Annotated in this window: 34 protein-coding genes, 1 tRNA gene, 3 pseudogenes and 1 CRISPR repeat array (1 of these 39 cut by a window edge); of the genes and pseudogenes, 28 read left to right on the top strand and 10 right to left on the bottom strand. The window is 68.5% G+C overall.

Features of this window, described 5'->3' with window-relative positions:
• From QSJ97_RS04145 to QSJ97_RS04135, 3 genes and pseudogenes are all read left to right on the top strand, one after another.
• Positions 1-1405, top strand: a pseudogene (locus QSJ97_RS04145) (hypothetical protein); the annotation flags it as partial.
• Positions 1402-1629 (top strand): DUF5681 domain-containing protein, encoded by a 228-nt coding sequence (locus QSJ97_RS04140; protein WP_285670315.1) that lies wholly within the window; start codon positions 1402-1404, stop codon positions 1627-1629. The pseudogene QSJ97_RS04145 and the gene QSJ97_RS04140, both read left to right, overlap by 4 nt.
• 35 nt (positions 1630-1664) lie before the next feature.
• Complete coding sequence (locus QSJ97_RS04135) at positions 1665-2360, top strand: RNA polymerase sigma factor (protein WP_285670313.1); 696 nt, start codon at positions 1665-1667, stop codon at positions 2358-2360.
• Between the two features lie 595 nt (positions 2361-2955).
• Here QSJ97_RS04135 and QSJ97_RS04130 read toward each other — a convergent pair.
• Positions 2956-4029, bottom strand: a pseudogene (locus QSJ97_RS04130) (IS5 family transposase); the annotation flags it as partial.
• A 72-nt stretch (positions 4030-4101) separates the two neighbouring features.
• Here QSJ97_RS04130 and QSJ97_RS25165 point away from each other — a divergent pair.
• Positions 4102-4236 carry a hypothetical protein gene (locus tag QSJ97_RS25165; RefSeq protein WP_434220882.1) on the top strand — a complete coding sequence of 45 codons (135 nt, stop codon included), beginning with the start codon at positions 4102-4104 and terminating at the stop codon, positions 4234-4236.
• 72 nt (positions 4237-4308) lie between these two features.
• A CRISPR array of direct repeats spans positions 4309-6442; the repeat unit is 37 nt; unit sequence GCTTCAATGAGGCCCGGGCACTGGGGCCCGGGGAGAC.
• Positions 6443-6642: 200 nt separating this feature from the next.
• On the opposite strand, the gene cas2 is transcribed toward QSJ97_RS25165, so the two are convergent.
• The 8 genes from cas2 to QSJ97_RS04090 all read right to left on the bottom strand — a co-directional run bounded on the left by cas2 (position 6643) and on the right by QSJ97_RS04090 (position 16464).
• Entirely contained in the window at positions 6643-6951 is a 309-nt protein-coding gene (gene cas2 / locus QSJ97_RS04125) for a CRISPR-associated endonuclease Cas2 (protein WP_285670311.1), read from the bottom strand.
• Between the two features lie 3 nt (positions 6952-6954).
• Positions 6955-8661, bottom strand: coding sequence for a CRISPR-associated endonuclease Cas4g/Cas1g (gene cas4g/cas1g, locus QSJ97_RS04120; RefSeq protein WP_285670309.1), 1707 nt, complete (start codon positions 8659-8661; stop codon positions 6955-6957).
• Positions 8658-9839, bottom strand: coding sequence for a type I-G CRISPR-associated protein, Cas3-extension family (locus QSJ97_RS04115; protein ID WP_285670308.1), 1182 nt, complete (start codon positions 9837-9839; stop codon positions 8658-8660). Before QSJ97_RS04115 ends, cas4g/cas1g begins: the two co-directional genes overlap by 4 nt.
• Positions 9836-12691, bottom strand: coding sequence for a type I-G CRISPR-associated helicase/endonuclease Cas3g (cas3g, locus tag QSJ97_RS04110; RefSeq protein ID WP_285670307.1), 2856 nt, complete (start codon positions 12689-12691; stop codon positions 9836-9838). The genes QSJ97_RS04115 and cas3g overlap by 4 nt, the downstream gene beginning before the upstream one ends.
• Complete coding sequence (csb2, locus tag QSJ97_RS04105) at positions 12688-14172, bottom strand: type I-G CRISPR-associated protein Csb2 (RefSeq protein WP_285670305.1); 1485 nt, start codon at positions 14170-14172, stop codon at positions 12688-12690. The genes cas3g and csb2 overlap by 4 nt, the downstream gene beginning before the upstream one ends.
• A 3-nt stretch (positions 14173-14175) precedes the next feature.
• On the bottom strand, positions 14176-15393 hold the full coding sequence (cas7g, locus tag QSJ97_RS04100; protein WP_285670303.1) for a type I-G CRISPR-associated RAMP protein Csb1/Cas7g: 1218 nt from the start codon (positions 15391-15393) through the stop codon (positions 14176-14178).
• 16 nt (positions 15394-15409) lie between these two features.
• A complete protein-coding gene (locus QSJ97_RS25160) occupies positions 15410-15961 on the bottom strand; it encodes a hypothetical protein (RefSeq protein WP_434220881.1) in 552 nt (183 codons plus the stop codon).
• A gap of 413 nt (positions 15962-16374) precedes the next feature.
• Positions 16375-16464, bottom strand: a tRNA-Ser gene (locus QSJ97_RS04090).
• 352 nt (positions 16465-16816) lie between these two features.
• Here QSJ97_RS04090 and rplU point away from each other — a divergent pair.
• The 6 genes and pseudogenes from rplU to QSJ97_RS04060 form a co-directional block, all read left to right on the top strand.
• Positions 16817-17224: pseudogene (gene rplU / locus QSJ97_RS04085) on the top strand (50S ribosomal protein L21); the annotation flags it as partial.
• 18 nt (positions 17225-17242) lie between these two features.
• Positions 17243-17512 carry a 50S ribosomal protein L27 gene (gene rpmA / locus QSJ97_RS04080; protein WP_285670300.1) on the top strand — a complete coding sequence of 90 codons (270 nt, stop codon included), beginning with the start codon at positions 17243-17245 and terminating at the stop codon, positions 17510-17512.
• Between the two features lie 153 nt (positions 17513-17665).
• Positions 17666-18193, top strand: coding sequence for a GNAT family N-acetyltransferase (locus tag QSJ97_RS04075; protein WP_285670298.1), 528 nt, complete (start codon positions 17666-17668; stop codon positions 18191-18193).
• A complete protein-coding gene (gene obgE / locus QSJ97_RS04070; RefSeq protein ID WP_285670296.1) occupies positions 18190-19263 on the top strand; it encodes a GTPase ObgE in 1074 nt (357 codons plus the stop codon). The genes QSJ97_RS04075 and obgE overlap by 4 nt, the downstream gene beginning before the upstream one ends.
• On the top strand, positions 19260-20411 hold the full coding sequence (gene proB / locus QSJ97_RS04065) for a glutamate 5-kinase (protein WP_434220880.1): 1152 nt from the start codon (positions 19260-19262) through the stop codon (positions 20409-20411). Before obgE ends, proB begins: the two co-directional genes overlap by 4 nt.
• Positions 20412-20510: 99 nt before the next feature.
• On the top strand, positions 20511-21779 hold the full coding sequence (locus QSJ97_RS04060; protein WP_285670293.1) for a glutamate-5-semialdehyde dehydrogenase: 1269 nt from the start codon (positions 20511-20513) through the stop codon (positions 21777-21779).
• A 12-nt stretch (positions 21780-21791) separates the two neighbouring features.
• Here QSJ97_RS04060 and QSJ97_RS04055 read toward each other — a convergent pair whose 3' ends face one another.
• Positions 21792-23078 carry a hypothetical protein gene (locus QSJ97_RS04055; protein ID WP_285670291.1) on the bottom strand — a complete coding sequence of 429 codons (1287 nt, stop codon included), beginning with the start codon at positions 23076-23078 and terminating at the stop codon, positions 21792-21794.
• Between the two features lie 228 nt (positions 23079-23306).
• Here QSJ97_RS04055 and tssA point away from each other — a divergent pair, with 228 nt between their 5' ends.
• The 18 genes from tssA to tssJ form a co-directional block, all read left to right on the top strand.
• Positions 23307-24410 carry a type VI secretion system protein TssA gene (gene tssA / locus QSJ97_RS04050; RefSeq protein WP_285670289.1) on the top strand — a complete coding sequence of 368 codons (1104 nt, stop codon included), beginning with the start codon at positions 23307-23309 and terminating at the stop codon, positions 24408-24410.
• 96 nt (positions 24411-24506) lie between these two features.
• Entirely contained in the window at positions 24507-25037 is a 531-nt protein-coding gene (tssB, locus tag QSJ97_RS04045) for a type VI secretion system contractile sheath small subunit (protein ID WP_285670287.1), read from the top strand.
• A gap of 3 nt (positions 25038-25040) precedes the next feature.
• Positions 25041-26534, top strand: a complete 1494-nt coding sequence (tssC, locus tag QSJ97_RS04040; RefSeq protein ID WP_285670286.1) for a type VI secretion system contractile sheath large subunit — start codon at positions 25041-25043, stop codon at positions 26532-26534.
• A 103-nt stretch (positions 26535-26637) separates the two neighbouring features.
• A complete protein-coding gene (locus QSJ97_RS04035; protein ID WP_285670285.1) occupies positions 26638-27120 on the top strand; it encodes a type VI secretion system tube protein Hcp in 483 nt (160 codons plus the stop codon).
• A gap of 92 nt (positions 27121-27212) precedes the next feature.
• On the top strand, positions 27213-27728 hold the full coding sequence (locus QSJ97_RS04030) for a type VI secretion system tube protein Hcp (RefSeq protein WP_285670282.1): 516 nt from the start codon (positions 27213-27215) through the stop codon (positions 27726-27728).
• Positions 27729-27847: 119 nt separating this feature from the next.
• The gene (locus QSJ97_RS04025) at positions 27848-28714 is read left to right on the top strand and encodes a type VI secretion system accessory protein TagJ (RefSeq protein ID WP_285670280.1); all 867 of its coding nucleotides are present in this window, start codon (positions 27848-27850) and stop codon (positions 28712-28714) included.
• The gene (gene tssE / locus QSJ97_RS04020; protein WP_285670278.1) at positions 28707-29204 is read left to right on the top strand and encodes a type VI secretion system baseplate subunit TssE; all 498 of its coding nucleotides are present in this window, start codon (positions 28707-28709) and stop codon (positions 29202-29204) included. Before QSJ97_RS04025 ends, tssE begins: the two co-directional genes overlap by 8 nt.
• 10 nt (positions 29205-29214) lie before the next feature.
• Positions 29215-31098, top strand: coding sequence for a type VI secretion system baseplate subunit TssF (tssF, locus tag QSJ97_RS04015; protein WP_285670276.1), 1884 nt, complete (start codon positions 29215-29217; stop codon positions 31096-31098).
• The gene (gene tssG, locus QSJ97_RS04010; protein WP_285670274.1) at positions 31062-32129 is read left to right on the top strand and encodes a type VI secretion system baseplate subunit TssG; all 1068 of its coding nucleotides are present in this window, start codon (positions 31062-31064) and stop codon (positions 32127-32129) included. Before tssF ends, tssG begins: the two co-directional genes overlap by 37 nt.
• Before the next feature lie 4 nt (positions 32130-32133).
• Complete coding sequence (tssH, locus tag QSJ97_RS04005; RefSeq protein WP_285670272.1) at positions 32134-34839, top strand: type VI secretion system ATPase TssH; 2706 nt, start codon at positions 32134-32136, stop codon at positions 34837-34839.
• Between the two features lie 181 nt (positions 34840-35020).
• Positions 35021-36286 (top strand): ion transporter, encoded by a 1266-nt coding sequence (locus QSJ97_RS24950; RefSeq protein WP_352231050.1) that lies wholly within the window; start codon positions 35021-35023, stop codon positions 36284-36286.
• Between the two features lie 159 nt (positions 36287-36445).
• Positions 36446-38509 carry a type VI secretion system contractile sheath domain-containing protein gene (locus tag QSJ97_RS03990; protein WP_285670271.1) on the top strand — a complete coding sequence of 688 codons (2064 nt, stop codon included), beginning with the start codon at positions 36446-36448 and terminating at the stop codon, positions 38507-38509.
• Positions 38509-38814 (top strand): hypothetical protein, encoded by a 306-nt coding sequence (locus QSJ97_RS03985; RefSeq protein ID WP_285670270.1) that lies wholly within the window; start codon positions 38509-38511, stop codon positions 38812-38814. Before QSJ97_RS03990 ends, QSJ97_RS03985 begins: the two co-directional genes overlap by 1 nt.
• A gap of 40 nt (positions 38815-38854) precedes the next feature.
• The gene (locus tag QSJ97_RS03980; protein ID WP_285670269.1) at positions 38855-41080 is read left to right on the top strand and encodes a type VI secretion system Vgr family protein; all 2226 of its coding nucleotides are present in this window, start codon (positions 38855-38857) and stop codon (positions 41078-41080) included.
• Positions 41081-41096: 16 nt separating this feature from the next.
• Complete coding sequence (locus tag QSJ97_RS03975; protein WP_285670268.1) at positions 41097-41735, top strand: DUF6931 family protein; 639 nt, start codon at positions 41097-41099, stop codon at positions 41733-41735.
• A gap of 106 nt (positions 41736-41841) precedes the next feature.
• Entirely contained in the window at positions 41842-42138 is a 297-nt protein-coding gene (locus QSJ97_RS03970; RefSeq protein WP_285670267.1) for a PAAR domain-containing protein, read from the top strand.
• A gap of 22 nt (positions 42139-42160) precedes the next feature.
• Positions 42161-43960, top strand: a complete 1800-nt coding sequence (tagH, locus tag QSJ97_RS03965) for a type VI secretion system-associated FHA domain protein TagH (protein ID WP_285670266.1) — start codon at positions 42161-42163, stop codon at positions 43958-43960.
• Positions 43961-44014: 54 nt separating this feature from the next.
• Positions 44015-44662: the 5' portion of a type VI secretion system lipoprotein TssJ gene (tssJ, locus tag QSJ97_RS03960; RefSeq protein WP_285670265.1), read on the top strand. 21 nt of this gene lie beyond the right edge of the window; only the first 648 of its 669 coding nucleotides appear in the window; its start codon is at positions 44015-44017; its stop codon lies beyond the right edge, outside the window.

Below are 44662 nucleotides of genomic sequence, written 5' to 3'. Positions count from 1 at the left end.
ATGGCGGCGCAAGGTGCCGGTCCGCTCGGCAACACCCCACCCGGGGCATGATCCCAACCGCACGATTCGCCGCATGGTCCGCATCTGGACGGAGCTCGCGGAGATGCTCGAGGAAGGGAAGGGCAGGACCGACCGCCTCGTCGTCGGCCATGGTCCGGACGGCGATCCGCATCTGCACATCACCGGTATTGTGCCGATCCACGCGCTCTGGTCGGCCGCGCCGATCCTCCTGCTCGATGCGACGCCGCAGCCGGAGATCCTGGCGCACTGGTTCGGGCAGATGAAGCATGTGGCGGTATATGCCGCAGAGCCGCATCTCGTGCTCCGGCAGTGCAATGACAGGAGCTGGTCGAAGCGCATGATGCTCGGCGGCGGCTCGGTCTCGGCCAACGGGGCCGCCCGGAACAATCGCGCCCGGCTCGCCCGGCTGATCCGTGAGACGCCAGGCGGGGCGCCGGGTGGCCTCCTGCTGATCACCTACAAGGCACTCATCGGCACGCTCCAGGATGAGGGCGCACTGCCGGAAGGCGTCTCCACGGCGCATTTCGGCGCGCTGCGGGGGCTCGACGCCTTCGGCGGGATCTCCCGGGTGATCGTGGTCGGACGACCCTTGCCCGCATCCTCGGATCTCGCGGCAATGACCGGCGCGCTGACACGGAACCGAGATGACGCGGCCGTCGCCGCGCAGTTCCGGCGCATGATCACCGATGCCGAGGTCGAGCAGGCCATCGGCCGGGCCCGCGCCGTGAACCGGGATGCCGGGTCCCCCGTCGAGGTACTGGTGCTCTCCGATGCGTGTCTGTTCCGGCCCGCCGAGCGCCTGCCCGTCAGCGCGGTCTGGCGGGACGAGACCCCCTTCGAGCGGATGATCGCGCGGGGCGGGGTCGCTTTCGGGAGCGGGACGCTCGCTGCCCGCGCCTATCCCGCGCTCTGGAAGAGCGAGCAGGCGGCGGCCCATGCCCTCCGGGCGACTACCCAAAAATCCTCCATAGAGATCTGTAAGGAGGGTTTTTGGGTAGTCAGCATCCGCCGCAAGCGTTCGCGCCACAGCAACATCGCGGTGGTTTCCCCCGAGCATGCCGAGCCGAGGGCGGCCGTCGAGGCGCTGATCGGCCCCGTCGAGGCGTTCGATATCCTCTCCGCCCCGAGCAGCGATCGCGCCGATGCTGCATCGCGGGAGGCGATCTCCGGAACGGCCCGGAAGGCCTGCCGGAGCGAACTGAAACCCGTGCCGCTGCGTGGTGCACAACGCAGCACGGCATGGTGCAACGCTGCCATTGCGGGGCGGAAAGGCCCGTCCCTCCGCCTGCATGGCTGGGCACGGACACGGGCGCCACCAGGAAACCGTGGCCCGCCAGGCCGAAAGAAGCAGTGCTCCCGAAGAACCGAGGATCAGATCGAATGAGCGATGGACCTGAAACTGCAGGCGCCAGGCAGGTGCGCGATGGTGCCGGGCGCTGGAAGAAGGGCATCAGCGGAAATCCCTCCGGGCGTCCGCGCGGCGCCCGCAATCACGCCACAACGGCTGCTGCAGCCCTGCTCGACGGCGAGGCCGAGGCGCTGGCGGCGTTTCCGCCGGTCGGTGCGATCCTGCGTGCCGGCCGGCTGTATCGGGAGGACATGGCGTGAGCAGCCCGGCGCTTCACCGAGACCCGGCCGTTTCCGTGGCGGAGGCCACGGAGGCGGCGCTGGTGGCCGCCGCCCGCAAGCGGGACGAGGCGGCGATCCGCGAGCTGATCCGGCGGCTCAACCCGCGGCTCTTCCGGGTGGCGCGCGGCATCGCCCGGAGCGATGCCGAGGCCGAGGAGATCGTGCAGGAGAGTTATCTCGCGGCCTTCGGCGGCCTCGCGGCGTTCCGCGGCGAGGCACGGTTCTCGACCTGGATCACCCGGATCGCCGTGAACGCGGCGTTGCAGCGCCGCCGCCGCGCGCAGGCGGATCCGGCGCATGAGGGGTATGACACGGTGACCGAGAGCGACGTGACGCGGGACACCGTGCTGCCGTTTCCGGGCGGCGGCGCGGCGCAGCCGGAGGCGGAGGCCGGCCGGCGCCAGGTGCGGGAGATGCTCGAGCAGGCGGTCGCCGAGCTGCCGCCGGAGCTGCGCATCGTGTTCCTGCTCCGCGAGGCCGAGGGCATGAGCACGCTCGCCGTCGCCCGCGACCTCGCGCTCAACCCGGTGACGGTGAAGACGCGGCTGTTCCGCGCCCGCCAGCGCCTGCGCCGCGCGATCGAACGGCGCCTGCAGGGCGGCTTCGACGCGATCTTCCCCTTCGCCGGCCGCCGCTGCGCCGCCCTCGCCGACCGCGTCATCGCCGCGCTGCAGCCACCGCAGCCGGGCACCGATGAGCGCTCGCTCTGACAAAGCCGCCATGAGCCAGGACGGGTGCATGGTCGCACTCGATGGGCCTGTCTCCGCGAGTGCGGGGTAGCACCGGGCACGCTGGACGCGATGTCGACCTGGGACCACCTATCTCCAAGCTCCTGCTCGACGGCTACGAGGGGCTATCCCCGCGGAGCGGGAAACACAGGAGATCGACGAGGCCCGGCGCGAGCTGGGCCGGTTCACCCCCGCGGTGTGAGGAACAGGAATGTTGAAGAATGCTGAAATCTCTGCCGCGCGGTTTATCCCACAGGTGCGGGGAACACTCGCGGACCTGCCGCTCGAGATCGGCGAGACGGGGTTCAACCCCGCGGGTGCGGGGAACACTCATCGGCGGTCTCCTGCGCCTTCTGCGCCAGCGGTTCATCCCCGCGGGTGCGGCGAACACCGCCTTGCCGTGAGTGGTACCGGCCGGTACCACAGTTCATCCCCACGGGTGCGGGGAACACCTGAAGCAATCGGAGACTTCCATTTATTGGCCGCACAAGGCCACTGATGGTCTGGTTCCGTGTTTGGCGGTTGAGGTTCCTCGACCCTGGCAGTTCGTCCGGCTTCTGGGCACTCCGAGTTGCGCTGCCGCTGCGGCCGCAGTTTCGAGATGGAGATGTCGGCGGAGGTTGTAGACGAGGTTGGCGAGGCCGATCCTGGTGCGCGCCCTTGCGATGCCGATTGTCCTGACGAACCCTCCCATGCGGTGCTTCTGGTCGGCGAAGGCGTGCCCGATTGCCGATCCCGCTCCTGATCGGGCGGCGTTCGCCCTCTGACGGTTCGCCGGCAGCGGTGTGCCCGGTGCGCGCCGGAAGTGGATCTTCGAGATCAGCCCGGCGGCGGTAATCCGTTTCTCGTTCTTCTGTGACCCGTAGGCGGTATCCGCCCGGACGCCCGAGCCGGTGTTCGACGTGTCCAGCAGCCCTGGCAGCGCGCGCCCGTCGTGCCGGGCCTCATCGCTCACCCGATCAGGTACGGATCAGCCGGTGGCGCCGGTCGGCGCCGATATGGCTCTCGTAGCTGTGGACCGGCACCGCGACCTGCATGGCCTGAGAGCCGTCGGGGCGCGTCTTCTTCCCGCCCCGCTTCAGCGTCCAGCGCCTGTCCCGGTCCTTCTGGCGCAGCTTCGCGGGCTTGCCCTTCCACTCCTCGGGGATGCCGCCGCCCTTGACGGTCTCGCGCTCGGCATCGGTCATGCGCTGGCGGGGCGCGGCCATGATGGACCCCTCGATCGTCTCCCGCCCATGGCGCGGCAGCCAGCCCCCTTCAGATGCGCATCGAAGCGGGCGAAGAGGCGGTCCACGGCGCCGGCCCCGGTCAGCCGCTCGCAGAACAGCCAGATCGTATGCGCATCCGGCACCCGGCCGTGCAGGTCGAGCCCAGGGAAGCGCATGAACGACAGCCGGTCGCGGATCTGCAACCCGGTGCGCATGTCGGCGAGCCCGTAGAGCGCCTGGATCGCCAGAACCTTGAACATCATGACGACATCCATCAGGGGGCGACCGCCCTGTGCGCGGTCAGCACGCGAGAGCGCCGCGTCGGGCTCGGGACGGAACATCTCGAAATCCACCACCGCCGAGAGCCGCTCGAGCGGATCGCCGCTCTTCGACAGCGCTCGATACCGCTCATACAGATCGAAGAACCCTGGCTGACCTGACACCCGCGCCTCCCTTGCAGACCGACGCCAGCGAATCAGCCAACCACGGGAAACGCGAGGTTTCTAGAAGCCTCCATGCGTCAGCTCCCCGAGGAGGACCGCGCGATTTACGCGGCCTTCGACGCGAAGGGCAATATCGAGGGCGAGATCCGCTACCTGGAGGAGAAGATCAGGAGGCTCAAGGCGGAGGGGCTCAGAAAAGGGAGATGATCAACATTTCGAATCCCGGACACCCCGGGGAGACGCGGTCTGGCGGATCTGCGGCGACACCGCGGTCTGGGTGCTTCAATGAGGCTCGGGCACTGGGGCCCGGGGAGACCGTGGGCGCAGGCTCAGCTTGAAGACACGATCTACTCGCTTCAATGAGGCCCGGGCACTGGGGCCCGGGGAGACCCGCGCTCCGCGGCCCGTTGATTGGCATTTGCGCTGCGCCGCTTCAATGAGGCCCGGGCACTGGGGCCCGGGGAGACAACGCGGCCGGCATCTACAAGAACGGCGTCGAGATGCTTCAATGAGGCCCGGGCACTGGGGCCCGGGGAGACGTCGCTCAGCCCGGCCCGCACGTTGCAGAGGATGTCGGCGCTTCAATGAGGCCCGGGCACTGGGGCCCGGGGAGACCGTGATTTCGGTCAGCCAGGTAAACCGCAATGTCGAGCGGCTTCAATGAGGCCCGGGCACTGGGGCCCGGGGAGACTTAGGTGGATCGGCGGAACATGCCCGCCAGCTTGTCGCTTCAATGAGGCCCGGGCACTGGGGCCCGGGGAGACGAATGCGCGCCTCGGCTTGGGACTGCTCCCCGCCTTTGCTTCAATGAGGCCCGGGCACTGGGGCCCGGGGAGACGAGAACGGCGACCTCATAGGTCCCGTTGTCAGTGAAGTAGCTTCAATGAGGCCCGGGCACTGGGGCCCGGGGAGACCTGGAGTGCCGCCGCACCGCCGCCAAGAGCAGCACCGCGCTTCAATGAGGCCCGGGCACTGGGGCCCGGGGAGACGGCGGCAAGCAGGCTGTCCAGGCACTGCTGGATGAGTGGGCTTCAATGAGGCCCGGGCACTGGGGCCCGGGGAGACCACGAGGATAGCGGAAACGTCGTCGCCCTGGGGAAGCGAGCGCTTCAATGAGGCCCGGGCACTGGGGCCCGGGGAGACGGCGGTCACGGCGCCGGGGTTGCCCGGCAGATCGGGGTTGCTTCAATGAGGCCCGGGCACTGGGGCCCGGGGAGACGTGGTGTAAACGACGTCCGATGTGGAGGGGGCCTCCATGCTTCAATGAGGCCCGGGCACTGGGGCCCGGGGAGACCTGGAGTGCCGCCGCACCGCCGCCAAGAGCAGCACCGCGCTTCAATGAGGCCCGGGCACTGGGGCCCGGGGAGACGGTTCGGCCGGAAAAAGCCCGAAGAGAACATTCTGCGCTTCAATGAGGCCCGGGCACTGGGGCCCGGGGAGACAGGTGCGGGGCGAAGGAGGTAGTCCGGGAGAGGCCGGCGCTTCAATGAGGCCCGGGCACTGGGGCCCGGGGAGACGACCGCGCGTTCCAGCGCTCCGGCGCCCCCTGCCGGGGCTTCAATGAGGCCCGGGCACTGGGGCCCGGGGAGACCGGCGCCTGGCCGACTGGGAAGGGCTGATTTCCGAGATGCTTCAATGAGGCCCGGGCACTGGGGCCCGGGGAGACCGCCCGCCTTGCTCGATCTCATGCGGGAATACGAAGGGCTTCAATGAGGCCCGGGCACTGGGGCCCGGGGAGACCCGGAGAGACATCAGCATGATGTTCGTGTCCCCGCCGACGCTTCAATGAGGCCCGGGCACTGGGGCCCGGGGAGACATCGGTATGCGGGGACATTTACGCCCGGAACGCCGGAGCTTCAATGAGGCCCGGGCACTGGGGCCCGGGGAGACGCGGTGGATCGGGAGATTGACGCCATCGAGGCCGAGGCGCTTCAATGAGGCCCGGGCACTGGGGCCCGGGGAGACCTCGTAATAGGCCCTCAGCATGGCTTTCAGGGGCTCTGCGCTTCAATGAGGCCCGGGCACTGGGGCCCGGGGAGACAAGGGCTTCCGCGAGAACGGCCTCACCATCGTGAACAAGCTTCAATGAGGCCCGGGCACTGGGGCCCGGGGAGACACGCGGCGCTCTACATCGACCGGGCAACCGGGCTCTGGGCTTCAATGAGGCCCGGGCACTGGGGCCCGGGGAGACTTGCGTGTGAACCTGCGGCGACCAGTCCAGTTCTGCGCTTCAATGAGGCCCGGGCACTGGGGCCCGGGGAGACGCGGCCCGCGGCAGGACGAGAACACCACGCAGATCATCGCTTCAATGAGGCCCGGGCACTGGGGCCCGGGGAGACGCGCCCGGATGAACTCACTCGACGGGCTCACGTTGTAGCTTCAATGAGGCCCGGGCACTGGGGCCCGGGGAGACTCCCCCTGCAATCCATTCCTTGTTTTCAAAGAACTGGCCGAGGCCATGCGAGGGGTCGGGCTTGGTGGCGTGATCTTGTCCCGAAACCCCGTCTCATCCACTAGATCCTAAAAAGGAGAGCACTGAATTTCAACGGGTTTCCCGCGTGCGAGCGGTGCCGGGCCAAGCGATCGCAGCAGAGCGCTCGCGGTCGCCCGGCGTCAGATGACAATTGCCCGCCGCTCGATCGGTGCAAAGGGCTTGCCGAGACTCTCGACCGCGAGTTCCACCTCCTCGGCCGGGCCCAGATCAAGGATCAGCACATGGTCGGCTGTCGTGTCGATGATGTCTTCGAGCTGCGATGCCATCTCGACCCGGCGTCCGCCATCAAGCCGGCAGTGGAAGATGGAGAGCTGCAGCCAGCGCCCATAGCCCTGCATCAGCCGGAACACGCGGCGCCAGCGCCGGGCGTCCGAGATGTCATAGGTGACGACATAGGCATGTTCTGCATTCGATCGGCGCGGCGGCATTGTTCACCTTGGGGTGTAGTGCGGATAGGCGGGAATTTCGCCGAGTAGAAAGCGCGCGAGAAGCCGCGCCTGAACATGGATCAGCCGGCGCATCGAAATCTGGTAGCCAAAGACCGGGTGGGTCGTCTGCTGGTCGAGGCGACGCTCAAAGGCAGAGATGAGGGCGCGGCGGGCGCCCGGCTTCAGGTTGCAGCCGCCGGCCGCGAACACAAAGTCGGCCGGGCCGAGCTCTCCGTTGTTGAGGGCCATCAACACGGCGCTGTCAGCCAGCAGCGGTCGGAAGGGCTCCATCAGGTCGAGGGCCAGCGCCGGCCGGCCGGGACGCTCCACGTGGTAGAGACCTTTCCATGGATCCAATCCGACGATTGCGAGCGCCGCGGAGAAGGTGCGGGTCAGCACGGCGTAGGCGAGCGACAGGCAGGCGTTGACCGGATCGGTCGGCGGCCGGCGGTTGCGATTGGCGAACTGGAACTCAGGCAGAGCGGCGATCTTCTCGGTGAAGAGTTGCGGTAGCGCGCGGAAATAGAGGGCCGCCACCTCGCCCTCGCATCCAAGCAGGGCCGGCAGGTTGTCTGCTCGCGCGGCGCGATCGGCAACGCGGGCGAAGCGGTCGAGCAGCGGCGCGCGCTCGTCTTCCGGCCCGCGCCAGTTCCGCCGCAGCATGGTGCGCTGGTTGCGGATCTTGGCGGTGACGAGGTCGCGCGCGAAGGCGAGGCGACGCCTGTCCTCGCCCGCGGCTTCGTATTGGGCGGTGCGGATCGCGGCGCTCTTGGGGCCTTGTCCGCCCGTCGATCCAAGGAACCAGAAGCCCGACGACATCCAGGCGATCGGCGTATTCCGACGCAGAAGCTCGTGGACGGCCGGCGTCGTCAGTGCCACGGGGCCGGCAAGCACCAGCTCCGCGATTTCGTCCAGCGCAACCGCGCGGTCCTCCTCGTCCTCGACCTTGACGACCAGGGCCAAGCCCCTTTTCGAGATGCGCGCGCCGGGCGTCTGGACATAGAGCGGCAAGGCCGGGGAAGCCGGGGGCGGCGGCGTGCGCGGCAGGGTGCCATGGCGGAACCAGTTCACCTCGTCCGGCAGGCAGATCGGCAGGAGCGAGCAGCGCGGGCATTTCGGCGAGTTCTCGAGCGGCGGCGGCAGCCGGCGGGCGGCCACGGTCAGGCGCAAGTCCGAGGTGGCACGCAGAGTGGCGGTGATCAGATCCTCGGTCAGGGGAACCCGGACACGCTCGCGGCTTTCGGCAAACCAGAGCGCAGCTTCGTCGCAGCGATAGCCGACCTCGCGCAGCAAGAGCCCCTGGGCGCAGACCTGAACCCGCTCGGGCAGATAGGCCCCCTCGGCGACATGGGAGCGCTTGCCGGCCTTCACGTCGACCGGGACGACGGCACCGTTTGCAGCCTCGATGATGTCGATCTCGGCGGTCAACCCCAATCGCTCGGAAGAAAGCAGCAGCCGGCGGGTCTTCAGGCTCTGGTCCTCGTCGAGGGCGTCCGGCGCAGGCAGCGCGGGCGCCCGGCCCGTGTCAGTGGCCCGGTGAACCCGGCGTCCCGTAGCGGTGTCAGCGTTGCCGGCCCATTCGCCATGGCTCCATTCGAGCACGGCAAGGCGTGGGCAATAGACCCACTCGTTCACCATCCGCGCCGGCACCAGCGCCTCATCTGATGCCGCGGGCGGAGCTGGCAGGGGCAGTTCCGGCTGGTTGGTCATGGCGGCGGCGCGGCGGCCATATCGTTGCTGTCGATGAGCCCGTCGTACGCGACGGACTTGTACTTGCTCGTCGGGCTGTCACTGATCTCGAAGATGCGGAACCTCTGCCAGCCCAACACGTCGGGACGCGGGGGCAAGTTATCGTTGCCGCCTTGCCAAAGCAGGCGCTCGATGCCTGCGCGTGTCGCCCCCCGGCCGCCCTTTGCGGTCCAAATCGGGACGCTGAGCCATTCATGGTTCTTCCGACCCATTCCCGGAATCACAACGCCGTGCCGCAGGGTGATGACCGGGAAAGCGCGAAATCCCACGGCCGCCAGAATGTTGGCACCTCTTTCGCTTGGCGCGACGCCCTTTCCTGTCTGGCCGGGAACGGTCCACAGCTTCTTGTCCGTCGGATCGCCTGCCAAATAGGCGTAGCGGCGTGCCTCGGCGCCATCGAACCGAAAGCTGTCGCCGCGATGCATGTAGCGCCAGGGCTGGAAAAGCGAGCGGGCGATTTCCATGGGATCGCAGTCCCTTGCCAGCGTGACGAAGACGCCGGCGAAGGCCTGCTGACCGCTTGTCAGCTTGAGAGGTGAACTTCGAACCTCCCTGCGGCCGTCCTTGCCCGGCACCCAGGCGGCAAGACAGGCGACCCATGACTCACGCTCGGCATCCTGTGACCCGACGAGGTACTCAAGGTCGTCGTACGACGCGGCAATCGTGGTGGTCTTGTGCTCATCCCGCAGCTGGTTGGCCCGCTTGCCTTGCTTGTTCAGCTCGCCTTGAAGCTTCTTCGTCGGCTTACCCTGTTTCTTGGCTTCCTCGATTTCCGCTTCGGGCTCTTTGACCCGGCCTTGGGCTTTCTGCTTTTCTCGAATAGCAGCAGTGCTGCAGATCCCCTCCACCGGCGAAAGCAGGGCATGCGCCCCCTCGGCCGCCGCGCGGGCAACGTCTGCCTGGGTCTGCGGCCCGGCCAGCGTCAGGACGGGGCGCCAGGGGTGGGTCTCGACATCCCAGTATGAACGGGAGCGCCAGTGAGGCCGTGCCATCTCGAGCGCGCGCAGCAAGCCCAGGAGCGCCATGAAGGCGAGCAGGTTGCCAGGCTCGAGCCCTTCTAGCGGGTGCCGTACGCCCGGCACCGTTTCGTCAGGCTGCCAGGCCGGGGGCGCGGGCTGTTTCGACTTGCAGGCCATCATTCCACCTCCCCGGCCGAGGCGCGGTGGTCGGCCAGCCTCAGGCAGGCCTCGAGAAAGGCGAGGCCCCAGAGTCCGTAGCGCGCGCGGAGCCTCTCCATGAGACCGGCCCAGTCGGCGCCGTTCCAGTCGAAGTCAAGCTTGTCGGGGCCCGGTGCCGGAGGAAGGGGCGTGTCGAGCAGGCTCATCTCATGCGCGTCCCAGTCGTCGTCATGGGGGAAGAACGGGCGCCCGTGGCCGTGATGGGTGCCGATCAGCCAGAGCAGAAGATCCGGGTCGGCGACCGCTTGGCCCTGCGTCAGCCGCGCTGCCGCAATGCGCACCGAGGTCACCTCGTGCCGCCAGCTCCTGGGCAGCGATGCCGCCGCGCGCAGCTCGCGTTGACGGGCCGGGCTTGCGCGTGCGGCCGTCTTGGCGATGGGCGGACCATCCCCGGGCAGCCCGTCGATCGACCTGAGCCAGAGCTGAAAGCGCGGATCGGCCTTGCCGTCGTCATGCCATTGACCGGCCGTCGCAAGCGTCACGACCAGATCATCTTTCAGGCCGAGCGCCTTGGCGTGACGGCAGGCCATCGCGGCGACGGCGCAGGCATGATCGGTGAGCAGAAGGGGTTCGGAACCGAACAGGCCCTCGTCGCCTTCTGTCGCAGACAGAGATGCTTCTGTCGGCGTTTGCCCCTCCGCAAGACCCTTCGGGGCAACCAGGACCACCCCGACCGTCGGGTCATTGCCATAGGGCTGAGCGAGGGTGACCCCGGCCGCCTCGCGCCATCCGGAAAGGCCCGTGGCGCGGGCCATCTCGGCGGCGCCTGCCCCGGTTTCGAGCAGGACGGCGATCTCGGCCCAGGGGGTGGCGCCCTCGGGCCAGACGGCGGGGTGCAGCCTGAGCGCGGCCCGCTGGCCGGCGTAGGGCGCAGCCGCGCGACCGGCGATGTCACTCACCGGGGACGTGCTCTCGGGCGCCCAGCCGAAGGCGTCGCAGCCGCCGCACTTGGCCGGTAGGATCACCACATCCCCGGCGCGCAGCTTTGCGGGCAAGACATGGGCTACATCATCGCGTCCCCGCCAGCGCAGGACGCGCGCGCGCTCGCCGCCTCGATCCTCTGCCTTGTCGGGGCTGGCCGGGACATCGGCCAGCGGCTTGTCCGCCGCCCCACCGCCCGCCAGCCACTGCTGCACCGCCCAGAGCGGCAGCCGCAGTGCCTCGGCCGGGCGCGGCGGCAGAAGCGCGAGCAATTCGGTCAGCCCGGCCAGTGCGTCGTCGCGGGCATCGGCATGGACAAGGCGTTCAAGCATCGCTTCGATATCGCCGCGCCAGACCAGGCCGATTTCGGCGTCGTCACGGAAATTGCCATGCAGGAATGGGGCTGGGTCCGGGTCCGGGAAGGGACGGGGCGCGGTCATGGCGAAGGCCGCAAGGTCGGCCTCGCGCAGGGGCGGCGCCGAGGGAGCGGGCGTCGTGCAGCCCTCGCCGGGCGGGTTGGACTCGATAAGCACATCAAGCGCATCCGGCCCGAAATCCACGACCTTCTTCCTGCCCTCCTGTTGCGCAACGTCCCAGAGCCATTTCCAGGTCTCGGCCGGGGCGCGGCCATAGATCGGGTCGGTTGCAGTCTTTCCGGTCTCCGCCTTGGTGGCGACAATGATGCCCGGTGCCGCCATGTCGCCTCGATTACCGCTTCGGGCGAGCCGGCCGAAGCGCTGGCGCAGGGCGTCAAGGGGCGCGATCTGGCTGACCATCGCATCGAAGTCGAAATCCGCCCCGGCCTCGATGCACTGGGTCGCCACCACGAAAAGCGGTCGAGCCGCGTCATGGATCAGCCCTTCCAGCCGGTCACGCCATCGCGCGATCAGATCGTCGCGCTCGGCCGGGCGCACACGCCCCGTGAGCAGAATGGCGTCCGCGTCCGCGTCTTGGCTCAGGGCCTCGAACACCTGCCGCGCCAGCATCACGCGGTTCACGACCACAGCCACGACCGGCGCCATTTGGCCACGGTCCGCCAGCTGTTTGCGCAAGGCCTGCGCCTTGTCCGCGAATGCTTCCGCATCGGCGCCTTTCCCGGCCTGGCGCAGCTCGATTTCCTTGCGCGCGTTCAATCGGCGCGCGATCGGCCCTTCTGCGCGTTCCTCGTCGGTGAGCGCGAACAACTGGCTGGCAGCGGCGCGGGGCGTCGCGGTGAGCGCGGTCCAGCGCCAGGGAAGTTCCAGGGAACCCTCGGCCTGCCGCCGTCTGGCGATGGCGGCGAGCGTCTCCTCGAAAGCCCGGGAAAGATGCGCCTCGTCAAGGATCAGCAGCGCGTCGCAGCCCAGCAATCCCGCATGCACCGGGGCCATGCTGTTGCTCACGCCATAGCCCCGAAACAGAAGCCGCGAGCCTAGCTGATCAACCGTCGTGCAAAGGATGGTCGGCTGGTCGGGGCGCCGCGCCCAGTCGCGCTCGAGCGGCATGCCGCCGCGCAGTTCGGCCACATGCAGCGGCTTGTCTCCGGAGAGCGCGCGCAGCCACGCCGCCATTCGCCCCAGCGGCGTCTCATCCGTGGCAAGGGCAAGCGCATCGCGGATACGGCAGGCGCGTTCGAAGGCCTGGTCGACGATTATCCGTCGGTCCACCGCCAGCACGATGCGCATCGGCGCCCGGCGCGGGGATTTCCCGGCTTCAAGTGCGAGGTGGAACAGGGCCACGTCGAGAACGGCGGTCTTGCCGGCGCCGGTCGGGGCGGCGATGCCGCCGGGCCAGCCACCGGAACCCGCCACCTCCTGCAGGAGCCGTTGCTGCCAGGCATAGGGCGGGTGACCGTGGACTGCCTCGAAGACGGCCGAGAAATCCCGTTTATCGAGCGATGGCAGACCCGTCATGCCCGGCCCTCCCGGATCGGCAGGAAAAGCCCCAAGCCGTGGAACCGCCCCGCACCCAGCAGGATCGGGCCGGAAACGGGTTCGTCGAATGCAAGCCGGACATGGACAAAGGCCCGCCCCCCGAAGCTTTTCCGCCGGGCCCAGCCCACCCAGCGCGGATTGCCGCCCGCGGGCCGGGCCGATGGAGCACACGTGACCGCGGAATGCATGCTCAGCACCACTGCGGCCGGATCGGGCAAACCAGCCCGGGCGCAAGCCTGCCGGATCATGTCCTTGGCCTCGGCGCTGCGCTCCGGTGGCCCGGGGGACTTGAGATGCCGGTCGAGCAGCACAGGGGTGGCGGTGGCCCACAGCCGTGAGCCGCGCACATATCGCGCCGGATCGAGCGAACGCAGCCCCGAACTGGCGGGCGTCAGCCGCCATTGCCATGACCGGCCACCCTGCGGCGCCAGGGTGAGGATTCTGCGGCCCTCGCCATCGGTCTCTCCAAGCCGCGCCAGCGCCCGGTGAAATGCCTGGCGCCGCGCGAAGGCCGCGGGACCGGATGCGGCCCAGGCAGACACTTCGACGGCAGGGGGCACGAGGGCCAGGCCCATCATGCGGCCATCGGAATGCTGCCAGCCGATATTCGCCATCGGCACGATGGCGAGATGGGCATCGCGCGCCGGGCTCCTGTCGGGCTCATGCCCGGAAATCCAGGCGGGCGCCGTCCCCTCGTGGACCCGCGTCCACGCCTCCATCAGGGCTAGTCGCATTGCCTCGGCGAGCCCCGCCTGTGCGCGCAGGTCGGGGCGCCAGTCGCCGGCATGCTCGAACACCGCCCAATGCGCGGTATCCGAGGTAAATGCGCGCGCTGCGACTTGAGCAACCGGCCGTGTTCCACGGCGCATCGCCGGGCGGGCGCGCGCGTTGGCCTCTCCGTCCATGTGACGCTTGTAAAGCGCCTCGAGTTCGGCAAGCCGACCATGATAGGGCGCGCGCTGTGCCGCGCAGAGGCCATCGGGCGGCACTTCGATTTCGCGGAAAGCTGCTCGGACGAGGCTGGCCGAATGCCCGACGTAGCTTGTGCGCCGCGCCAGGGCGTCGAGCGCGTCGCGATGTTTCCCGGGCATTTGCGCCTGCCACAGGAGGGACAGGTGCACCGGCGCCTCGGGGTCGAGCGCCACGGCGGGGAAGCGGCGTTCTTGCCGCTTGCGCCGAGCAGGAAGAACCGTATCGCGCTTGGCGTCGTTCGGTGGCACGTAAACCTTGACGGTATCGCGCGCATGGGCGCTTTCGGGCAGGTGCAGGCGCGGAGGCTCCTGCACCTCGAGCCATTCCAGCGCCGCACGTTCGTCCAGCTTCGCGCCTCCCAAGCCCCAGCTGGCAACAAGGGCCGAGAAGATGCGATCCGGCTGGGGTGGCCATTCCGGCGTCGGGTCGGAGGGGTCGCGGGCCAAGAAGGCCGTGCCGGTTAACCAGGCGATGTCGAGGCAGAGCATGACTCAGCCCTCGTCCGCCTCGCTGCCCTCGTCGGCCAACGCTTTCTGTTGCGACAGTTCCACGAGCTTGACGAGCTTTTCCTGCGGCAGCAGGACCACCGGCTCGGAATCGAGGGCGAAGCCTGCTTCCCGCGCGGCGTGGAAAGCCTCTTCGTGGAGTTGCACAGCCCGGTCCGTGTCGATCTCGACCTTGCGCGTAATGCCGTCGAAGGCGACGAGCTCGAGCGGCGCAAGTCCGCCCTCGCAGACCAGATCGCAGCGCGAGCGCAGCGCCATGCCCTGCCGGTTGCCCTCGATCATCGCGACGATGCCAAGCGCGGCCAGCCAGGTGCGCGCAGCGAGGTTCTTCGCCTCGTCCATGCCAAAGCGCAGCCGCCGGAGCCCGGCGAAGGTCAGCACCTGGGTTTGCAACGCATAGGCGCAGGTGACGCCGAGCGGATCGACGCTGGGGGCGATGTTGCCGTGGTTGATCTCTGACGGACGAACCTGCTTGGCCCTTTTGCTAAGTTTGCCTTTGTCAAACGCCCAGTTGCTCCCATCCTTGTAAATATCGATCGACCGCGGGATCCCCAGCGGGTCGATCCGGCTGCCCGTGCGCCGACCGGCGCTGCGCAGGTTGATTTCGCCCGTGCGACGATCGGCGACCTCCTCGACCGGCACATCCACCCCGATCACCTCCGAGACAATGACGCGGGCGAACTTGGCACCCAGCCCGCCGCCCTCGCCGGTCGAGTTCCATGCACCGAACAGCAGCGCCGTGGGCGCGGCCTGCAGGATTGCGGTCGCATCGTCCGGCTTGGCCTTGCGCAGCGCCTTTCCGAGATCGCTTTCGCGGAACGGTTTTCCATCCAGCGTGCTGTCGCGCAGGATGGCGTCGAAGATGCGGTGCGGCGCCTCGAGCACGCTGATCGGCCCTACCGAGTCCAGTCCGGCGCCGGGGAAATCCACCGTGAGACGCGGCAGGGAGATGAGCCCGGCCTCCGCGGCAACGAGAAGCGCTTCCTCGAGCCGGTTCGCCTGCGACTGCACGCTGTCGATGAGCACGCAGGCCCGTTCCTCGCCGTTGATGCGGCGGCTTTCGAACACATGGGTTGGTCCGTTGTCGCCCGGATAGGTCGGCGGAAAGAGCTTGTCCCCCTGTCCTCCGGCCGGTTGCAACTGCTGTCGCCGGCGCAGGGCCACATCCTCTTTGACCGCATCCTGAAGGTCTTTCAAATCCATGCCACCCTCCGTCCGGCTAAAATGATAGAAACTGGTATCTTGATAAAAGAGGGCGCGCCATGATTCTGTCAACGTATAAGTAATTCAAGTAACGAAAGGTCTGGCAACGACATGGCGAAGAAACGAACGACGAAATGGAGCATCGCACAGCGGCTCGCCTTCGCCGCCGACCGGCTGTTCTGGGAGGGATCGCTGCAAAGCGAGGATCTGATCGCGCGCTCAGCGTGTGCAGCGCAACTTGATCTTCCCACTCCACCGGAAACCCCTCCAGAAACCGCCCCAAGGTCACCTCCGGCCCCTGCTTCCCGTCCAGGATCGCCTCGACGATGTGGGGCGCGAGCAGCGTGAGGCGCAGGACGCGCGTCATGTAGGACGGTGCGATCCCCTCGCGCTCGGCCTGTTCGGCAATGATGGCGTACTCGCCCGACTCCAGCATCCTCTTCCACCGGAACGCGCGCGCCAGTGCCTTGACCAGCGTGTTGTCGGCCCGTCGCGAGTGCCTGACGCCTTCTGGCAACTCCATGCGCACGCTGCGCTTCACGATGCGGAACGGCACGAGGATCGTCACGGTGTCGCTGGAGTTTCCATACTCGGCCCTCGGCGACTTGACCCCGGACGAGTTCGCCAATCAACTCTATCAAGCTCGGAAGGTCGCTTAGGGTCCGGACCAGAAACCAGGTCAGGTCCCGTCCATCAGGTTCGCTGGCGTGACCTATGCGGGCTGACGAGCCCCACCATGGCATCCACGACATCAAGGGACGGTCGCGATAGCGGCATCAGCCGCCTAGGTGAAGCCGATGGCCTCGCGCGCGTTCTTCGCCCGGAAATCGTCCAGCGCCATCATGACAACATGTGTGCTGGCCTTCGCCCTGCCGAATACGGAACACCGATAGGCCGATGCCGCTGTATGGGCAAATGTATGGGAACATTTCCGGGGCGATAAAAATTATCTATATATATCATGGCGCTATGGTAATTTGGTGGCGGAGAGAGAGGGATTCGAACCCTCGGTACCCTTGCGGGTACAACGGTTTTCGAGACCGCCCCGATCGACCACTCCGGCACCTCTCCGCGACAGGCGGGAGGGATAGTCCTTGCCCGAACCGGGTTCAAGGGGGAAAATGGCGTCTCCGTCGCGGCAGGCGAAGTTTTCGCGCCAGGGTCCCGCCATTGCCCGCGCCGGTGCCCGCGACATGGACTGTGCCAGGGACTGTGCCGGGGCCGGCATCGGCGGGCGGCTTGACATTCCGGGCGCGCCTGCCCATAGAGCGGGGCTCCGGCCGGGTCACCGTCCGGTCCAGCAATCGTGCCGGCGCATCCTTGGGGATGCACAAGCGCGCGCTGTCCCACGGCAAGGCAGAGGCCTTGAAAGTGTCCGGTCGAGCCGGGGCGCCCAGGGACGCGGATGACAGAGGACGACGAGATGTATGCAGTGATAAAGACCGGGGGCAAGCAGTATCGCGTTGCTGCCGGCGACGAGTTCACCATCGAGCGGCTGGCCGCCGAGCCGGGCGAGACCGTCCAGTTCGGCGAGGTGCTGATGATCGGCGGCGCCGAGGGCGAGGCGGCGACCGTCGGCGCGCCGTTCGTCGAGGGCGCGGCGGTGCAGGCCGAGGTGGTCGAGCAGCTCCGCGGGCCCAAGGTCTACAACTTCAAGCGCCGGCGCCGGAAGCACAGCTCGAAGCGGCTGAAGGGCCACCGGCAGGACCTGACCTCGGTGCGCATCACCGAGATCCTGACCGCCGGCGGCGCCGAGACCGGCGTGAAGGCCGCGGTGGGGCAGGGCGCTGCGAAGCGCGAGGCACGGGCGGCCAATACGGCTGCGGCGGCCGAGTAAGGAGAGCGGGACATGGCACACAAGAAGGCAGGCGGCTCCTCGCGCAACGGGCGCGATACCGCAGGGCGCCGGCTCGGCGTGAAGAAGTTCGGCGGCGAGGCCGTGCGCGCCGGGAACATTCTCGTCCGCCAGCGCGGCACGAAGATGTGGCCGGGCCAGAATGTCGGTCTCGGCAAGGATCACACGATCTTCGCGACCGCCGATGGCCATGTGAAGTTCCACACCGGGCTCAAGGGGCGAACCTTCGTCTCGGTGCTGCCCGCGGTGCAGGCGGCGGAATAAGGTTCGGGTCCGGCCCGGGTTCGCCCGGCCGGAACATCCGTGCGAACTTCCGCGCGAACTTCCGAAGGCAGGCGGATCTGCGGATCGCGCCGGGATCGGATCAGGGGATCGGCCGTGCGCCGGTCCCTTTTGGCTTTGGGAGGCGGCCTCGCGATGGCGCCGGCGATCGAGACCGAACGGCTGCGGCTGCGCCCGCTCCTGCAGGGCGATGCGGTGCGGCTTGCCGGGCTCTGCAACGATCTCGAGGTGAGTCGCTGGCTGGCGCGGGTGCCGCATCCCTATGACCCGGAGATGGCGGCGGCCTTCATTGCCGAGACGGCGGCGGCGCCGGCCTTCGTGCGCGGCATCGACGCGCCGGGCGAGGGCGGGCTGATCGGCGTCGTCGGGGTCGACGGCCTGCCGCGGCAGGCGCAGCTCGGCTACTGGCTGGGCCGGGCCTACTGGCGCCGCGGCTACGGCACCGAGGCGGTGCGGGCGGTGGTGGGCCATGTGTTCGCCGCAACCGCGCTGCGGAAGATCCGGGCCGGCGCCTTCGCGGCGAATGCCGGCTCGCGGCGGATACTCACGAAGCTCGGCTTTCACGAGACCGGGCGGCGGATGGCGCGTTCCGGCGCGGTCGCGGGCGAGATGCCCCATCTCGACCTCGTCCTGGAGCGGACCGCATGGGAGGCGGTGGCATGAAATTCCTCGACCAGGCCAAGGTCTATATCCGCTCCGGCAAGGGCGGCGACGGCTGCGTGAGCTTCCGGCGCGAGGCCTTTATTGAGTATGGCGGGCCGGATGGCGGCGATGGCGGCAAGGGCGGCGATGTCTGGGCGGAATGCGTCGCCGGGCTGAACACGCTGATCGATTTCCGCTACCAGCAGCACTTCTTTGCCCAGAGCGGGCGCGGCGGCATGGGCCGGGCGCGGACCGGGGCCGGCGGCGACGATATCGTGCTTCGCGTGCCGGAGGGCACCGAGATCTACGATCTCGAGACCGATGAGCTGATCGCCGATCTCACGAAGGTGGGCGAGCGGGCGCTGCTTGCGCGCGGCGGCAATGGCGGCTGGGGCAACCTGCAGTTCAAGAGCTCGATCAACCGCTCGCCGCGGCGTGCCAATCCGGGCCAGCCGGCGGTGGAGCGGACCATCGTGCTGCGGCTCAAGCTGATCGCCGATGCCGGGCTGGTGGGCCTGCCGAATGCCGGCAAGTCGACCTATCTCGCGGCCTCGAGCAATGCCAAGCCGAAGATCGCGGACTATCCCTTCACCACGCTGCATCCGGGGCTCGGGGTGGTGGCGGTGGACGGCACCGAGTTCGTGCTGGCCGATATCCCCGGGCTGATCGAGGGCGCGCATGAGGGGGCCGGGCTCGGCGACCGCTTCCTCGGCCATGTCGAGCGCTGCGCGGTGCTGCTGCATCTCGTCGATGCCACCGCCGAGGACCCGATCGCCGATTGCGCCGTGGTGGAGGAGGAGCTCGCCGCCTATGGCGGGGGGCTGGCCGAGAAGCCGCGGCTGCTGGCGCTCTCGAAATGCGACGCGCTGAGCGGGGACGACCGGGGCGCGCTGGTCGAGCTCTTCGCGGAGACCGGGCGGCAGGTGGATTTCTGTCTCTCGGCGGTGAGCGGGCAGGGGCTGGTCGAGAGCCACCGGGCGATCAAGGCGCGGGTCGATGCCGACCGCGCGGCCGAGGCGGCCGGGATCGCCGACGCCGAAGCCGCGGCGCTGGCCGAGGAGGAGGGCGAGGCCGGGGGGTGGCGCCCGTGAGCGGGCTCGGGCGGCTCGCCGGCCGGCGGCGGATCGTCGTCAAGATCGGCTCGGCGCTGCTGGTCGATGCCGAGGGCCGCGCGCGGGAGGACTGGCTGGCCGGGCTCGTCGCCGACATGGCGGCGCTGCGGGCCGGGGGCGTGCAGCTCCTGGCGGTGTCGTCCGGCGCCATCGCGCTCGGCCGCGGGGTGCTCGGGCTCGGGCAGGGCGCGCTGACGCTGGAGCGGGCGCAGGCGGCGGCGGCGGTCGGCCAGCAGCGGCTCTCGGCGGCCTGGACGGCGGCGCTCGGCGCGCAGGGGCTGACCGCGGCGCAGGTGCTGCTAACCCTCGAGGACACGCAGAACCGGCGGCGCTATCTCAACGGACGCGCGACGCTGAAGGCGCTGATCGAGCTCGGCGCGGTGCCGGTGGTCAACGAGAACGACACGGTGGCGACCGACGAGATCCGCTATGGCGACAATGACCGGCTGGCGGCGCGGGTGGCGCTGATGGCCGGCGCCGATCTCCTGGTGCTGCTGTCGGATGTCGACGGGCTCTACACCGCCAATCCGCGCCACGACCCGGCCGCCCGGCACATTCCCGAGGTCGCGGCGATCACGCCGGAGATCGAGGCGATGGCCGGAGATGCCGGCTCCGGCCTCGCGCGCGGGGGCATGCGGACCAAGGTGCTCGCGGCCAAGACGGCGACCGCGGGCGGCTGTGCCATGGCGGTGATGCTGGGCGACCAGCCGCGGCCGCTGACGGCGCTGGCCGAGGGCTGCCGGGCGACCTGGTTCCGCGCGGCGGAGAGCCCGGCGGCGGCGCGCAAGCAGTGGATCGCCGGGATGAAGCCGCTCGGCACCGTCACGGTGGATGCCGGCGCCGTGGCGGCGCTGGAACGCGGGCGCTCGCTGCTCCCGGCGGGCGTGACCGCGGTGACCGGGCGCTTCGAGCGCGGCGACCCGGTGGCCGTGCTCGCCCCGGAGGGCACGGCGATCGGGGCCGGGCTGGCTGGCTACCGCGCCGAGGAGGCCCGCGCCATCGCCGGGGCGCAGTCGGCGCGGATCGAGGAGATCCTCGGCTATCCGGGGCGCGCGGCGCTCGTGCATCGCGACGATCTGGTGATCTGGGACGGCGCGGAGCGCGGCCGGCGTGCCGCCGCCGACTGAACCGAGAGGCCCCCATCCGCGCGATCTCTGCTCGACCGGCCCGGCGCGCTGGCCTAAGACGGGGGCGATTGCGAGCGCAGGCGTGCCAGGGAGGCGGCGATGGACGATCAGGTGCAGGACATTCCCGCGATGATGGCGGAGATCGGCGCGGCGGCGCGGGCCGCGGCCGGCGAGCTCGCCCATGCCAGCGCCGAGCGCAAGCATGCGGCGCTGGTCGGCGCGGCCGAGGCGGTGATGGACCGGCGCGGCGCGATCGCCGATGCCAATGCGCTCGACATGGAATACGGCCGCGAGAAGGGCCTGTCCGACGCGATGCTCGACCGGCTGATGCTGACCGAGGACCGCATCCGGTCCATGGCGGCGGGGCTGCGCGACGTCGCGGCGCTGCCCGATCCGGTGGGCGCCGAGCTCGAGGCCTGGACGCGGCCGAACGGGCTGCGCATCCGCCGCGTGCGCACGCCGATCGGCGTGGTCGGAGTGATCTACGAGAGCCGGCCCAATGTCACCGCCGATGCCGGCGGGCTCTGCCTCAAGGCGGGCAATGCGGCGATCCTGCGCGGCGGGTCGGAGAGCTTCCATTCCTCCGGCGCGATCCTGCTGGCCATCGGCGCCGGGCTGAAGGCCGCCGGCCTGCCCGAGACCGCGGTGCAGCGGGTGCCGGTGCGCGACCGTGCGGCGGTGGCCGAGATGCTGCGGATGACGGACTATATCGACGTCATCGTGCCGCGCGGCGGCAAGGGGCTCGTCGGCCTCGTGCAGCGCGAGGCGCGGGTGCCGGTCTTCGCGCATCTCGAGGGCATCTGCCATGTCTATCTCGACGCGGCGGCGCATCCCGAGAAGGCGCGCGCGGTGATTCTCGACGCCAAGACCCGGCGCACCGGGATCTGCGGCGCGGCGGAGTGCCTGCTGATCGACCGGGCCGCCGCCGGGCTCGGCCGGGCGGTGCTGGACGATCTGGTCGCGGCCGGCGTCACCGTGCATGGCTGCCCGGAGGTCTGCGCGCTCGAGCCCCGGGCGGTGCCGGCGAACGACGACGACTGGGGCCACGAGTATCTTTCGATGGACATCGCGGCGCGGATGGTCGACGGCGTCGACGGTGCCATCGCGCATATCCGCAGGCATGGCTCGAACCACACCGAGGCGGTGCTGACCGAGGACGATGCGGTGGCGGCGCGGTTCTTCGAGCGGCTCGACAGCGCCATCCTGATGCGCAACGCCTCGACCCAGTTCGCCGATGGCGGCGAGTTCGGCATGGGCGCGGAGATCGGCATCGCCACCGGCAAGCTGCATGCGCGCGGACCGGTCGGGGCCGAGCAGCTGACCAGCTTCAAGTACATCGTCGAGGGCGACGGCACCGTGCGCGGCTGACGCGGGGCCGCCTCAGCGCTGCCGCGAGAGCACCGGGCCATAGGCCAGGAACAGCACGAGCGGCAGCAGCACCGGCATGATCATCTGCCGGAAGCGGAAGGCGGTGCCGAGATTGGCATAGCTCGCGAAGCCGTAGAAGGCGCCCCAGGCCATCACCGTCAGCACCGCCCAGAGCAGCACCGGCTGGCGCAGCACCGCGCGCAGCGGCTGGCGCAGCATGCCCTTGACCAGCAGCGCCAGAACCGCCGCGTTCTCGAGGCCGGCGAGGATGCCGAAGGGGTTCATGATCTCCCCCGGCAGCGGGCGGAACAGGGCGGCGAACATCCCTTTCGGCACGAACAGGATCATGTCGAGCAGCGAGGTGAACTGGGTCTCGATCTTCTGCGCCGAGCCGCCGGTGGCGAAGCCCTTGGCGAGCTGGTTGGTCTGCTGGATCAGCTGCTGCGCCGAATCGATCGCGAAATGCTCGGCGAATCGCTGGACGGTGAGCAGGAACACCGGCACCGCGGCGAGCATGGTCACCCCCTTAACCGCCGGCGAGACCCGGCCGCCGAGGAAGATCGTCGCGATGATCGGCGCGATGAAGATCGCGGCCAGCCAGCTCCGGATGCTCGCGGCGATGACGAGGCCGATGGCGAGGGCGAGGAGCGCGCTCCAGCCGCGCCCGGTGAAATAGCCCACCGCGCCCCAGCAGATCAGCGCGATGCCGAAGCTCGTGACCGGCTCCTTGCCGAGGATCGAGGACCAGAACAGGATGCTCGGCATCAGCCCCAGCGCGATCAGCAGGCCGGGGATCTCGCGGCCGAAGGCGCGGGCCGCCGCGAGATAGGTGATGTAGATCCCGAGCAGGCCGATGAAGGCGAAGATCACCTTGAGCGCCGAGTAGGACCGCGTCAGGCCCGAGAGCAGCCCGACCAGGGCGGTGATGTTCTCGGTGCCCATCCCGTATTCGAACAGCGCCCAGGGATCGCTGAGCCGCAGGCCGTTGTAGTAGTAGCCCTGCGCGTCGAGCACGACATAGTAGCCCTCGTAGAAGAGCATGAGCCCGAGCGTCACCGCGATGCGGGCGAGCCAGAGCATGGCGAGGATCTGGCGGTGCCGCTCGTCGGCCAGCGGCAGCACCTGGATCAGCGCCACGCCGAGCAGCGCCGTGATCACGCCGGAGAGGAAGTCCCACTCCATGTCGCGCATCTGGAAGGCCAGCGCGGCATAGTCCCCGAACAGCAGATAGCACACCGTCACCGTCGCGGGCACCAGCGCGATCGCGGCGACGGAGAGCAGCTTGCGGACGACATCCATGCGCGGGCGCCTCTGGCGAAGGCCCGGGGCCGCCGGGCCGGTGCCGGCTGACTGCCAGACCGGCGGCCGGGGAGCAAGTGCGCCGGCGCGCGGAAAGCCTGCGCCGAATGCCGTGGAGTGTGATGTCCGGCACAGGTGACAGTTTCAATTCGCGGTATCGAGTTTCTGGACCGCACTGAGAAATCGGCGTAGGTTCACGCCATGGCAGCATCGCCGAAGGAGTTCACGATGGCGCTCGATATCGATGCCCTGTTGAAGAGTCTCGGGGACGATGCCCCATCCGGCGAAGATCTGGAATATGATCCGGCGTTCATCGACTTAGAGCTCGCGGCTATGCCGAAGGAAGAGCAGCAGGTCGGCGATTCGATCATTGCTGCGGAAGACCCCGACTTCAAGGAAGTGGTGAAGCACGCGGTTGCCGTGCTGCAGCGTGCGCACGACCTGCGCGCCGCGGTGTTCTATGCTCATGCCGCATTGCGGCTCGAGGGGCTGAAGGGCTTCGAGCAGGCGCTGGTCTATATCCGCCGCTGCTGCGAGGAGTTCTGGGATACCTGCCACCCGCAGCTCGATGCCGACGACAACAACGACCCGACCATGCGGATGAACGCCATCGCCGGGCTGGCCGGGCACGACACCGTGCTGCGCGCGCTGCGCATGGCGCCGCTGACCAATTCCCGCGCCATGGGCCGCTTCAGCCTGCGCGACATCCAGATCGCGCGGGGCGAGATGCCGCCCGGCAAGGACGACGATCCGGTCGAGACCAGCGTGATCTCCGCCGCCTTCCAGGACACCAAGCGCGAGGACCTGATCGCGCTGAACGAGTCGATCAAGTCGTGCCGGCAGACCCTGAAGGACTTCGAGAAGGTGCTCGACGACAAGGTGGGCTCGTTCGGCCCCGATCTGTCGAACCTGTCGCGCACGCTCTACGACATGGAGCATGTCTTCAAGACCTTCGCCGAGGACCTGATCGCCGAGGAGGAGGTCGAGGAGGACGCCGGCGGTGAAGGCGAGGAGGCCGGCGAGGCCGGCGAGGGCGGGGGCGATGCCGCCGGTGGCGATGGCGCTGCGGCCCCGGCCGGCTCCGGGGCGCCGCGCGGCGGGCCGCGCGGTGTCGGCACGATCCAGAGTCGGAAAGATGTCGTGACGGCAGTCGACAAGATCATCGAGTACTATCAGAAACACGAGCCGACGAGCCCGGTTCCGCTGCTTCTTCTGCGCGCGAAACGACTTGTTAACTCGGACTTCGTCACGATCATGAAGGATCTCGCTCCGGAAGGTCTCGAAAAGGTCAATCTTATCGCGGGGATCGAATCCGAGGGCGGATATGAATGATACGAGTGAAACGGGGCGGATACGCGGCTTTGGCTTGACGCCGGGGCGCCCGCTCGCGTTTAGTTGAGGGTAACGGATACTGGGGAGATGTGACCGATGGCCGGCAGCAGCCAGAAATTCATTGCGCGCAACCGCGCGCCGCGGGTTCAGATCGAATACGATGTCGAGGTCTACGGGGCCGAGAAGAAAGTCCAGCTCCCCTTCGTCATGGGTGTGATGGCCGATCTCTCGGGCAAGCCGGACGATCCGCTTCCGGCGGTGGCGGACCGGAAGTTCCTCGAGATCGACGTGGACAACTTCGACAGCCGCATGAAGTCGATGAAGCCGCGGTGCGCCTTCTCGGTGCCCAACACGCTCACGGGTGACGGCAACCTGATGGTGGACCTGACCTTCGAGAGCATGGACGACTTCTCGCCCGCGGCGATCGCCCGCAAGGTCGAGCCGCTGCGCAAGCTGCTCGAGGCGCGGACGCAGCTCTCGAACCTGATGACGTACATGGACGGCAAGGCCGGCGCCGAGGACCTCATCGGCAAGGTGATGCAGGATCCGACGCTGCTTCAGGCCCTCGCCGCATCGCCCGCCGAGGGCGGATCGGACGAGGCGTCCGAAGAGAAAACGGAGGAGTAAGGCATGGCAGAGACCGAAGCCCAGGCGGGTGCCGTTGGCGAAGCCACGATCGCGCCCGACGAGTTCAGCCAGCTCCTTGAGAAGGAGTTCCGCCCGAAATCCGACGGTGCGCGCAGCGCGGTCGAGGCCGGTGTGCGCACCCTCGCCGAGGAGGCGCTCAAGAACACCGCGCTGCTCTCGGGCGACACGCTCCGCACGATCGAGAGCCTGATCGCCGCGATCGACAAGAAGCTGACCGAGCAGGTCAACGAGATCCTGCACCACGAGGATTACCAGAAGCTCGAGAGCTCCTGGCGCGGGCTGCATTATCTCATCAACAACACCGAAACCGACGAGATGCTCAAGATCCGTGTCTTGAACATCTCGAAGAAGGATCTGCACAAGACGCTCAAGAAGTTCAAGGGAACTGCCTGGGATCAGTCGCCGATCTTCAAGATGATCTACGAGGAAGAATACGGCCAGTTCGGCGGCGAGCCGTATGGCTGCCTCGTGGGCGACTACTATTTCGATCACAGCCCGCCGGATGTCGAGCTGCTGAGCGAGATGAGCAAGGTGGCGGCGGCGGCGCATGCGCCGTTCTTCGCGGCCTCGAACCCGAACCTGTTCCAGATGGACAGCTGGCAGGACCTGGCCAAGCCGCGCGACCTGACCAAGATCTTCCAGACCCCGGAATACGCCTCCTGGCGGTCGCTTCGCGAGAGCGACGACAGCCGCTATCTCGGGCTCTGCATGCCGCGCTTCCTTGGCCGTTATCCCTATGGCGCCAAGACCGATCCGGTGGAGGAGTTCGACTTCGAGGAGGACACCGACGGGTCGGATCACAGCAAGTACAGCTGGGTGAACGCGGCCTACGGCATGGCGGTGAACATCAACCGCGCCTTCAAGCTCTATGGCTGGTGCACCCGGATCCGCGGCGTCGAGTCGGGCGGTGCGGTGGAGGGTCTGCCGACCCATACCTTCCCCACCGATGACGGCGGCGTGGACATGAAGTGCCCGACCGAGATCGCGATCTCGGACCGGCGCGAGGCGGAGCTTGCCAAGAACGGCATGATGCCGCTGATCCACCGCAAGAACTCCGACGTGGCCGCCTTCATCGGCGCCCAGTCGCTGCAGAAACCGGCGGAGTATGACGACCCGGACGCGACGGCGAACGCCAATCTCTCGGCGCGCATGCCGTATCTCTTCGCGACCTGCCGCTTCGCGCACTACCTGAAATGCATCGTCCGCGACAAGATCGGCTCCTTCAAGGAGCGCGAGGACATGCAGGACTGGCTGCAGCGCTGGGTCAACAACTACGTCGACTTCAACCCCGATATTTCGTCGGAGGATTACAAGGCAAGCCATCCGCTGTCGAAAGCCGAGGTGTATGTCGACGAGGTTGAGGGCAACCCGGGATACTACTCGTCGAGATTCTTCCTGCGCCCGCATTATCAGTTGGAGGGTTTGACGGTGTCCCTCCGGCTGGTGTCGAAGCTGCCTTCCGAGAAGGGAGGCTAAGCTTCACGCGACGGCAATCGAGGTGCCGTCGGCCCCTGCAAGAACGTGACCCCAATCTCCGAGGAGAACCAAAATGGCTGATGCTGAACCGCAAGATGCATTCATGTACTTCGTCCCCGACAAGGTGAAGGGCGAGTCCCAGGATGCCAAACTCAAGGAGAAGAAGGCCTTCGAGCTGACCGAGTTCACGCTCAAGGCCGAGAACGCGACGAACATCGGCTCGATGACCCAGGGCGGCGGCGGCGCCGGCAAGGTCAAGTTCGACCGGCTTTCCTTCAAGAAGCGGTCGGACAGCGCCACCACCGACATCTTCCGCGAGCTCGCCAAGGGCACGCACTTCGACGAGGTGAACGTGGTGATGCGGCGCAACCAGCTGCCCTATCTCGAGTTCAAGTTCGTCATGTGCGTGCTGGCCGAGATGGAGACCACGCAGTCGGGCGATGACGAGGCCGAGGACTCCGTGGTTCTCGACTATGGCGCGGTGAAGATCAGCTACACCGCCCAGACCGACAAGGGCGAGGCCGGTACCCACGCGACCGCGATGTGGAGCCGCGTGAAGAACGAGTTCTCGGACAAGGTGACCTGATCGGTCGCATGCGACGGCGCGGCCCTGGCGAGCTGGGGCCGCGCGACGACCCGGCTCGCCAACCCGCCAAGACCTGAAGCTGGAGCACGGACATGGCAGAAGTCGAAGCGCAAGACGCTTACATCTACTTCGATCCGCCAGATATCCAAGGTGAATCCTCCGATGCCAAGCTCTCCGCCAAGAAGGCGGTGGAGATCTCGGAGTTCAGCATCGAGGGCACCAACTCGACCAATGTCGGTTCTGCCAAGCAGGGCGCCAACCAGGGCGCGGGCAAAGTCAAGTTCGAGACCGTGACCTTCAAGAAACGCTCGGACTATTCGACAACCGCATTCTGGGCCGAAATGGCAAAGGGCACGCAGTTCGACAATGCCTTCGTCGTCCTGCGGCGCAACCAGGTGCCCTATCTGGAGTTCAAGTTCACCACCTGTCTCATCGCCAAGGTCAACACCAGCCAGTCCGGCGACGAGGAGGCCATCGACGACATCGCGATGGAGTATGGCTCGGTGAAGATCACCTATACCGGGCAGACCGTGAAGGGGCGCAAGGGCGAGGTCGCCGAGGCGATGTGGAGCCGGACGCTGAACGCCTTCACCGATGCGACCCGGTAGACCATAGGCTCCCGGGCCGGGTTCCGCGCCCGGGCCCGGGCTCCGAGACTTTCTTGCCGACCCCCGCTCTGCGGCGGCGCGACGGCCCATCGAAACCTGTTCACGGGAGGAGCGGCCTTATGAGCGCGCTGGATTTGCTGAAGAGCGGAGATCTGTCGGCGGCGCTCGCCGCGGTCCAGGCGGATGTCCGCACCGATCCTTCGGCGGCCAAGCACCGGATCTTCCTGTTCCAGCTGCTCTGCGTGCTGGGGGACTGGAACAAGGCGGTGATGCAGCTGCGCCTCGCCGCGCAGATGGACGAGTCGGCGACCCCGATGGCGCAGACCTACCGCGAGGCGATCGGCTGCGAGCTGGTCCGCGAGCGGGTGTTCCGGGGCGAGACGGCACCGCTGGTGCTGGGCGAGCCGCAGCAATGGTCGGCGCTGCTGATCGAGGCGCTGGCGCCGCTGGCGCGCGGCGATCATGCCACTGCCGAGCGGCTGCGCGGCGAAGCCTTCGAGATGGCGCCGGCGACCTCCGGCGAGATCGACGGCACCCGCTTCGAATGGATGGCGGATGCCGACATGCGCTTCGGGCCGATGCTCGAGGTCATCGTCAACGGCAAGTATTTCTGGGCGCCCTTCGACTCGATCATGCAGATCGACATCGACCCGCCGACCGATCTGCGCGACCGGGTCTGGACCCCCGCGATGATCACCTGGGCCGCCGGCGGCGAGACGCCGGCGCTGATCCCGACGCGCTATCCGGGCACGGCGGAGCTGCCCGAGGATGTGATGCGGCTGGCCCGCGAGACGCGCTGGGAGGAGGCGGGCGAGGGGCTGTTCGTCGGCCTCGGCCAGCGGGTGATCGCCACCGATGCCGAGGAGTACGGACTGATGGACATCCGCAAGATCGTCCTGGATGTCGAGGAGGTGACGGAACCGGGCGACGCGGCGGCCGAGCCCGACGTCGCCGAGGTGCCGGCTGCGGAGAAGGGGGATGGCTGACAAGGGCATCGCCGAACGGCTGCAGCCGTCGCTGCTGGACCGACTGACCGACGACGCGCCGGAGGACAAGGGCGAGACCCGCGAGAAGCGTGTCATCGACCTGCGCCGGCTGCGCGAGATCGTGTTGCGAGACCTCACCTGGCTGTTCAACACCACCTCGCTCGAAAGCGTGGAGGATCTCACCGACTATCCCCATGTGCGCCGCTCGACGGTGAATTTCGGCATCCCGGACATCGCCGGCGTCGCCTCGAGCCAGCAGCGCGCGATGGAGCTGAAGGACCACATGGCGGAACGCGTGCGCTTCTTCGAGCCGAGGATCCTGCCGGGGAGCTTCGAGATCGAGGTGGTCGACCCGAACAACCTGCGCCGCACCGTCGTCGCGCTCGACATCCGCGGCGAACTCTGGGCGCAGCCGCTGCCGATCGATCTCTACATGCGGACGGAGCTCGACATCACCAGCGGCGATCTTTCCGTCCGCAACCACTACTGAGACCGCCGGCATGGATACCCGCCTACTGAAGCACTACGAGGACGAGCTGGCCTTCATCCGCGAGATGGGCGCCGAGTTCGCGGCCTCCTATCCCAAGATCGCCTCGCGGCTCGGCATGGAGGGGCTCGAGGTCTTCGACCCCTATGTCGAGCGGATGCTCGAGGGCTTCGCCTTCCTCGCCGCCCGCGTGCAGCTCGAGCTCTCGCTGCAGTATCCGACCTTCACGCAGCACCTGCTGGAGATCGTCTATCCGCACTATACCGCGCCGACGCCATCGATGATGGTGGTCAAGCTGATCCCCGACCAGGCCCAGGGCGGGCTCGAGGCCGGCTTCAGGGTTCCCGCCGGGTCGCGGCTGCGCTCGCCGCTGCGCGACGGCGAGGTGACCACGCCCTGCGTCTTCCGCACCGCGCATGACGTCACACTCTGGCCGATCCGGATTTCCGAGGCGGAGTATATCGACGGGCGCGGCGCGCTGGTGGCGGCCGGGCTCGGCGAGGAGGAGGATGCGCGCGCGGCGATCCGGCTGCGGCTGCAGCACACCGATGGCGAGCCGATCTCGTCGCTCGAGCTCGACCGGCTGACGCTGTTCCTCTCCGGCAGCGGCCCGGAGCCCTGGCGGCTCTACGAGACCATGTCGCGCGACACGGTGGGGCTCTATGCGCGCTCGACCGTGCGGCGGAACGACTGGGTGCAGCGGCTGGGCGATCGTCCGGTGACCCCGATCGGCTTCGAGCCGGAGGAGGCGCTGCTGCCCTATCCGGGGCAGAGCTTCGACGGCTACCGGCTGCTGCAGGAATACTTCGCCATGCCGCAGCGCTTCTTCTTCATGCGGCTCTCCGAGCTGCGTGCCGGGGTGGCGCGGGCCGATGCGCCGGAGATGGATCTCTATGTCCTGCTCTCCGACACCATGTCGGAGCTGCGCGATGCGGTGCAGCCCTCGAATTTCGAGCTGTTCGCGACGCCGGCGATCAATCTCTTCGACAAGCGCTGCGACCGGGTGCATCTGCGCGAGCGCGACAACGAGTGCCATGTGGTGCCGGACCGGACCTCGCCGCTGGATTTCGAGATCCATCACCTCAAGAAGGTGATTGGCGTCTCCGACCAGGGCGAGGAGGATCTGGAGTTCCGGCCCTTCTACAGCACCGACGACATCACCGCCGCCGGCGACAGCCACGAGGCCTATTACGCGGCCAAGCGGCGGATGCGCCAGCGCTCGGAGAAGCAGCGGCTGAAGGGGGCGCGGACCTCCTATCTCGGCTCGGAGATCTTCCTCAGCCTGGTCGACCCCAACAACGCCCCCTATCCGAAGGGGATCGACCAGCTCGCGGTGACGGCGGTGTGCACGAACCGCGACCTGCCGCTGATCCTCTCGATCGGCGGCGGCAAGACCGATTTCTACATGCCCGATGGCGGGCCGGTCTCGGAGGTGCGGGCGGTGGTCTCGCCGACGCGGCCGCGGCAGTCGCTGGCGCAGGGCGACAGCGCCTGGCGGATCATCAGCCATCTCAGCCTCAACTACCTCTCCATCGCCGATACCGACCGGGGCGGCGGCGGGCAGGCGCTGCGCGAGATGCTGGCGATCTATTCGCCGCTCGGCGACCGCGCGATCAACAAGCAGCTCGAGGGGGTCGTCGGGGTCGGCTCGAAACCCATCGTGCGGCGGATGCGCGACACCGTGCTCTCGACCGCGGTGCGCGGCATCGAGGTGACGGTGGAGTTCGACGAGAGCGCCTTCGAGGGCTCGAGCTGCTATCTGCTGGGCGCGGTGCTGGAGCGCTTCTTCGCGAAATACGTCGCGCTCAACAGCTTCACCGAAACGGTTATCCGAAGCCAGGATCGAGGGGAGATCGCCCGATGGCAAGCGAGGAGCGGCGGGCGCCTCTTGATCTGACGCGTCTCGACGCGCTGGCGAAGGAGCCCGAGGTCTACCACTTCTTTCAGGCGATCCGCCTGATCGAGGCAGCCCATCTGGACAAGCCCCGGCTGGGCCGCTCGCGGCGTCCGGAGCAGGACCCGGTGCGTCTCGGCCAGGATCCCGAACTGGCCTTCCCGCCCTCCACCGTGCGCAGCTTCGTCCGCGGCAAGGACGGTGCGCCGGACCGGCTGATCGCCCATGTCCTCGGGCTCTGGGGGCCGCATGGCCCGCTGCCGCTGCATCTCACGGAATACGCCCACAACCGCAAGTACAACCACCGCGATCATACCCTGGTGGCCTTCGCCAACATGTTCCACCACCGGATGATCAGCCTGTTCTACCGGGCCTGGGCCTCGGCCGAACCGGCGCCCAACTTCGACCGGCACGACGACGATCCCTTTGCCGCGAAGGTCGCCGCGGTGGCCGGCATCAAGGGCGCCGCCCTTGCCGACCGCGACGCGCTGCCGGATGTCGCGAAGTACAACTTCTCCGGCCGGTTCTCGCACGGGCCGCGCAACGAGGAGGGGCTGCTCGCCATCATCTCGCATTTCTTCGGCGCGAAGGTGAGCATCGAGAGCTTCGTCGGCTCCTATCTCTATCTCGACAAGGTGGACCTGTTCGCCATGGGCGGGCGCCGGCCGAAGGGCCGGCTCGGGCGCTCGATCACCGTCGGCGAGCGGGTCTGGTCGCGCCAGGCGAAGTTCCGCGTGCGCATCGGGCCGCTGTCGCTGCGCGGCTACCGCCGGCTGCTGCCGGGCGGCGAGAGCCTGCGCCGGCTGGTCTCGATCGTGCGGAACTACCACGGCGACCAGCTCGACTGGGAGGTGTCGCTGGTGCTCAAGGCCGACGAGGTGCCAAGGGCCATCCTCGGGCAGCAGGGCGAGCTCGGATGGACCACGTGGCTCGGCGAGCGGAAATCGGACACCGATGCCGAGGACATGATGCTCGCGCCACAGCTCTATTTCGACAGGGACGTCCAGCAATCACAATCACCAGAGGGGACTTGAGGTCATGGCAGGGATCAGCCGCGTTGCCTTGTTCGGTAAGCTTAACTCGCTCGGCTACCGGGCCATCGAGAGCGCCACGGTGTTCTGCAAGATGCGAGGCAATCCGTATGTGGAGATGGTGCACTGGGTCCATCAGATCCTGCAGCACCAGGACAGCGACATCCACCGCATCGCCAAGCATTTCGAGCTCGATGCGGCGGGGCTGGCGCGCGATCTGACCGCGGCGCTCGACAACCTGCCGCGCGGGGCCTCCTCGATCTCGGATCTCTCGCACCATCTCGAGGCGACGGTGGAGCGGGCCTGGGTCTATGCCTCGCTCGGGCACAAGTCCCCGGTGGTGCGCACCGGCCACCTGATCCTCGGCATGGCCAAGACGCCGGACCTGATGAACGTGCTGAACGCGATCTCCGGGCAGTTCAAGAAGGTCAAGGCGGACGAGCTCGACGAGAGCTTCGACAGGATCGTCGAGGGCTCGCCGGAGGACCACCTGAACCCGAAGGACGGCACCCAGGTCGGCGGCGGCGCGGTGCCGGGCGAGGCCAGCGGCGCGATGGCGCCGGCGCAGATGGGCAAGGAGGAGGCGCTCAAGCAGTTCTGCGTCGATCTCACCGAGAAGGCGCGCAAGGGCGAGATCGACGAGATCGTCGGCCGCGACGAGGAGATCCGCCAGATCGTCGACGTGCTGATGCGGCGGCGCCAGAACAACCCGATCCTCACCGGCGAGGCGGGCGTCGGCAAGACCGCGGTGGTGGAGGGCTTCGCCAACCGCATCGCGCGGGGCGACGTGCCGCCGGCGCTGAAGGAGGCGCGGCTGCTGATGCTCGATGTCGGGCTGCTGCAGGCCGGCGCCTCGATGAAGGGCGAGTTCGAGGAGCGCCTGCGCTCGGTGATCGAGGAGGTGCAGGCGAGCCCGACCCCGGTGATCACCTTCATCGACGAGACCCACACGCTGGTCGGCGCCGGCGGGGCGGCAGGCACCGGCGATGCGGCCAACCTGCTGAAACCGGCGCTCGCCCGCGGCACGCTGCGCACCATCGGCGCGACGACCTGGGCCGAGTACAAGAAGCATATCGAGAAGGACCCGGCCCTCACCCGCCGCTTCCAGGTGGTGAAGGTCGACGAGCCGGACGAGCACAAGGCGATCCTGATGATGCGCGGCATCGCCTCGATGCTGGAGAACCACCACAAGGTGCAGGTGCTGGACGAGGCGCTCTCCGCCTCGGTCAAGCTCTCGGCGCGCTACATCCCGGCGCGGCAGCTGCCGGACAAGTCGGTCAGCCTGCTCGACACCGCCTGCGCCCGCGTCGCGGTCAGCCAGCACGCGGTTCCGGCGGAGGTCGATGACAGCCGCCGCCGCATCCAGGCCTTCGACACCGAGCTTGAGATCATCGGGCGCGACGAGAGCGCCGGGCTCGACGTGACCGACCGGCGCGAGGCGATCTCCGGCGCCCGTGCCGACGAGCAGGGCCGGCTCGACACGCTGGAGGAACGCTGGGCGGCGGAGAAGGCGCTGGTCGAGACCATCCTCGAGCTGCGCGCCAAGCTGCGCGAGGGCGGCGGCGCGGTCGAGGGCGCCGAGGCGGTCGAGCCGCCCGAGGGCTCCGAGATGTCGGAGGCCGAGCGCGCCGAGGTGGTCGCCGAGCTGCGGGCCAAGCAGGCCGAGCTGCACACGCTGCAGGGCGAGAGCCCGCTGATCCTGCCGATCGTCGACGAGGGCGCGGTGGCCGGCGTGGTCGCGGACTGGACCGGCATCCCGGTCGGCCGCATGGTCAAGGACGAGATCGCCAATGTCCTGAACATCGCCAACGTGCTGAACAAGCGCGTGATCGGGCAGGACCACGCGATGCACATGATCGCCAAGCGCATCCAGACCAGCCGCGCCCAGCTCGACAACCCGAACAAGCCGATCGGCGTCTTCCTGCTCGCGGGCACCAGCGGCGTCGGCAAGACCGAAACCGCGCTCGCCCTGGCCGAGGCGATGTATGGCGGCGAGACCAACATCGTCACCATCAACATGAGCGAGTTCCAGGAGGCACATACGGTCTCGACCCTGAAGGGCGCGCCGCCGGGCTATGTCGGCTATGGCGAGGGCGGCATCCTCACCGAGGCGGTGCGGCGCAAGCCCTATTCGGTGGTGCTGCTCGACGAGGTCGAGAAGGCGCATCCGGACGTGCACGAGATCTTCTTCCAGGTCTTCGACAAGGGCGTGATGGAGGATGGCGAGGGCCGGCTGATCGACTTCAAGAACACGCTGATCCTGCTGACCTCGAATGTCGGCTCGGACCTGATCATGGACATGTGCTCCGACCCGGACCTGCTGCCGGAGCCGGAGGGCATCGCCAAGGCGCTGCGCGAGCCGCTGCTCAAGGTCTTCCCCGCGGCGCTGCTCGGGCGGCTGGTGACGATCCCCTACTATCCGCTCAGCCCGCACATGATCGCCGAGATCACCAAGCTGCAGCTCGGCCGCATCCAGAAGCGGGTGAAGGAGAGCCACGGCGTGCCGTTCGAGTATACCGACGCGGTGGTGGAGACCATCGTCAACCGCTGCCAGGAGCTCGAGAGCGGCGGGCGGATGATCGACGCGATCCTGACCAACACCATGCTGCCGGCGATCTCGGGCGAGTTCCTGCGCCGGATGATGGAGGGCGAGGAGATCAAGCGGGTGTCGGTCGATATCGCCGAGGGCGATTTCGCCTACGAGTTCGGCTGAGACAGGCGGGCGCAGCCGGTGCCGCGGTGTGTCGCATCACCCCGCGACGCCGCGTCAAAGGGTTGCGTTTTCTGCGTAATTTTGCGAACAATCCGGTTGAGGAAGTTCGCGTAACACCCTGCACTGCGCGCCCGGAATGTCTCCGGGGGCGCATCATGCGGATGCCGGGGGGAGGGCGCCGATGGCCAGCGAGAATGCCGAGGAGCCGATTGGGCCTCGCGAGCGCGTGCGCCAGATGGTGGACAGCGCGCCCTTCAACAACGCGATCTTCGCGGTCATCATCCTCAATGTCGTCGCGCTGATCCTCGGCCAGTCGGAGACCCTGACCGGCGAGTTCAGCGACATCTTCGTCGGCATCCACAAGTTCAGCCTCGGCGTCTTCGTGCTCGAGATGGCGCTGAAGCTCTATGCCTATCGCGGCTCGTTCTTCCGCTCGCCGTGGAACATCTTCGACCTGGTTATCGTGATCGTGGCTCTGGTGCCGGCGATCGGCAACATGTCGATGCTGCGGCTGGTGCGCGTGGCGCGGGCGCTGCGGCTGGTCTCGGCCTATCGCTCGCTCAACAGCCAGGATGCGGCGCTCGAGGAGCTCGAGGGGCTCGACCCCAATTCGGCGCGGGCGCGGATCCGCGCGGTGCTGGAGCGGCCGGAGGCGCGCAACTTCATCCTCGCGGTGATCGTGCTCAACGGCTTCCTGCTCGGCGTCACCACCAGCCAGAAGCTTTCGCAGGAGTCGCTGCTGATCGTCGAGATCATCGACAAGATCGTCATCTTGATCTTCGTCGTCGAGATGCTGCTCAAGCTCTACGCCTACCGGATGCGCTTCTTCGCCAGCGCCTGGAACCTCTTCGACCTCGTGGTGGTGATCGTCTCGCTGCTGCCGCAGACCGACACGCTCTCGGTGCTGCGCGGCATGCGGGTGATCCGGGCGCTGCGGGTGATGTCGGCGATCCCGCAGATGCGGGAGGTGGTGATGGCGCTGGTCGATGCGCTGCCCGGCATGGGCGCGGTCACCCTGCTGCTGGGCGTGATCTACTACATCTTCGGCATCATGGCGACGCTGTGGTTCGGCGAGGCCTTCCCGCAATGGTTCGGCACGCTCGGCGAGTCGCTATACTCGCTATTCCAGATCATGACGCTGGAGAGCTGGTCGATGGGCATCGTGCGCCCGGTGATGGAGGTCTTCCCCTGGGCCTGGGCCTTCTTCGTGCCCTTCATCACGATGACGGCCTTCGCGGTGCTCAACCTCTTCATCGGTATCCTCGTGAACGCGATGCAGGCGGCGGTGGAGGCCGAGACCGAGGAGGAGCTCGAGCGGCTGCGCGATCTGGTGCGCACCGAGAACGCCGCGGTGGCGGAGCAGATCGAGGCGATGCACGAGGATATCCGGCGGCTGTCGATCCAGCTTGCCGAGGCGCAGGATCGGGGGCCACACGGCGGCGCCTGATCGGCTCCGCAACGGGGCAAGAAGCTTGCGCACCAGCTGCTTGGGTGCGACAACCTTGGGGAAGGCCGGCTGCGGGCAAGCACCTGTCTGCCGGCACTTTGGAGGGGGCCGGGCCCGCGGGAACTTGGGCGCGGAAAGGCGGTATTTTCGGAGGCTGGCATGGTCGCGACGGATATTGAACCCCAGGGGGCCGAGGACCCGGACCGACCGGAGGGGGAGCTGGATTTCGGCACCCTGACGGTGCCGGACAGTCCGGCCGGCGTTGCCGAGCCCCGCACCAAGTTCCGCATCGCGGTTCTGGGGGATTTCTCGGCGCGCGCCAATCGCGGCATGCTGGAGGTCGGCGAGGAGCTGGCCAAGCGCAAGCCGATGAAGCTGGATGTCGACACCATCGACGAGGTGATCTCGCGGTTCCGCACGCAGCTGACGCTGCCGATCGGGCCGGGGGGCGGCGCGGTCGAGGTCGAGCTCGGCAGCATCGATGACCTGCACCCGGACGAGCTCTACGAGAATGTCGAGGCGTTCCAGGAGCTGCAGAACCTGCGCATGATGGTGACCCGCGGGCGGGCCGACAGCGTGCTCGAGGAGCTGCGCGCGCTCGGGGCCGAGCTCGGCGGGCGCACCCAGCCGCCGCGGCGCCGCGCCAAGGGCGCGCAGGTGCCGGCGGATCTCAAGCTCTCGGAGTTTGCCCAGCTGATCGGCGCCGAGGCCGAGGCCAGGCCCGCGGTGAGCTCGGCGGACGACATCATCAGGCAGATGGTGGCACCCTATGTGGTGAAGGCGCCGGACCCGGACATCCCGGCGATGACCGCGGCGGTGGACGAGGCGCTCTCGGCGATGATGCGCGGGCTCCTGCACAGCCCGGACTTCCAGGCGGTGGAGAGCGCCTGGCGCTCGCTCGACCTGCTGGCCCGGCGCATCGAGACCGGCGGCGGGCTGGAGATCGTGGTCTACGACGTCGCCGCCGAGGAGCTGGCGATCGATCTCGCGGTGGCCAGCGACCTCTCGGAGAGCGGCATGTTCGGCATGCTGGCCGAGAAGCCGGGCCTCGACATCGCGCAGGGCGGGATCTCGGCGGTGATCGGGCTCTACCAGTTCGAGGAGACGCCGCCGCATGCCGAGCTGCTCGGGCGGATCGCCAAGATCGCGGCCTATATGGACGCGCCCTTCGTCGCCTCGATCACCTCGAAGGTCTTCGACACCAAGACCGACGACCTGCACCCGCTGGTGAAGGACGCCTTCGCCAAGCTGCGGGCGCTGCCGGAGGCGGCCTATGTCGCGCTCGCCGCGCCGCGCTTCATGCTGCGCCAACCCTATGGCAGCCGGACCGATCCGGTGGACCCCTTCGACTTCGAGGAGTTTACCCGGCGCGAGGGGCTCAAGGGCATGCTCTGGGCCAACCCGGCGGTGCTGGTCGGGGCGCTGCTCGGCGCGGCCTGGGTGAAGGGCTCGGGCAAGGTCAAGCTCGGCGAGGTGATGACCCTCGACGACATCCCGTTCTACTACATCAACGACGAATACGGCGACCAGATCGCGCTGCCCTGCACCGAGCGGCTGCTGACCGAGAAGACGGTGGCGGAGGCCTCGCAGCGGAGCTTCATGCCGGTGATCTCGCTCCAGGGGCGCAACGAGGTGCGGCTCGGCTCCTTCCGCTCGCTGGCGGGCGGCGAACTGGCCGGTCCCTGGTCGGAAAACGCGGTCGGCGGGCCGGCGGCGGCGAAGGCCCGCGCGGCGACCGTTACGGCGGCGGCTGCGGGGGCGGCGGCACCTGCGGCGGCGGCGGCGCCCGCACAGGCCGAGGTCGCGGCGGCTGCGGAGCCCGAGGAGGAGGAGCCGCCGCTCCTGCCGGGCGGGGACGACGACGATCTCGATGCGCTGCTCGCGAGCCTCGACGATCCGCCCGAGGACACCGAGCCGATGAGCGAGGAGGAGGAGAAGGGCACCGACGATCTCGACGCCCTGCTCGCCACGCTCGACCCGCCGGCAGAGGATGAGGAGGTCGCGGATCTCGACGATCTCGACGCGATGCTGGCCAGCCTGGACGAGCCCGCGGCCGAGGAGGAGGCGCCTGCCGAGGATGCCGAGGACGCGGGCGCCGAGGAAGAGGGCGGCGACGACGACCTCGACGCGCTGCTCGCCTCGTTCTCCGACGAGGATGAGGCGCCGGCTGAGGACGACGACGCGGTCGATGACGAACTGGACGCGCTACTGAAGGACCTGTGATGGATATGAACACCGGCGAAGGCGATGGCGGCAGCGAGAAGCCCTGGGACCGCTACGAGATCGTGATCGTCTCCATGAACCAGCGCTTCTGGCTGTGGCGGGGGGATGCGTATCTGCAGCGGATGCTGCGCGGCGAGAGCGATGTGCCCTGGCCGATCGGCTGCGTGGTGATCGACGACCCGCGCAAGCTGAACCGGGTGGTGCCGGACGACGTGGATCTGGGGGATCTCTGGATGATCAACGCCATGGCAATGGCGAACATGCGCTCGGAGGAGCGCGTGGTGGACATCTACCCCGAGCTCTGACGTCAGGCTCGGGTCCGCTTTCTGAGGAAAGGACAACGCGATGCCCCAGGATGTGCAACGCATAGGGCGTTCGATAAAGTTCTCCGCCGGGTTCGAGCCGCACGAGAAGGCGAAGCTGGTGCGTGCCGAGGTGCGCGAGGGGCTCTCGCAGATCACCGAGCTCGACATGGATTTCATGATCGAGGGCACGGCCGGCAAGGATGTCGATGTCAACACGATGGTCGGCAAGCTGATCACGATCGAGCTCGAGATCAAGGACCCCGACAACGGCATCGACACCACGAAGTACTTCACGGCGCATATCATCGAGGTGAGCTTCGAGCGCGTGCTCGAGGGCGAGGCGCTGTATTCGGCACGCTGCCGCAACTGGCTCTGGTTCCTGACCCGGACCACGGACTGCCGGATCTTCCAGAACATGAGCGCCGAGGAGATCATCACCGCGGTGTTCTCGGAATACGGCTTCGAGAGCACCAACCACCTCTCCAAGGCGAGCCTCTCGGGGCGCGGCGCGGACCAGCGGGTGTTCTGCGTGCAGTATCGCGAGACGGATTACGACTTCGTCTACCGCCTGATGGTCGAGGAGGGCATCACCTACTACGTCAAGCACGAGAGCGGGAAGGACATCGTCCACCTCGTCGGCGCGGCGGCGCAGCTGCCCGACCACGAGCCGAAGGAGTTCGAGTTCCACAAGGAGGACGACGCCGCCCAGACCCGGCCCGACTTCGTCTGGGACTGGAGCGAATATGCCCATGTGCATACCGCCCAGGTGACGCTGAACGATTTCGACTTCCGCAAGCCGAACACCGAGCTGATGCTCACCAGCAAGGCGACGCCGGAATACACGCTGCACAACAAGTACGAGGTCTACGACTACCCGGGACGGTATTACGATGATACGATCGGGACGGTCATCACCGAGACCCGGCAGCAGGCGCATGCGGCGCAGTTCCGGCGCTTCAGCGGCGAGTGCAGCGTGCGCTGGCTCGCCACCGGGCACCGCTTCACCCTCGCCAAGCATGTCCGCGAGTCGCTCAACATCGAGTATTTCGTGGTCGAGGCCGTGCATCAGATGCAGATCGAGTCGGACTACGACGACGGCGCGCTGAAGGACACGCTGCTCGGGCGCAACCTGCGCCACGAGTTCTCCAAGATGCGCGCCGAGGGGCCGGAGGAGGAGGACGGGAAATATCCGCAGGCGCCGCGGCCCTATCGCGTGCTGTTCGCGGCGCAGAAGCATGGCGGCACGGTGGGCAACGAGTTCCGCCCGCCCTATCCCTGCCGCCGGCCGGTGATCGCCGGGCTGCAGACCGCGACGGTGGTCGGCCCGCAGGACGACGAGATCTACACCGATGCCTATGGCCGGGTGAAGGTGCACTTCCACTGGGACCGCCTCGGCGAGCGCAACGAGAACGACAGCTGCTGGATCCGCAAGGCCGAGCCCTGGACCGGCGCCGGCTGGGGCATGCAGTGGATCCCGCGGGTCGGCCAGGAGGTCGTCGTGCAGTTCGAGGAGGGCGACCCCGACCGGCCGATGATCGTCGGCATGCTGTTCAACAACGCCAAGACCTATCCGACCTTCCGCGGCAAGGACGAGGCCAAGGCGACGCTGACCAGCCAGGACGAGGACGGCAACTCGCTGGCCTCGGCGCTGCCGGCGAACAAGACCATGATGGGCTGGACCACGCGCTCCACCAAGGGCGGCAAGGCCGGCACCTTCCACGAGCTGGTCTTCGAGGACAAGCTGAACGCCGAGTTCGTCCGCTTCCAGTCCGAGCGCGACTTCAAGTCGATCGTGAAGAACAACGCGGAATACACCTACGGGCTGGAGCACAAGGACAAGGGCGACGTCACCATCACCATCCACAACAGCCTGACCGAGACGCTGAACGAGGGCGACCACAAGTTCACCGTCTCGAAGGGCAAGGAGGACTACACGGTCGAGAAGGACCGGACGGTAACGGTCAATGCCAACCACATCGAGACCATCGCCAAGGACCAGACCTCGACGATCTCCGGCAACCAGGACATCACCGTCAGCAAGTCGCAGTCCACCACGGTGACGCAGAAGATCACCACCAAGGCGAACTCGAAGATCACGCTGAAATGCGGCGGCTCCACCATCGAGATGACCCCGAGCAAGATCTCGATCAGCTCGGTGCAGGTGGAGATCAACGGGTCGGCCTCGGCCAAGCTGCTGGGTGGCAAGGCAGAGGTGACCGGCACCGGGATGGTCATGGTCGGCGCGCCCGTGGTCAAGATCAACTGAGGCACGGAGGCATGCGATGATCGACGCCATGATGTTCGAGGGCCTCAAGAAGATGCCGGAGCGGCCGGGCCTGGCGGTGATGAAGGCGACCAACACCAAGCTCGAGACCAGGCTGACCGTGGACCCGAGGGCCAGCATCGGGGAGCTGCTGCAGGCGCTCGAGGGCCAGCGCGGGCTCTCGCTCTCGGCCGAGGTCGACATGCTCAAGGTGCTCTCCCACACCCTGCCGCCGCGCGAGGCGGTGTGGTGGAGCTGCCTCTCGGCGCGCGACGTGGTGGGCCACGGCGAGACCCTGACCGAGGGGCCGCTCTTCGCCGCCGAGAGCTGGGTCTTCAAGCCCAGCGACGAGAACCGGCGCAAGGCCTTCGAGGCGACGCAGAAGGCGCCGCAGGACGATCCGTCGATCCTCGCGGCGCTGGGCGCGGTCTATGCCTCCGGCACCTACGGGCCGGACGATCTCGAGGACATGGAGGTGCCGCCCGGCATCTTCGGCAACGTGGTCTTCGGACAGGTGCTGGCCTCGCTCGACGTCGCCGGCGATGTCGACGGGCTGGTCTGGATGGGGATGCTGATCGAGCGCGGGCTCGACATCGCCAAGGGCGGCAACGGCAAGGCGATCCCGGTTCCGGAGCCGGAGCCCGAACCCGCGGAATGAGGCCGGCATGCGGCGGCGGGCGAGGCGGGCGGCTTGCCTGCGCGGCGTCCTGCGGGCAGACTGTCGGGGCGGTTGCCGTGCCGCCGCGAGGAGGAGGAACGCGACCATGACGCTGCCGGCCGCCCGGTTCACCGATGTCGTCGCCTGTCCGGCGGTGGCGGGGGCCGTGCCGCATGCCGGCGTGACACAGGAGCCGCAGGGGCCGGCCGCCGCGCCGGCATCCTTCATGGCCCGGTCCCGGCCGGGCGGCCGGGCGATCCGCGTCGGCGCTCCGGCGATGATCGTCGGGGGCGCGGCCGCGGTGCGGGCCGGCTGCCGGCCGCAGGCATGGCCGTGCGGCCGCGCGGCGCATGGCGGACTGATCGCGGCCCCCGGCGCGCCGACGGTGCCGCTCGGTGGCTGACGGAAGATTTGGGGAGACGTAAATGGGCTTCACGCTTCGGCCCACCGGCTCGGGGGTCATCCCGGGCGATCTCGGCCCGACCGAGATGACCGGCGGAGCGCTCACCATCGGGCGCAGCGAGGAGAACGACATCGTGCTGCCCGATCCCGAGCGCTTCGTCTCCAAGCGCCACTGCGTGATCGAGCAGCGCGGCAACGACTATTTCCTGATCGACACCTCGGCCAACGGCACCTTCATCAACCATGCCGCGGACCGGGTGGGCGACCATCCGATGCCGCTGACCGATGGCGACATCATCACCATGGGGCAGTACGAGCTGCGCGTGGAGATCGCGCAGGATCTCGGCGCCTGGCCGCAGCATGATCCGCTCGACGACCTGCCGCCGCCGGTGGAGGCGACCTCGATCGCCCAGGGTGTCGGCGGGCGCGGCCCGATGGCCGCCAACGAGGAGATCGAGGACCCGGTCGGCGGCGACCTGATGGACATTCTCGACGGCCCCGGCGGCGGCGGTTCGCGGGGCAGTGCCGGCGGCGCCTTCCTGCCGGAGGATTCGCTGATACCGGACGACGAGGACCCGTTCCGCCCCAACGACCCGCTCGCCGGGCCCGGTGGCAAGGAGGTGCGCGGCGATCCGATGCGCGCCGGCATGCTGCCGGATGACGACATCCTCGGGCCCGGCGGCGAGGCCGACGAGGAGGCCTGGTTCAAGCAGGGCTCGCGGGGCGACCACGTGCCGGAGATGGAGCACCACTTCAAGCCGCCCGAGACCCATGGCGGCGCGCCCGGCGGCGGTGCGCCCGCGCGCGGCGGCGCGCTGATCCCGGACGATTTCGAGGACGAGTTCGGCGGCCCGATCGCGCCGCCTTCGGCAAAGCCGGCGGCCGGGGCAGGGGGGCCGCCCGGCGGCGGCATCGGCGGCGACCCGCTCGGCGATCTGGCACCGCCTGCGCCGGCGCAGGATGCGCTCGACCTGCCGCCGCTCGAGGACGAGGAGGAGGCGCCCTTCGCGCCGCCGCCAAAGGCCGCGCCGCCCGCAATGCCCGCGGTTCCCGCGGCGCCTGCGGCAGAAGTCCCGCCGCCGGCCGCGGCGGCGGCTCCGGCGCCCGAGCTGCCGCCCCTGCCCGACCCCGCACCGCCACCCGCGGCGGCCCCGCCACAGCCGCAGCCACAGCCGCAACCGCAGCCGCAACCCCGGCCGGCGCCGGCCGCCCGGCCCGCTCCCGGCGGCGCGCCGGCGGGCGGCGGCGATGCCGCGCGGGCCTTCCTGCGCGCCGCCGGGACCGAGAACCTCAACATCTCCGATGCCGAGCTCGAGGCGACGATGGAGCGCGCCGGGCTCGCCTTCCGCACCATGGTGGTGGGTCTGCGCGAAGTGCTGATGACGCGAAAATCGCTCAAGGACGAGCTCCGCGTCAGCCAGACCCAGATCCAGGCCGAGGGCAACAACCCGCTCAAGTTCTCGGTCAGCCCCGAGCAGGCGATGGAGGCGATGGTGCGCCCGGCGGTGCCCGGCTACCTGCCGAGCGACCGCTCCGCCGCGCAGGCGCTGCAGGACATCAAGGCGCATGAGGTCGCGATGATGTCGGGTATCCAGGCGGCGCTCAAGGCGATCCTGGTGCGGCTCGACCCGGCGGCGCTCGAGGGCCGGCTGGAGCGCTCCAGCAGCGGCGTCGGCGGCCTGCTCGGCAACAAGAAGGCGCGCTACTGGGAGCTCTACGAGGAGCTCTATGGCGAGATCGCGCGCGAGGCGGAGGACGATTTCCACAACCTCTTCGGCCGGGAGTTCGCCCGCGCCTACGAACAGCAGCTCAAGAAGCTCTAGACGCCCAGCCCCACGGGTCCGCCGCGGCCCGACAAGCGACAGGAGATCCGACCCATGCTCTCTGCCCGCCCGCTCTCCCTCATCGGCTTCGGCCTGGTCCTGGCGCTGGCCGGCTGCGCCGAGCCGCCGCCGCCGCCGCAGCCGACCACCGTGGCGCTGAAGATCACCGGCGGCCCGGCCATGAACGGCGGCGTGCCGGCCAAGGTGAAGGTCTACTATCTGACCGCCGATGCGAACTTCAAGGCGCAGGACTTCTTTGCGCTCTACGACAACGGCCCGGCGACGCTGGGCGCCGATCTGGTGACGGTGGACGAGTATCTGCTGGCACCGGGGCAGAGCGTCGAGGACACCAAGACCTTCGACCGCGCGGTGCCGCATATCGGCGCCGTGGTGGGGCTGCGCAACATCGACCAGCCGGGCTGGCGCGCCACCGGGGATCTCGCGCCGCGGGCGCCGAACGCGGTGGCGCTGACCATCGACGGCGGCGGCGCGAAGTTCGGCGCGGGCGGGGGCGGCGGCGCCGATCCTCTGGCCAAGGCGGCCGGCGACGTGGCCGGCGCGGCGGTCGAGGCCGGTGCCGGCGCGGCGGCCGGGGGCGCGGATGCGGCGCTCGGCGCGGCGCAGGAGGCGGCCGCCGGCGCGGCCACCGAGGCGGCGACGGGGGCGGCCACCGGGGCCGCGACCGATGCGGCCTCGTCGATC

The organism is Paralimibaculum aggregatum (assembly GCF_030270585.1).
In the GTDB taxonomy this organism is placed as follows: Bacteria; Pseudomonadota; Alphaproteobacteria; order Rhodobacterales; family Rhodobacteraceae; genus Thermohalobaculum; species Thermohalobaculum aggregatum.
This window is presented reverse-complemented; position numbering and strand designations above follow the sequence as displayed.

Coding starts and splice junctions, on each gene's coding strand:
- QSJ97_RS04035 (WP_285670285.1), top strand. CDS start 26,638: ATGTACTTCGTCCCCGACAAGGTGAAGGGCGAGTCCCAGGATGCCAAA.
- QSJ97_RS04055 (WP_285670291.1), bottom strand. CDS start 23,078: ATGGATGTCGTCCGCAAGCTGCTCTCCGTCGCCGCGATCGCGCTGGTG.
- QSJ97_RS03970 (WP_285670267.1), top strand. CDS start 41,842: ATGACGCTGCCGGCCGCCCGGTTCACCGATGTCGTCGCCTGTCCGGCG.
- tssA (WP_285670289.1), top strand. CDS start 23,307: ATGGCGCTCGATATCGATGCCCTGTTGAAGAGTCTCGGGGACGATGCC.
- QSJ97_RS03980 (WP_285670269.1), top strand. CDS start 38,855: ATGCCCCAGGATGTGCAACGCATAGGGCGTTCGATAAAGTTCTCCGCC.
- QSJ97_RS03985 (WP_285670270.1), top strand. CDS start 38,509: ATGGATATGAACACCGGCGAAGGCGATGGCGGCAGCGAGAAGCCCTGG.
- cas2 (WP_285670311.1), bottom strand. CDS start 6,951: ATGCCGCCGCGCCGATCGAATGCAGAACATGCCTATGTCGTCACCTAT.
- tssE (WP_285670278.1), top strand. CDS start 28,707: ATGGCTGACAAGGGCATCGCCGAACGGCTGCAGCCGTCGCTGCTGGAC.
- QSJ97_RS25165 (WP_434220882.1), top strand. CDS start 4,102: ATGCGTCAGCTCCCCGAGGAGGACCGCGCGATTTACGCGGCCTTCGAC.
- tssB (WP_285670287.1), top strand. CDS start 24,507: ATGGCCGGCAGCAGCCAGAAATTCATTGCGCGCAACCGCGCGCCGCGG.
- tssH (WP_285670272.1), top strand. CDS start 32,134: ATGGCAGGGATCAGCCGCGTTGCCTTGTTCGGTAAGCTTAACTCGCTC.
- QSJ97_RS04025 (WP_285670280.1), top strand. CDS start 27,848: ATGAGCGCGCTGGATTTGCTGAAGAGCGGAGATCTGTCGGCGGCGCTC.
- tssF (WP_285670276.1), top strand. CDS start 29,215: ATGGATACCCGCCTACTGAAGCACTACGAGGACGAGCTGGCCTTCATC.
- QSJ97_RS04030 (WP_285670282.1), top strand. CDS start 27,213: ATGGCAGAAGTCGAAGCGCAAGACGCTTACATCTACTTCGATCCGCCA.
- cas3g (WP_285670307.1), bottom strand. CDS start 12,691: ATGACGGGTCTGCCATCGCTCGATAAACGGGATTTCTCGGCCGTCTTC.
- QSJ97_RS04075 (WP_285670298.1), top strand. CDS start 17,666: ATGGCGCCGGCGATCGAGACCGAACGGCTGCGGCTGCGCCCGCTCCTG.
- tagH (WP_285670266.1), top strand. CDS start 42,161: ATGGGCTTCACGCTTCGGCCCACCGGCTCGGGGGTCATCCCGGGCGAT.
- obgE (WP_285670296.1), top strand. CDS start 18,190: ATGAAATTCCTCGACCAGGCCAAGGTCTATATCCGCTCCGGCAAGGGC.
- QSJ97_RS04115 (WP_285670308.1), bottom strand. CDS start 9,839: ATGATGGCCTGCAAGTCGAAACAGCCCGCGCCCCCGGCCTGGCAGCCT.
- cas7g (WP_285670303.1), bottom strand. CDS start 15,393: ATGGATTTGAAAGACCTTCAGGATGCGGTCAAAGAGGATGTGGCCCTG.
- csb2 (WP_285670305.1), bottom strand. CDS start 14,172: ATGCTCTGCCTCGACATCGCCTGGTTAACCGGCACGGCCTTCTTGGCC.
- QSJ97_RS24950 (WP_352231050.1), top strand. CDS start 35,021: ATGGCCAGCGAGAATGCCGAGGAGCCGATTGGGCCTCGCGAGCGCGTG.
- QSJ97_RS04140 (WP_285670315.1), top strand. CDS start 1,402: ATGAGCGATGGACCTGAAACTGCAGGCGCCAGGCAGGTGCGCGATGGT.
- tssG (WP_285670274.1), top strand. CDS start 31,062: ATGGCAAGCGAGGAGCGGCGGGCGCCTCTTGATCTGACGCGTCTCGAC.
- QSJ97_RS03975 (WP_285670268.1), top strand. CDS start 41,097: ATGATCGACGCCATGATGTTCGAGGGCCTCAAGAAGATGCCGGAGCGG.
- tssC (WP_285670286.1), top strand. CDS start 25,041: ATGGCAGAGACCGAAGCCCAGGCGGGTGCCGTTGGCGAAGCCACGATC.
- QSJ97_RS03990 (WP_285670271.1), top strand. CDS start 36,446: ATGGTCGCGACGGATATTGAACCCCAGGGGGCCGAGGACCCGGACCGA.
- cas4g/cas1g (WP_285670309.1), bottom strand. CDS start 8,661: ATGACCAACCAGCCGGAACTGCCCCTGCCAGCTCCGCCCGCGGCATCA.
- QSJ97_RS04060 (WP_285670293.1), top strand. CDS start 20,511: ATGGACGATCAGGTGCAGGACATTCCCGCGATGATGGCGGAGATCGGC.
- rpmA (WP_285670300.1), top strand. CDS start 17,243: ATGGCACACAAGAAGGCAGGCGGCTCCTCGCGCAACGGGCGCGATACC.